Source organism: Paenibacillus methanolicus (genome assembly GCF_008124765.1).
GTDB lineage: Bacteria > Bacillota > Bacilli > Paenibacillales > Paenibacillaceae > Paenibacillus_Z > Paenibacillus_Z methanolicus.
This window is the reverse complement of sequence record NZ_VNHS01000006.1, coordinates 459,953-500,664: the sequence shown is the minus strand read 5'-3', so window position 1 is coordinate 500,664 and position 40,712 is coordinate 459,953. Positions and strand designations below refer to the sequence as shown.

The 40,712-nt window shown below is 55.4% G+C and carries 35 protein-coding genes, 1 tRNA gene and 1 pseudogene (1 of these 37 cut by a window edge); 34 read left to right on the top strand and 3 right to left on the bottom strand.

Going from position 1 to position 40,712, the window contains the following annotated elements:
* Window positions 1-540: 540 nt before the first annotated feature.
* From BCM02_RS18385 to BCM02_RS18305, 17 genes are all read left to right on the top strand, one after another.
* A complete protein-coding gene (locus BCM02_RS18385) occupies window positions 541-2,775 on the top strand; it encodes a putative bifunctional diguanylate cyclase/phosphodiesterase (RefSeq protein WP_148930561.1) in 2,235 nt (744 codons plus the stop codon).
* 609 nt (window positions 2,776-3,384) lie between these two features.
* Entirely contained in the window at window positions 3,385-4,782 is a 1,398-nt protein-coding gene (locus BCM02_RS18380) for a stalk domain-containing protein (protein WP_148930560.1), read from the top strand.
* Window positions 4,783-4,823: 41 nt separating this feature from the next.
* On the top strand, window positions 4,824-5,675 hold the full coding sequence (locus BCM02_RS18375; protein WP_425466188.1) for a phosphate ABC transporter substrate-binding protein: 852 nt from the start codon (window positions 4,824-4,826) through the stop codon (window positions 5,673-5,675).
* 110 nt (window positions 5,676-5,785) lie between these two features.
* Window positions 5,786-6,733, top strand: coding sequence for a phosphate ABC transporter permease subunit PstC (gene pstC, locus BCM02_RS18370; RefSeq protein ID WP_425466187.1), 948 nt, complete (start codon window positions 5,786-5,788; stop codon window positions 6,731-6,733).
* Window positions 6,733-7,632 carry a phosphate ABC transporter permease PstA gene (gene pstA / locus BCM02_RS18365; RefSeq protein ID WP_148930557.1) on the top strand — a complete coding sequence of 300 codons (900 nt, stop codon included), beginning with the start codon at window positions 6,733-6,735 and terminating at the stop codon, window positions 7,630-7,632. Before pstC (BCM02_RS18370) ends, pstA (BCM02_RS18365) begins: the two co-directional genes overlap by 1 nt.
* Before the next feature lie 113 nt (window positions 7,633-7,745).
* Window positions 7,746-8,963, top strand: coding sequence for a methyl-accepting chemotaxis protein (locus BCM02_RS18360; RefSeq protein WP_187434287.1), 1,218 nt, complete (start codon window positions 7,746-7,748; stop codon window positions 8,961-8,963).
* A 155-nt stretch (window positions 8,964-9,118) separates the two neighbouring features.
* The gene (gene pstB / locus BCM02_RS18355; RefSeq protein WP_148930555.1) at window positions 9,119-9,892 is read left to right on the top strand and encodes a phosphate ABC transporter ATP-binding protein PstB; all 774 of its coding nucleotides are present in this window, start codon (window positions 9,119-9,121) and stop codon (window positions 9,890-9,892) included.
* A gap of 29 nt (window positions 9,893-9,921) precedes the next feature.
* The gene (phoU, locus tag BCM02_RS18350; protein ID WP_148930594.1) at window positions 9,922-10,581 is read left to right on the top strand and encodes a phosphate signaling complex protein PhoU; all 660 of its coding nucleotides are present in this window, start codon (window positions 9,922-9,924) and stop codon (window positions 10,579-10,581) included.
* A gap of 206 nt (window positions 10,582-10,787) precedes the next feature.
* Complete coding sequence (locus BCM02_RS18345) at window positions 10,788-11,750, top strand: phosphate ABC transporter substrate-binding protein (protein ID WP_148930554.1); 963 nt, start codon at window positions 10,788-10,790, stop codon at window positions 11,748-11,750.
* Window positions 11,751-11,849: 99 nt separating this feature from the next.
* Complete coding sequence (gene pstC, locus BCM02_RS18340) at window positions 11,850-12,776, top strand: phosphate ABC transporter permease subunit PstC (protein WP_148930553.1); 927 nt, start codon at window positions 11,850-11,852, stop codon at window positions 12,774-12,776.
* On the top strand, window positions 12,773-13,660 hold the full coding sequence (pstA, locus tag BCM02_RS18335) for a phosphate ABC transporter permease PstA (protein ID WP_148930552.1): 888 nt from the start codon (window positions 12,773-12,775) through the stop codon (window positions 13,658-13,660). The genes pstC (BCM02_RS18340) and pstA (BCM02_RS18335) overlap by 4 nt, the downstream gene beginning before the upstream one ends.
* A 15-nt stretch (window positions 13,661-13,675) precedes the next feature.
* On the top strand, window positions 13,676-14,434 hold the full coding sequence (pstB, locus tag BCM02_RS18330) for a phosphate ABC transporter ATP-binding protein PstB (RefSeq protein WP_148930551.1): 759 nt from the start codon (window positions 13,676-13,678) through the stop codon (window positions 14,432-14,434).
* Window positions 14,435-14,496: 62 nt separating this feature from the next.
* A complete protein-coding gene (phoU, locus tag BCM02_RS18325) occupies window positions 14,497-15,153 on the top strand; it encodes a phosphate signaling complex protein PhoU (protein ID WP_148930550.1) in 657 nt (218 codons plus the stop codon).
* Window positions 15,154-16,258: 1,105 nt separating this feature from the next.
* On the top strand, window positions 16,259-17,761 hold the full coding sequence (locus BCM02_RS18320; protein ID WP_148930549.1) for a GGDEF domain-containing protein: 1,503 nt from the start codon (window positions 16,259-16,261) through the stop codon (window positions 17,759-17,761).
* On the top strand, window positions 17,739-18,938 hold the full coding sequence (locus BCM02_RS18315; protein WP_187434285.1) for an EAL domain-containing protein: 1,200 nt from the start codon (window positions 17,739-17,741) through the stop codon (window positions 18,936-18,938). The genes BCM02_RS18320 and BCM02_RS18315 overlap by 23 nt, the downstream gene beginning before the upstream one ends.
* A gap of 177 nt (window positions 18,939-19,115) precedes the next feature.
* On the top strand, window positions 19,116-20,174 hold the full coding sequence (locus BCM02_RS18310; RefSeq protein WP_148930547.1) for a YheC/YheD family protein: 1,059 nt from the start codon (window positions 19,116-19,118) through the stop codon (window positions 20,172-20,174).
* Between the two features lie 3 nt (window positions 20,175-20,177).
* Window positions 20,178-22,703, top strand: coding sequence for an S-layer homology domain-containing protein (locus BCM02_RS18305; protein ID WP_148930546.1), 2,526 nt, complete (start codon window positions 20,178-20,180; stop codon window positions 22,701-22,703).
* Window positions 22,704-22,800: 97 nt separating this feature from the next.
* Here the strand turns inward: BCM02_RS18305 and BCM02_RS18300 are convergent, their stop codons facing one another.
* The gene (locus BCM02_RS18300; protein WP_187434284.1) at window positions 22,801-24,858 is read right to left on the bottom strand and encodes a YheC/YheD family protein; all 2,058 of its coding nucleotides are present in this window, start codon (window positions 24,856-24,858) and stop codon (window positions 22,801-22,803) included.
* Window positions 24,859-25,070: 212 nt separating this feature from the next.
* Here BCM02_RS18300 and polA point away from each other — a divergent pair, with 212 nt between their 5' ends.
* The 5 genes from polA (at window position 25,071) to BCM02_RS18275 (ending at window position 30,850) form a co-directional block, all read left to right on the top strand.
* Window positions 25,071-27,731: a DNA polymerase I gene (polA, locus tag BCM02_RS18295; RefSeq protein WP_148930544.1), complete on the top strand. Its 2,661-nt coding sequence runs from the start codon at window positions 25,071-25,073 to the stop codon at window positions 27,729-27,731.
* Between the two features lie 227 nt (window positions 27,732-27,958).
* Entirely contained in the window at window positions 27,959-28,813 is an 855-nt protein-coding gene (gene mutM / locus BCM02_RS18290) for a DNA-formamidopyrimidine glycosylase (protein ID WP_148930543.1), read from the top strand.
* A gap of 114 nt (window positions 28,814-28,927) precedes the next feature.
* Entirely contained in the window at window positions 28,928-29,647 is a 720-nt protein-coding gene (locus BCM02_RS18285) for an MntP/YtaF family protein (RefSeq protein WP_187434283.1), read from the top strand.
* 31 nt (window positions 29,648-29,678) lie between these two features.
* A complete protein-coding gene (gene coaE, locus BCM02_RS18280) occupies window positions 29,679-30,275 on the top strand; it encodes a dephospho-CoA kinase (protein WP_148930541.1) in 597 nt (198 codons plus the stop codon).
* Window positions 30,272-30,850 carry a lytic transglycosylase domain-containing protein gene (locus BCM02_RS18275; protein WP_148930540.1) on the top strand — a complete coding sequence of 193 codons (579 nt, stop codon included), beginning with the start codon at window positions 30,272-30,274 and terminating at the stop codon, window positions 30,848-30,850. The genes coaE and BCM02_RS18275 overlap by 4 nt, the downstream gene beginning before the upstream one ends.
* 91 nt (window positions 30,851-30,941) lie before the next feature.
* Here the strand turns inward: BCM02_RS18275 and BCM02_RS18270 are convergent, their stop codons facing one another.
* Window positions 30,942-31,160 (bottom strand): alpha/beta-type small acid-soluble spore protein, encoded by a 219-nt coding sequence (locus BCM02_RS18270; RefSeq protein WP_148930539.1) that lies wholly within the window; start codon window positions 31,158-31,160, stop codon window positions 30,942-30,944.
* A gap of 161 nt (window positions 31,161-31,321) precedes the next feature.
* Between BCM02_RS18270 and nrdR the strand changes: the two genes are divergently transcribed.
* Window positions 31,322-31,801, top strand: a complete 480-nt coding sequence (gene nrdR, locus BCM02_RS18265; protein ID WP_148930538.1) for a transcriptional regulator NrdR — start codon at window positions 31,322-31,324, stop codon at window positions 31,799-31,801.
* A 49-nt stretch (window positions 31,802-31,850) separates the two neighbouring features.
* Window positions 31,851-31,926, top strand: a tRNA-Ala gene (locus BCM02_RS18260).
* A gap of 794 nt (window positions 31,927-32,720) precedes the next feature.
* Here the strand turns inward: BCM02_RS18260 and BCM02_RS18255 are convergent.
* Window positions 32,721-33,940: pseudogene (locus BCM02_RS18255) on the bottom strand (IS110 family RNA-guided transposase).
* 438 nt (window positions 33,941-34,378) lie between these two features.
* On the opposite strand from BCM02_RS18255, the gene BCM02_RS18250 reads away from it, so the two are divergent.
* The 10 genes from BCM02_RS18250 to BCM02_RS18205 form a co-directional block, all read left to right on the top strand.
* Window positions 34,379-35,221 carry an AraC family transcriptional regulator gene (locus tag BCM02_RS18250; RefSeq protein ID WP_148930537.1) on the top strand — a complete coding sequence of 281 codons (843 nt, stop codon included), beginning with the start codon at window positions 34,379-34,381 and terminating at the stop codon, window positions 35,219-35,221.
* A gap of 475 nt (window positions 35,222-35,696) precedes the next feature.
* On the top strand, window positions 35,697-35,999 hold the full coding sequence (locus tag BCM02_RS18245; protein ID WP_342791317.1) for a winged helix-turn-helix domain-containing protein: 303 nt from the start codon (window positions 35,697-35,699) through the stop codon (window positions 35,997-35,999).
* Window positions 36,000-36,273: 274 nt separating this feature from the next.
* The gene (locus BCM02_RS18240) at window positions 36,274-36,600 is read left to right on the top strand and encodes a PadR family transcriptional regulator (RefSeq protein ID WP_222871017.1); all 327 of its coding nucleotides are present in this window, start codon (window positions 36,274-36,276) and stop codon (window positions 36,598-36,600) included.
* Window positions 36,597-36,947: a DUF1048 domain-containing protein gene (locus BCM02_RS18235; RefSeq protein ID WP_148930536.1), complete on the top strand. Its 351-nt coding sequence runs from the start codon at window positions 36,597-36,599 to the stop codon at window positions 36,945-36,947. Before BCM02_RS18240 ends, BCM02_RS18235 begins: the two co-directional genes overlap by 4 nt.
* Window positions 36,948-36,959: 12 nt before the next feature.
* Window positions 36,960-37,283, top strand: coding sequence for a DUF1048 domain-containing protein (locus tag BCM02_RS18230; RefSeq protein ID WP_148930535.1), 324 nt, complete (start codon window positions 36,960-36,962; stop codon window positions 37,281-37,283).
* 38 nt (window positions 37,284-37,321) lie between these two features.
* Window positions 37,322-38,080, top strand: coding sequence for an ABC transporter ATP-binding protein (locus BCM02_RS18225; RefSeq protein ID WP_148930534.1), 759 nt, complete (start codon window positions 37,322-37,324; stop codon window positions 38,078-38,080).
* Complete coding sequence (locus BCM02_RS18220; protein ID WP_148930533.1) at window positions 38,081-38,848, top strand: ABC transporter permease; 768 nt, start codon at window positions 38,081-38,083, stop codon at window positions 38,846-38,848. It begins immediately after the preceding gene.
* 168 nt (window positions 38,849-39,016) lie between these two features.
* Complete coding sequence (locus BCM02_RS18215; protein ID WP_148930532.1) at window positions 39,017-39,445, top strand: VOC family protein; 429 nt, start codon at window positions 39,017-39,019, stop codon at window positions 39,443-39,445.
* Between the two features lie 72 nt (window positions 39,446-39,517).
* Window positions 39,518-40,099 carry a TetR/AcrR family transcriptional regulator gene (locus tag BCM02_RS18210; RefSeq protein ID WP_148930531.1) on the top strand — a complete coding sequence of 194 codons (582 nt, stop codon included), beginning with the start codon at window positions 39,518-39,520 and terminating at the stop codon, window positions 40,097-40,099.
* Between the two features lie 199 nt (window positions 40,100-40,298).
* On the top strand, window positions 40,299-40,712 hold the beginning of the coding sequence (locus BCM02_RS18205; RefSeq protein ID WP_148930530.1) for a linear amide C-N hydrolase. 585 nt of this gene lie beyond the right edge of the window; the window shows 414 of its 999 coding nt (coding positions 1-414); its start codon is at window positions 40,299-40,301; the stop codon falls past the right edge of the window.

Genomic DNA, 40,712 nt, shown 5'->3' with positions numbered 1-40,712 from the left:
AGAAGACATCCATTCCCAAAAGGTGGGAAATGGATGTCTTTTTGTCTGAGACGTAAGCCGTCAAAGAAAAATGCGTAAGTTCTTCAGTGGCCTCCCACTCAGGCACGGAGTTTTTTTGTTTTATTGGAATGTGCCCGCAAAGGAAGTAAAGCGCGTCCGCCCAAGCGGACGAAAGCGAAGGTCAGCACATTGCTAGCTATCCGCTCTACCGAACAGGATACCACCCAAGGCACAACGTCACGTACGAAGCTCGAACAATAGCCTGTCCGAAGGACAAGCGGGCTCACCATGATAGGATACATCGAAGACGGCCGCGTAGAAGGCACGCTTATTTCGGGAGTCCAGAGGGACGAATCCCTCTGGTTCCCCTCCAATGGAGGGGGAAGGGGCGAGGCGAATGTTGGGGTAGGGGGAGGAAAATAAAAATATTTTGCGATTTGATGTAAAAACTTGTTCCCTTTTGGTCGAAATAGAAAGTAACAGATCGCGCGACTACGCGCGCGGCCAATCAGGATTAGCGGAAATGAGGGACAACAAGAGATGACAGAACGGATAAAGCCTACCTTCATACAAGAATCATTTGCCAGATGCGCGGCTTACCAGTTGAAGGCAGACCAATTACCGGGATACCAATCTTGCGAGCCCGAACGCTACGCGGCGACATTGGAAGAATACGCGGAGACCCTTGCCATAACGCAGGAGTTCATTGCCCATATGCAGCTATCCGTCTCCGAAGAGCTGCCGCTGCTTGCGGCCGTGTTCGACAACGACGGCATGATTTTGCAGCTAGCCGGGGATTCGACCATGATGAAGTTGATTGAAGCGGCGGGCTTCAATTCCGGCATTGCGCTGACGGAAGAGCTCTCCGGCACCAACGCGGTCAGCTTGGCGCTTATGAGCGGCGGCCCCGTCCAGCTGATCGGCGACGATCACTACCATCATTTTTTCCATCGGCTGGCCTGTTATGCGGTGCCGTTCAAATACCAGGAGACCGGCGCGAGAGGCGCAGTGCTGCTGATGACGTCGGCGCATCTCCATAATCCGCTGCTGATCCATCTCCTCCAGACGGCGGTGGACTCCATCCAACGGGAGATGACGCTTCGCGAGCAGAACAAGCGGCTCAACGTGCTCAATCAGATTATCATGAACACGAAGAAGAACTCCGCCATTATCTCGGATGAACGCGGGTTTATTATCGAGGTGAACGAGCTGGCCGCCCAGAATTTCAAGCTCAGCCGAGGCGAGCTGATCGGCAGACAAATTTGCGAGCTGCCGCATTTGGGCGATTATTTCTGCAACGTGTTGGCCGAAGGCGCCCTGTACGAGGATATCGAAATCAGCCTGGAGGGATTCAACATTGTCGGGTTGTTCGATGCCAGTCCGATTCTGAACGAGAAGGGCAGCGTCATCGGCGCATACGGGCAATTCCGCGACATTACGGAACGTTACGAGGCGGAAGCGCGCATCAACTATATGGCGTTCCATGACGAGTTGACCGGGCTGCCGAACCGCCGGATGTTCATTCAGACGGCGCAAGAAGAGATGAACCGGCAGCCGCATTTGGGCGAAGGCCAACTGGCGTTTATTTACTTGGACCTCGACCGGTTCAAGCTGGTCAATGATTCGCTCGGCCATACCGAAGGCGACCGGCTGCTGAAGGAAGTCGCGGCAAGATTGAAGTCGTGCATTCGCGACAACGATCTCGTCGCCCGCATGGGCGGCGACGAGTTCATGTTCATGCTGCGCAGCGTGCAGCATGAACATGAGATTGCCGGCGTGGCCGAACGTATTCTGCAGGCGTTCGAGAAGCCGTTTATTCTAGGCGTGCATGAATTCCACGTCACGCCGAGCATGGGCATCGCGCTGTATCCGAAGGACGGCACGGACATCGAGACGCTTATGGTGCAAGCGGACAGCGCCATGTATCAGGCGAAGGCAAGCGGCAAGAACACATTCAAATTTTTCGATTCCAATATGCGCATCATGACCGGCGGCCAGCTGGCGCTGGAAACCGCGATGCGCCGGGCGATCGAACAGGAACAATTCTCGCTCCACTACCAGCCGCAAATGGACACGCAGACGGGCAAGCTGATCGGCATCGAAGCGCTCATCCGCTGGCAGCATCCGACAATGGGCATGATTCCGCCGAGCCGGTTCATCCCGCTTGCGGAAGAGACGGGGCTGATCCTGCCGATCGGCGAGTGGGTCATGAAGGAAGCGTGCAGACAGAACAAAGCGTGGCAGGAAGCCGGGTACGCCCCGGTGCGCATGTCGATCAACTTATCGGCCAAGCAGTTCACGAAGAGCGATTTGATCGAATCCATCTCTAGCGTGTTGGACGAGACGAGCTTGACGCCGGATTTCCTGGAGCTCGAAATTACCGAATCGATGACGATGGACGTCAACTCGACGGTCATGACGCTGAACGGGCTTCGGAAGCTCGGCGTTCAAATCGCGATGGACGACTTCGGCACCGGGTACAGCTCGCTTAACCATCTGAAACGGTTCGGCCTGCACCGCTTGAAGATTGACCAATCGTTCGTCCGCGATATTATGACCGACACCAACGATGCGGATATCGTCGGCTCAATTATCGTGATGGCTCACCGCCTCGGCTTGCGCGTCATAGCCGAAGGGGTAGAGAATAAGGAACAGTATGAGTTTCTGCAAGAACATTTATGCGACGAAGTGCAGGGGTATTACTTCAGCAAGCCGCTGCCGGCGGAGGAACTGGAGAACCAGTTCCTCGCCGTCGACAGCGCACTCATACGATAACCCAAAAGGACTGCCGCCGAAGCGGCGGTCCTTTTTTGTCGTGACCTTGTAACGAAGACGGGCGTCTCGAGCGTTTTTCAACGGGAAACGTACATCGGAAGCATAAGCTTTGGTTCCCCTCAGGGGAGGGGGCAATGCTGTAAGGTTAAGGAAAAACGTCCACTGAAGCCGCCTGTGGCCTAAGTTGACAGGCATACGCACGCTGAAGTCTTAGGACTGACTTCAAAACCCACTGAAGCTTTGTCCGTCAGGACAAAAGCGTGCCCCGCTCAAGCCCAATCGCCGACCGCGAACAAGTGAGACGGCACGAAAAAGGGAGTCCAGAGGGCAAAGCCCTTTGGTTCCCCTCGGAGGAGGGGGAAGGGGGAGGAACTACCTAGGCCATTGGCAGGAATCCGGCAAGTTGCAAGCGGGATTTTGTCCTTCATAATAACTACATATTTGATTAACAGACGGTTTACAAACCTTGCCTATAATCGGTCTTGTACATAAGGAACACCCCTTGTGAAGCAGGCAATCGACAGGATCGGCGAATGACGAACGAGGGCGGTCATGAAGAGACAACGGCAGGTCAAAATCAGTTCTAACGAGGAAAGGTGAACTTATTCCATGTCCATGAAGAAAACGGTCATCATCTCCGTACTCGCGGCAGCGGTCAGCACGTCCGCGGTCGGCGCCGTATCGGCTGCTCCCGCAGCGACGGCAAGCACGCAAGTCACGAACAGCACGTTCTACGTGAACGATGCGGTTACGACGGTTCGCACGATCGTGAAGGACGGCGTAACGCTCGTGTCCGTACGCGATCTTGGCGTCGCGGCAGGCGCGACGTTCACGGTAACCGGCGGCAAGACGGTGCTGGCGTACTTGAACGATGTGCTTGTCGAGCTGCAGGATGGTTCGACAAAGGTACGCATCGGCGACGAAGAGGGCGAACTGGGCGCGGCGGTCGTGAACGTGAACAACTCGTTCTACGCCGAGCTGGAAGGCTTCGCGAGCGCCCTTGGCATCGAGCAGACGACCGATGCGTCCGGCAAAGTATGGCTGGATGCGACGAAGCGGCTTACGGATGCGGAAGATCCGATCTGGATCGACGCGCAGACGCTCCTCGTCAGCACGCTGGCGGAAGATGGCGGCCGAGTGGATTATAAAGTAAACGCGGCAACCGGCGAATTCACGGAAGTATTCCGCACGAGCACGGCTTCTGCGCTGACGGTGGCTCCGAATGGCGCGAAAGCGGCTTACACGGACGAGACGGGCGCGGTATACGTATTGGATCTGGCGACGAAATCGTCTTCGAAAGTAAGCGGCGACGACACGATCAAGCCGGAACTCGTCTGGTCGGCGGATAGCAGCGCGATCTACTTCCTGCAAGGCGACAAAGGCTCGGTCATCGCGAAGTTGAATCCGGCCGATGGCGCGATTACGAAAGTACTGGAAGACAAAGTCGACTACAAAGCAGATCTGGCGGTATCCGCGGACGGCAAGAAATTCTTCTATTCGGTCACGAAGCCGGGCGCGGTTACGGCCGATGCCAACAAGCCGGTCGAGAGCGACGACGTGGCGATCGACATGACGGGCACCGAGCCGCAGCTGTACTTCTTCGATTCGAGCGTGAAGGACGGCAAGCCGGCGAAGTTGACGGAGAAAGCGGACGACAAAATTTTCGTCGGCGCTTCGGCGGACGCGGGTCAAGCCTACTATATCAGCTCCGAAGAGAACAAAGTTTCGTCCCTGCTTGCGGTCGGTGCGGATAAATCCGTCAAATCGCTGCTCGAAGGCAAAGACGTGATCCAAGCGACGGCAGCCGGCGATAAGCTGTACGCGCTCGTGGCAACGGCAACCGGCGGCGAAGTATACGAAATTCAAGGCGCTGCGTCGAAACTGCTCTACACGGTATCCGAGGACGTGTCGGAGATCGTCGCGGGCAAAGGCGCGTCGGTCGCGGTCGTCGAAGGCGGCGCGATTCTCGTGGACAACGGCGGCAAATGGAAGAAAGTCACGAAATAAAACAACCCCCTACATTCGAGAGGAGATTAACCCCCATGAAAATGAAATGGTTTAAAAGTTTGGCGTTCACGACACTCGCGCTCGCGGTTATGGCAACGGCCGTTCCGGTTGCAAGCGCGGCCAGCAAGCTCAGCGGCAAAATCGTCATTAACGGCTCGTCGGCGCTCCTGCCGCTGACGCTGCAAGCAGCGAAGGAATTCAAGAAATTGAATCCGAAAGTGAAAATCTCCGCATCCGCGGCCGGCTCCATCACGGGCCCGCAATCGGTGCGCAAAGGCATCGCCGACATCGGCGCCGTAGACTGGGATGCTTCCACGGACGTGCCGGGCTTCAAGAAGTTCGATGGTCAAGTCGCGCATAAAGTCGCGGTTATTCCGTTCGCGGCCGTCGTCAACAAAGGCGTAGGCGTCGACAACCTGACCACGAAACAACTGCAAGACATTTTCTCGGGCAAAGTGAAGAACTGGAAAGAAGTCGGCGGCAACGACGCTTCGATCGTCGTCGTCAACCGCGCATTCGGTTCGGGCACGCGCGTCAACTTCCAAATGAAGGCGCTGGACGGATCGGACTTTATGTCCAAAGGCGACAACTACAAAGAAGTTAAGTCGAGCGGCGACATGAAAACGGCCGTCGAAACGACGCCGAACGCCATCGGCTACATGGACTTGGTGTATGTTACGAGCAAAATGAAGGCGCTCAAAATCAACGACGTGGCGCCGACGGAAGCGAACGTCATCAACGGCAAGTACAAAGTATGGGGCTACGGCTATTACATGACCAAAGGCCAGCCGACGGGCGCGACGAAGGCGTTCATCGAATATATCCAAAGCAAGACGTTCCAGAACGGCTCGCTGAAAAAATTGAAGTTTATTCCGATCTCCGCGATGAAGTAATCGAAACTCCCATGCGGCCAGCTTAGGATGAAAGTGCCTAGCTGGCTTCTTTTATGGGGTTCGCGTGAAGATTTTGTAAAATCGAAAGGGGCTTAACGAGCATGATGGAGATGTCAGCGCCCGCGAGCGCCGCGGCAACCGAGCTGGGCACGAGCCTGAAGACCAGCTCGGGCAAGACGTTCGGACGCCGGGCGAGGCTTGCGTTCTACAACCGCACGTTCAAGGCGATTTGCGTCGTCTGCGCGGTATTCGTGTGCATTATTTTGTTCTCGATTCTGTTTCTGATGGGCCGCACCGGCATCCTGACGTTCGAGTACGTCTCGCCGATGGAGTTCTTCTTCTCGACCGAATGGGTGCCGGAGAATGAACAGTACGGCGCGTTTATCTTTATATTCGGCACTTTCGCGCTGACCGCGTTGACGATGCTCATCGCCATGCCGATCTCCATTCTGATCGCGGTATTCCTGGCGGAAGTGACGCCGCCGTGGCTGCGCGCCGTGCTGCGGCCGGTGCTCGATCTGCTGGTCGGCATTCCTTCCGTCGTATACGGCTTCCTCGGCATGACGCTGCTCATCCCGCTGCTTCGCGACGTAACGGGCACGACGATGGGCGACGGCCTGCTCGCGGCCGCGATCGTGCTGACGATCATGGTGCTCCCGACGATCAGCCGGATCAGCGACGACGCGATTACCGCGGTGCCGAAGAAATACCGGGACGCTTCCTACGCGCTGGGCGGCACTCGTTTCCAGACGACGTTCAAAGTCGTGCTGCCGGCGGCGCGCAGCGGCATTATGTATGCCGGCATCCTCGGCATGGCGCGCGCGATCGGCGAGACGATGGCGGTCGTCATGGTCATCGGCAACACGCCGCAGTTGGCGAACAGCCTGCTGAAGCCGACGTCCGTGCTGACGAGCAACATCGTCATGCAAATCGCGAACGTGCCGTTCGATTCGACGTGGAACTACGCGCTGTATTTAATGGGCTTCCTGCTGCTCGTGATTTCCCTGCTCATGATCGTCCTCATCCGCTTCATGCAGCGTAAAGGAGTGCAACGATAATGTCCGCTGGCGTACAACAGAGCCCGCGCCCGTTCGCGTCTTCGCGCAAAAGCGGGAACCGGCTCAAAAACAACCTGTTCACCGGCCTCGTATGGACGGTCGGCATCTGCACGATCATTTTCATCATCGGGCTCCTGTTCCTCATCCTGGAGAAAGGCATGCCGAAGCTCAGCATCGACTTCCTGCTGGGGCTGCCGGACGAAATCATGGAAGGCGGCGGCATCGGGCCGGCGTTATTCAACTCCTTCTATGTGCTGATCATCTCGCTCGTCATCTCGATACCGCTTGGGATGGCGGCCGGCATATACTTATCGGAATTCGCGCCGGATAACAAGTTCATCGGCTTCCTGCGCGTCTGCGTAGAAGGGCTGGCGTCCGTTCCTTCGATTATTTTCGGTTTGTTCGGTATCGTGCTGTTCGTCGAAGCGTTCGATATCGGCCTGACGATCATCGGCGGCGCGGTCAGCCTGGCGTTCTTGAACTTGCCGGTACTCACCCGCGTGACGGAGGAAGCGATCCGCGCCGTGCCGCAGGAGATGAAGCACGCCTCGTTCGCGCTGGGAGGCACGCACCTGCAGACGATTCGACGCGTGCTCATCCCGGTCGCGCTGAACGGCATTATTACGGGCATCTGCCTCGTGGCCGGCCGCGCGTTCGGCGAGAGCGCCGTCATCATCCTGACGGCAGGCGTGACGACCTCGGGCGTCATGTGGGATTTCAACCTGCTGTCGCCGGGCGAGACGTTAGCCGTCCACCTCTGGTATGTGCAATCCGAAGCGATCGTGCCGGATGCGGTAGAGATCGCGGAGAAGTCGGCGGCCGTGCTCGTGTTTATCGTGCTGCTGATCAACCTGTTGTTCCGCATTCCGCTATGGCTGAACGCGCGCAAGATGCGGTGAATGACACATTTCGACGCATTTTGACATTCCGTTAACATTTCCATATACGTCCGATAACGGTCTTTCCCTATAGTGGGAACTAGCGATAGAGGATGGAGATGGAGGGAACAGGAATGAACAATGCGGTATTAACGACTAGACGAGGGCTGACGATCGTAAGCGAGCCCGCCATGAAGAAGGGCAACGACGAGAAGCGGGAAGCGACGGCTAACAAGGCGAGCAGCCGGGCCGAAGGTTCCCGCGATTCCGTATATAAAGGATTTATTCGTCAGGTCATGACCGTGCTGCCGGCGCGCAAGTGCAGCGAGGTGATCGAGCAGTTCAATGCGGCGCCCGACAGCGAGTGCGTCATCGTGTGCACGGAAGCGGACGTGCCCCTCGGCCTTGTCATGAAGCACCGGCTGTCCAGGCTGCAGACGCAGCGGTTCGGCAAAGAGCTGTTCTTCGAGCGGAGCATTACGCGGCTGATGGACGAGCAGCCGCTCGTCGTCGAGACGACGCTGTCCGACCAGGAACTGCTTGACCTGGCGCTCGGCCGCGAGGAGAGCACGCTGTACGATTGCGTCATCGTCACAAGCGGCGGCCGCGTGGCCGGTATCCTCACGATGGCGGATCTGCTCAACTTATCCCGGCTGCTGCAGCAGCAAAGCGCTCAGTCCCAAATCAAGACGATGGCAGGCGCCGAACGAATGGTGCACGAAATCGACCGTTCGGTCGACGAGGTGCTGCAGGCCGCCCGTCATGGCGAACTAATGTCGGAGAAAATGGTCGACTACACGCTCCAGGGCAAAAGCGAGCTGAATAAAGTAAGCGAAGCTTTCGCGAATCTCTCCGGACTGACGGCTCGTCAAGTCGAGCAGATCAAGCAGCTGCAGAATCAGGCGGACGCGATCGGCGCCGTATCGAAGCTGATCCGCGACTTGGCCGAGCAGTGCAACCTGCTGGCCATGAACGCCAGCATCGAGGCGGCTCGGGCAGGCGAGCATGGCCGAGGCTTCGCCGTCGTCGCCGGCGAGGTCGGGAAGCTGGCGACGCAGACGAAGCAGTCGGCCGGCGAGATAGGCGACCTAATTCGCACCGTCCTGCAGGCGGTCTCCGTTACCGCCGATTTGGTGGCGCGCAGCCGTGACGAAGCGCTATCTAGCGAAACCTCGGTGCGGGAAGCTTCGGGCGCGTTCGAGCAGCTGTTTCACGCGGCGGCCGGCAACCGTAATAGCGCGGCGGAGATCGGTCGCCTGGCGGATGACGCGTACCGGCAATCGGAGCGCGTCGCCGGCGAGCTGAACCAGCTGATTGATTCGATGCAGGCCGGGATGGAGAAGGAGCGTTAGGCACTTAAATGTTGCTTATTGCGGCATCCGATGGATATTTTACACAGCGTTTACAAATCATCAATACGACTTTGACATATCGACGCTAGGATAGGAACAGGTTGGACAGCGGCATTAGCGTTGTCCGAATGAAGTCCAACACTGGAGGGAACGCCATGCAAGCGCCAGCTCATACGCGAGCGTTAATTGAAATTGATAAATTAAATCTGTATTACGGTACATTTCACGCGCTGAAGAACGTATCCATGGAAATTCCGGAGAAGGCGATTACCGCCTTTATCGGACCGTCCGGCTGCGGTAAGTCCACGCTGCTGCGTACGCTGAACCGGATGAACGACATGATCGCGGGCACTCGGATCGAGGGCAAAATCGCCATCGGCGGGGCTGACATTTATTCCAAAGAAGTCGACGTCGAGACGCTTCGCAAGAAGGTCGGCATGGTGTTCCAGCAGCCGAATCCGTTCCCGAAATCGATCTACGACAACGTCGCCTACGGCCCGCGCCTGCACGGAATCTCGGGACGCAAGCAGCTCGACGAGATCGTCGAGACGAGCCTTCGCTCCGCCGCGCTGTGGGAGGAAGTGAAGGATTATCTGAAACGGTCCGCCCTCAGTCTATCCGGCGGTCAGCAGCAACGGCTGTGCATCGCGCGCGCCTTGGCCGTGGAACCCGACGTGCTGCTCATGGACGAAGCGACCTCCGCGCTCGACCCGATCTCGACGCTGAAGATCGAGGAGTTGGCGCAGGAACTGAAGGACCGTTATACGATCGTCATGGTTACGCATAATATGCATCAAGCGGCGCGCGTCTCGAACCAGACGGTCTTCTTCCTGAACGGCGAAGTCGTCGAGTACGCCGAGACGGAGAAGCTGTTCTCCACGCCGCGCGATCAACGGACGGAAGATTATATCAGCGGACGATTCGGCTAGTCTAGAGGGGGACGTTACAAGCAATGATGATGACTGCACGCAAAGAATTCGATCATGGACTAGAGGACTTGCGCGAGCTGCTGCTGGATATGGGACGCAAAGCCGCGACCGCGCTGGATCGCTCCCTTCGCGCGTTAAGCCAGCTGGACTTAGAGGCGGCGAAACGGGTCATTGAAGACGACGTGGATCTGAACCGTCTCGACGAGCGGGTGTTCGATCTGGGCGCTCGCCTAATCGCCACCCAGCAGCCGGTCGCGAAAGACCTGCGCCGGATTCTGATCGCCTTCAAAATTTCGAACGATCTCGAGCGGATGGGCGATCTGTCCGTCGACGTGGCCAAAGTCGTGCTTCGCCTGAACGGCGAGAAGCTGATCAAGCCGCTCATCGACATTCCGCGCATGGGCGAGATCGTGCAGACGATGATCGATGACGCGATTCGCGCATTCGTGACGGAGAACGTGGACCTGGCTTACAAAATGGCGAAGGAAGACGATCGCGTCGACGAACTGTACGGCCAAATTCTCCGCGAGCTGTTCGCGCTCATGGCGGAGAATCCGGCGACGATCGCGCAGGCAAGCCAGCTCAGCTTCGTCGGCCGCTTCGTCGAGCGGATCGGCGATTATGCGACGAACATCGGCGAGAACGTCGTCTACCTGGTCACCGGCACGAGACCGGAACTTAACGCATAGCTGAATGTGAACAGTCTGTTGAGGGGCATCCTGAAGCAGGCTGTTTTTGTTTTTTATTTACAATAACGCATAGAGAAGAACGATTTTCTCGAAAATATTTACATTGCGTTTACATAGTGAAAATACCCGTTTAACGACAAGCTTTTACAATAAGACATGTAAAGCAAATAAAACCGTGCAAGAAACGGAAGGAGAAAACCATTAGCATGAAAAAGATGGTGCTTGTAGTAATGGCTCTGGTGTTGACGATCGGTCTCGCGGCTTGTGGTTCCAAGAACACAACAAACAACGCGGCTAACAACGGCGCGAATCAAGAGGCTGGCACGAATAACGGAACGACAGGCGGCGCTGAAGGCGGCGGTGAAGAACTTTCCGGCTCTATCCTGGCAGTAGGTTCGACGGCATTGCAACCGCTCGTCGATCAAGTATCGAAGAAGTTCATGGAAACGAATAGCGGCGTGACGATTCAAGTCCAAGGCGGCGGCAGCGGCACGGGCCTGACGCAAGTCGCGGGCGGACAAGCGCAAATCGGCAACTCCGATATTTTCGCCGAAGAGAAGTTCAAAGACGCGGAAGCGGACCTCGCGAAAGACCTGGTCGACCACCAAGTCGCGGTAGTCGGCATGGCGACGGTCGTGAATAAAGAAGTAGGCGTGGACAACCTGACGAAGCAGCAGCTGGTTGATATCTTCACGGGTAAAGTGACGAACTGGAAAGACGTTGGCGGATCGGACGAGAAAATCACGATCATCAACCGTCCGGCAAGCTCCGGAACGCGCAAAACGTTCGAAACCTACGCGCTTGGCACGAAAACGGAAGACCTGCAAGGCTCGATCCAAGAAGATTCGTCCGGTACGGTTAAGAAGCTCGTCGGCGAGACGCCCGGCGCAATCGGATACCTGGCCTTCTCGTACCTCGACGATACGGTGAAAGCCGTGAAATACGACGGCGTTGAAGCATCGGAAGCTACGGTAGTCGACGGCACGTATCCGGTATGGGCATACGAGCACATGTACACGAAAGGCGAGCCGGATGCGGCAACGAAAGCATTCCTTGATTACATGCTGACGGACGAAGTGCAAAACGGCGACGTGACGGAGCTTGGCTACATCCCGGTTAACAAAATGACGGTTACTCGCGCGGTAGACGGTACCGTTACAAAGAAATAAATCATGACGTAAGCGACCCGTAAGGGCAGCTGATACGCATTCACAAGCCAGAGAGGCGATCCGTTCGCCTCTCCTTGGCAGTTAAGAAGGAGAGGTACTATGGAGCAGTCGGCTGTGAAAGGTCAGAAGACCAATTCGAAATCCGCATTCATGAAACCGCACATCAGAGAAGAATGGGTTGGCCGCGTATATACGTTCGTTTGTATTTTAGTTCTGATCGCGACGATTCTGGCCATTGTCTATTTTGTCGCTTCCAAAGGTTTAAGCACGTTCATTACGAACGGCGTAAACATCGGAGATTTGCTAACTGGACTGAAGTGGGATCCGGAGGGCGAACCGGCCGTATTCGGCGCGCTTCCGTTCATCTTCGGTTCATTCAGCACATCTTTGCTCGCTGCGCTCATTGCCGCTCCGCTGGGCTGCTGCGCGGCGATCTTCATGACGCAAATCATGCCCGGCGCCGGCAGACGTTTCATGCAGCCCGTCATCGAGCTGCTCGCCGGCATTCCGTCGGTCGTCTACGGTTTCGTGGGACTAAGCGTCATCGTGCCGATGCTTCGCGCGATTTTCCCCGGTCAAGGGATCGGGATTCTGGCCGGCTCGCTCGTGCTGGCCGTCATGATTCTCCCTACCATCACGTCCATCGCGACGGATGCGCTCGCTGCGCTGCCCGGCGGATTAAAGGAAGGATCATTCGCCCTAGGCGCGACGCGCTGGCAGACGATCTACCGCATTGTATTGCCGACGACGCTGCCGGCGCTGCTGACCGGCGTCGTGCTCGGCATGGCGCGCGCGTTCGGCGAGGCGCTGGCCGTCCAGATGGTGATCGGCAACGCGCCGCATATTCCGCGTTCCTTGTTCGAATCCGCATCAACGCTTACGAGCGCTATTACGCTCAGCATGGGCAACACGATTTCCGGGACGGCGCATAACAACGCGCTCTGGTCGCTGGCCCTCATTTTGCTGACCATGACCTTCATCTTCGTATTCATCGTTCGCGTGCTGGAGAGGAGAAATCACCGATGAACGCCAAAACCGCCGACAAAGTCGCGACCGTCGTCATTTGTCTATTCGCCGGCATTATCGTGCTCGTTCTGCTAGGACTGCTCGGTTTCATTCTGTTCCGCGGCTTGTCTCATATTAGCTGGGACTTCCTAACCTCGGCGCCAGAGACGATCAAGGCCGGGGGAGGCATTGGGCCGCAGCTGTTCAACTCCCTGTTCCTGCTCGTGCTGACGATGCTCATTACGATTCCGCTTGGTTTAGGCGCCGGCATCTATATGAGCCAATACGCGAAGCCCGGGAAGGTGACGAATTCGATTCGTCTCGTCGTCGAAGTGCTCTCGTCGTTCCCGTCCATCGTCGTCGGCCTGTTCGGCTTGCTAGTGTTCGTCAACATCATGGGCATCGGATTCTCGCTGTTCTCGGGGGCGCTCGCGCTGACCGTCTTTAACCTGCCGCTTATGGTCCGGATCACGGAACAAGCGATGGCCGGCGTGCCTCGCGAACAGAAGGAAGCAAGCTTGGCGCTCGGCCTCTCCCGCTGGAAGACGATCACATCGGTTATGTTACCGATCGCGATGCCTGCTATCATTACCGGCACGATCCTGGCCGCGGGCCGCGTATTCGGCGAAGCCGCCGCGCTGCTCTTCACCGCCGGCATGAGCTCGCCGAGACTCGATTTCACGGATTGGAACCCGCTTAGCCCGTTCTCGCCGCTTAATCCGTTCCGTCCGGCGGAGACGCTTGCGGTTCATATCTGGAAAATCAACAGCGAAGGCCTCGCGCCGGATGCGGGCGAGATCGCCGCTGGCGCTTCCGCCGTGCTGGTGCTGACGGTGCTCCTGTTCAACTTCGGCGCGCGTTGGTTCGGCCGCTTCATGCACCGCAAATTCACCGCAACACGTTAGCAGGAGGAATCGCACATGGCAACCACCGGGATGAAAGTGAAAGACTTGAGTGTATTTTACGGGGAGAAGGAAGCGGTGAAGAAAGTCTCGCTGAGCTTCTCGCCTAAGCAAGTGACGGCATTGATCGGACCTTCGGGCTGCGGCAAATCGACCTTCCTGCGAAGCTTGAACCGGATGAACGATACGATCGGCGGCGTGAAGACGACCGGCGAGATCTGGATCGACGACGTGAACGTCAACGACCCGTCGGTCGACGTCGTCGAGCTGCGCCAGCAGATCGGCATGGTGTGGCAGCGTCCCAACCCATTCCATAAATCGATCTACGAGAACATTGCATTCGGTCCGCGCTACCACGGGATTAAGAACAAGAAGAAGCTCGACGAGATCGTCGAAGACTCCCTGCGCAGGGCGGCGCTCTGGAACGAGACGAAGGACCGGCTGCACAACTCGGCGCTCGCGCTCTCGGGCGGACAACAGCAGCGGTTGTGCATCGCGCGTTCGATCGCGGTCAAACCGAAGGTCATCCTGATGGACGAACCGGCTTCCGCGCTCGATCCGGTATCCACCTCGAAGATCGAGGAGCTGATCGCCGAGCTGAAGAAGGAATATTGCATCGTCATCGTAACGCATAACATGCAGCAGGCGGCGCGCGTGTCCGACCGGACGGCGTTCTTCTATATGGGCAAGCTGATCGAGACGGACGACACGGACAAAATGTTCACGAATCCGTCCGAGAAAGAAACAGACGATTACATCTCTGGCCGGTTCGGCTAACGAGAGTCATCGCAAGAAGCGACAACGGGGCGGTGAATCGCCGACGAAGGGGAGATGCGGTCGTGAAACGCAAAGAACTGGATGAAGGACTGAAGCAGCTACAGGAGCTGCTCGTCGAGATGGGCGAACGCGTCGAGCACGCGCTCGCGGAGGCAATGGCGTCTCTGCAGACGCTGGATGCCGAGAAGGCGCGCGTCATCGTGGAGCAAGACCGAAGGCTGAACGAACTGGAAGAACGCATCGACCAGCTCGGGGCGCGGATGATCGCGACGCAGCAGCCGGTGGCGAAGGATTTGCGCCGGATTCTGACGGCGTTCAAGATGGCGGCGGATCTCGAGCGGATGGGCGACCTGTCGGTCGATATCGCGAAGATTACGCTTCGTCTGCAAGGTCAGACGCTCGTGAAACCGCTTATCGATCTGCCGCGCATGGCGGAGGTGACGCAGCAGATGATTCACGAGTCGATCCAATCCTACGTGCAGGAGAACGTCGATTTGGCCTACAAAATGGCTAAGGACGACGACGAGGTCGACGCGCTGTACAATCAAGTGACGCAGGATTTGTTCAAGCTGATGGTCAGCAACCCGCAGACGATCACGCAGGCGGGCATGATCAGTTTCGCCGGCCGCTACGTCGAGCGGATCGCGGACCACGCGACGAACATCGGCGAGAGCGTCGTGTATTTGGTGCTTGGGAAACGGCCGGATTTGAACGTTTGACTTCTTAACAGGATATAAATAAGATCCACTGTCATCATTTAAAACATTCCATCAACCTGAATGACTTAGGTTTGGTTTATTAGTCTGTATTTCAGCAAATTCTCGTCATGACCCTAAACATGAATTAAAGTGGCGTCACAGGACAATTCCCGTGGCGCCACTTTTATTCAAGTTTTCATTTTTTTTCATTCATTTTAACAGGAGCATTGGTCACAGCCGTACCGTCGGCTCTAGCACATGAAATTTATTACGAAGGAAGTGCCCCTAAAGGAACTCCGATATCACTAAATGGATGACTACATGGAATTATTTAATTCCACATCTTAATGTTAATGGGGATAACATATCTTCGGCATGGTCTTCTTACTATGTTCCTGCAACAAATGCATGGCCAAATGCAACAAGCGATGTAAAAGTTAGCCGTGTTTCGTTCCCCGAACCCAATGTTGATATTGTGACGCCTTCAAAACAGTGGCGGGATGATAACGTCGGTTTTTTAGCCAATCTTCTTTGCAAGGATTTACAGAGTTAACAAGTACTGACGATGTCTTAATTAATATTAGAAATCCAAATGAGAGTGCTGCAAGTCTTGCGAAACGTTCCAGCAATGCGAATTCAATTATGAGAACGGGGGCGTTTCCTGGATATACCAAAGTCATGACATTAATGATCTTGCAAATAAATATTAGGGGGGACGTAATATGAATAAACGATTATTATTTGCATTCATCGTATTGATCGGAATAAGTGTAGTTACCTTGTATCCGTCCGATAATTCGGATCCAAAAGATCAGTTAACGCAAAACGAGATTCAAGCGCTCAGAGACACTTACCCGCTCTATAGCGGTAGTAACGAGCTCTATCATGAACGCACGGAGCTAAACTTTACGACCGCATCCCGAATCGCTGAGACGTTCGTCCGAGCGGAAGTCATCGGCGAGTTGCCCTTCGTCCCGCCCGGCCGGTTCCTCAGGAACCGGCCTGTTTGTTTTTGTCCCTTGCTTTTACCCACGCTTTACAATCACGGAACGTTCCTTAAACAATCCGGTGCTACAATAGCGGAATAGAGCAAGGGAATCAGTTCATTCGCATCGAGGGGATAGCCGTGGAAGAGATCGGATACGGATTGCTGGATCGAACGTTGATAGAGAAAATAACGGAGCGCTGGCATCATGGCGGGGTCGGCGTTATTTTGCTTCATGTCGAACGAGCGGGAAACGGCGAGATGGCCGCCACCCGGCAATGGATGGAACGTGAACGCCGTTTATTTGGGCAGTACCGGATGGATCACGATCATTATTTCCTGCTCGGCCGGCAGCGCGAGGACGTACGGCTGGACAGGCTTATCGCCCAATCGGCGACAGCGCTGCGCGAGTGCCTGCGAGCAGCGCAACGAAGCGGGCAGCACGACATTGCGGGCTATGCGATCGGCAGTTCGGCGATTTACCCTTCCGGCGTGGGGCGTTCGGCGGAATCGATGATATACGGCGCGCTGAAAGAAGCGATGTTGGCCGCGAACGAGCCGCTACGGCATCCGGTCCGCGGGCGCAATGAAGACCAGGACGAGACGGTGGTGGCCGCACAAACGCCTGTCGGAGCCGCGTTCCAAATCGGCGCGTTGGCAAAGCAAATTCCGGTATTTGACGTGAAAACGCGCGTATCGGAGGTGGGCAAGCTGTTCGAGATGAACGAGCGCGTGCAGGGTGCGGTCATCGTAGAGGGTCAGCGTCCGGTCGGACTGATTATGAAGGAGAAGCTGCACCAATTGCTGGCCGGGCCGTTCGGCATCGCGCTGTATTGGAATCGTCCGATCGAGAAAATCATGGACGATCATCCGCTCATTGTCGACGCCGAAAGCTCGGTAGAATCGGTCTCGCAGCTGGCGACCGCCCGGGATCATGCCAAGCTGTACGATGTCGTCGTCATCACGCGGGACGAACGACTGCTCGGGGCCGCGTCGATCCGCTCCATTCTGGAGAGCATGACGAACCTGCGGACGGAAGAAGCGAGGACGTCCAATCCGCTTACCGGATTGCCGGGCAATGCGTCGATCGTCCGGGAGATGCAGCGGCGGATTGTCGAAGGGCGCCCCTTCGCTGTGCTTTACGCGGATATGGACTACTTCAAATGGTTCAACGATCGCTTCGGCTTCAGCCAAGGCGATGCGTTGATTCGATATTGCGCTTCGGTCCTGCAGGAGGAAACGAGGCTGATAGCGCCGGACGGCAGCTTCGTCGGCCATATTGGCGGCGACGATTTCATCGTCATGGCCGATGCCGGGCAAGGCGAGACGTTGTGCCGATCGGTCCTGCGCCGATTCGACGACGGCGTCGCGAGTTTCTATGGCGGGGCGGATAATCTGGCCGTGTCGGATCGTTCGGGCAACCGGGTCGACCAAGAAGGCGTCAGCTTGTCCGTCTCGCTCGTGCGGTGGGACGGCGACCGGCCGGTCACGCCGGAGAATTTGTCGCAGGCTGCGGCGCGATTGAAGAAGCGGGCCAAGAGCATGCGAGGCAGCTCGTATGTGGGCGGCGGCGTGTTTGAAATGCATCGGGGAGAGGAACGAAGTCAACGTGGAGCAAGTCATGGATATGAATCGACACTATAGCCGGCTGTGGGGCAAATCGCGACCCGGTGCCGCCGGCATCATCTATTTGGCTTGGCATGGACCGGGCAAGGACGAATACCGGCGCAGAAGCTGGTCGGCCGCGCAGTGGAGAAACTTTATCGAGCGGGAGACGGAAGCGCTCCGAGCGGAGCTGCCCGGCGTGCAGCAGATTTGGATGCGCGAGGATTTGTTCCTTTGCCTGCCGATGTCCGGCGATGACGGGGAGCTGCAAGAGGAACGGCTGCTGGATCTCGCGAATCGGCTGAAGCGCGATTGGGAACCGTCATTCCGCGGCGTCGCGAGATCGGATATGTTAGCCGGCATGGCGCTGCATACGGGTATCGCCTATATGCGGGCTAACGGCCAGCGCCTCAATTCATCGTGGTGGTATGAAGGGATGAAGCGGGCGCTCGTGCACGGCCAGCATCTGTTCGCGACGGAACGCAGCATGAAGCTGCGTCTATTCGACCAGCTCACGCGCAAGCGGATGCTCTACCCGGTCTTCCAGCCGATCATCTCGCTGCGCGACGAGTCGGTCTATGGCTACGAGGCGCTAAGCCGTTTTCCCGCCAACCAGTGGTTCCCGGGCCCGCAGCAGCTGTTCGATTTCGCGTCCGCGGAAGGGATGGTGTACGTGCTGGACCGGCTGGCCCGCGAGCGCGCCATCGAGTCGAGCGCGGGTCTGTCCGGCGGACAGAAGCTGTTCATTAATCTTACCGCGCAAATTATGGACGATCCGCAGTTTACGCCGGGCCAGACGCTGTCGCTTCTAGCCGACATGGGCCTCTCCGCGCACCACGTCGTGTTCGAGATTACCGAACGCAGCTCGATCGAGGATTTCCAGGCCGCCAAGCGGACGCTCGATCATTATCGGAGCCAGGGATTCCAGATTGCGATCGACGATGCCGGCGCGGGCTATTCGTCCCTCCAATCGATCGTGGAGCTGCAGCCGGATTTTATCAAAATCGACCGTTCGCTCATTCGCGGCATTCATGCCGACGCGGTGAAAGGTCATATCGTGCACACGTTTACCGAATTCGCCTCCAAAATGGGCAGCGCCATCATCGCCGAAGGCATCGAAACGGAGGAAGAGCTGTCCTACATCCGCGACATGGGCGTTCCCCTCGCGCAAGGGTACCATCTGGGTAGGCCGCAAGAGGCGATTGCAGGAACTTGAAGGACTCGAACAATTATTCCGCTCGAAACCAGCTATCATGCGATGACTGGTTTTTTTTGCTTTCGGCGGCAATATTTCGTATAGGCGCTCTTCTACATCGCGACCGCTAATCCGACGATAAATGCAGTAGAGAAAAAAGTTGGCTCCAGATGCTTTTTCGTGGGGAGGAACGAGGTTATGGATAATGGGCCGAAAGCGCATTGGATCGGAATGATGCTCGGCTGGAAGATGCCGGAGAACTTCTTGTTCGCCTGCCACTGCATGGCGTTGGAGCGGGGATTCGGCTTTTATTATTTTCATCCCAAGTCGGTGAACGAGCGGCAGGGCACGATTGCGGGTTTTGTTTTCCGCGACGGCCGCTGGATTAAAGACGTCTTTCCGTATCCGGACGTGATCTATGATCGATACCGCCGCAAAGGCAAGGACAAGTTCGGCGCATATGCCAAATTGGCGACCATTCCGATGACCCATACCCTTCCGGAGAAAAGCTTCGGCAAGTTGGATTTCTATGCGTTGTTGTCCAGACGGGCCGAGCTTCGTTCGCTGCTGCTGCCGTACATGAACGGGAAACGCAGGGGAGATATACCGGCATTCATCGACCGGCATGAACGGGTCATTTTCAAATCCGATCATCGGGCCAGGGGCCGGCGAACCGTATTCGTCACCAAGAAAGAATGGGTGTACGAAGTGGACGACCAGACGCATGTGCACGTATTGAATCCGCAAGAGTTCGACGTGTTAACGGCCATGTTCGCTATGGAGCGATTCACGGTGCAAAAAGCGATCGAGAGCCGGACGAAAGAAGGACTTACCTATAGCATCCGCGTCCATCTCATGAAAAACGGCGCCGGATTATGGTGTCATGGCATGATTATGCCGCTGCTCTCCCTTACGCCGCATGTCAACGTCACGAATCATGACCATACGATGCGCGGGTTTGCCGATTGGCAGCTGTTCTTGACGGCGCAATTCGGCGCGATCGAAGGAGCGAAGCTCGATGCCGAGGTGAGGCGCCAAGCCGAAGCGGTCGCGCTAGCTTTGCAGGAGGAGCTGGGAGACGGTTTCCACGAAATCGGACTTGATCTTGGACTTGATGCTAGCGGGACGCTCTACGCGTTCGAAGCCAATATTGGCAATGTCGGCATGATTCTGCATGAGTTCGAAACCGCTCGCCATGGGATAGCCTACGCCGCTCATGTCGCCGCCACCGCCAGCCAAATTAAAGGAGCGTTTTAATCGATGACGAACTACGAGAAGAAGAGAAGATATACGAAGGTGGCTTATTCGATGCTTGCCCTATCGATGGGTCTTGGGGCGGTGCCGGTCTCCGCTCGCGAAGCGCTTCCTCCGAAGGCGTCGTCGTTGGCTATCCACTCGTCCCATATCGGACTGCGACTCCAGCATGTTCCGGCCGGCGGGGCATCCTCCCGTTTGTACCGCGGCGACTCGCTGAAATATTTCAAGAACGAATTTCTGCGCAAGCCCGGCTTCAGCAAGCTGTTGAACGTCATTGGCGAAGGCGGCGGCGCGCCGACGGCAACGGGTGTATCAATTACGGGTGTGCTGCAGGTCGGCGAGACGCTGACGGCAACCTATGCCTTCCACGATGCCGATAACGATAACGAAGGTGCGAGCGTGAAGCAGTGGTATCGTTATGACGGCAGCATCAAGACGACAATCCCCGGTGCTACCGGAACGAACTACACGCTGACGAGCGACGATGTTGGGAAGTATATCGTTTTTGGCGTAACGCCGGTGGCGGATGATACGCCGACGACAGGAACGGAAGCCGATTATACGACCATCGGCATGGTATCCAGCCCTGCAGCGCCGACCGCGGCGCCGGTCTCGATCTCCGGCACCGCTGCCGTCGGTCAGACGCTGAGCGGAAGTTACACGTATGCCGACGCCAACTCGGGGGATACGCAGAGCGGCACGACGTTCAAATGGTACCGCGCGGACGATGGGGCCGGCACGAACAAATCGGCTATTATCGGCGCGACGGCGCAATCTTACGTACCGACATTCGCGGACGCCGGCAAATTCATCACGTTCGAAGTCACGCCGAAGAATGCCGCGAACTTCCTAGGCACGGGGACGCCGACCTCGAGCAGTCCGACGTTAGCCGTCGCTGCGGCGCCCGTTGCAAGCGGGGCATCCGTTGTAGGTACGACTAGAGTCGGTCAGACGCTGAGCGCCTCCTTTGCCTATATGGACGCGAATAACGACCCGGAGAGCGGTAGCTTGTATCAGTGGTACCGTGCCGATGACGGGGAAGGCATGAACAAAAACCCGATCCTAGGCGCAACAAGCGCGAGCTATGTGCTGGTCTCCGCGGATCTGGGCAAATATATCTCCTTTACCGTCATTCCGAAGAATGCGGCGCTTCTGGCGGACACCGGCGACATAAGGGGGAGCGAAGCTGTCGGAGCGGTGGCTGCGGCGATCACCGAACCGGCTTCCGTGTCGTACTCGGCGTTTTCCGCGCAAGTTAGCGAAGAAGAATCGCTGATCGAAGTCGTCGCGGTGAAGAAGAACGTGGAAACGTCCCAGGCAGCCAAACTCAACCTGGTCAAAGACGGCAACGTGATCGAACGCGCGGATTTCAATTTTGAGGCCGACGGCGTCATGAGCGCCTTGACGGAAGCATCAGTCAAGGAGACGATCGCCGTACGGGTACGTTCGTTGAAGGGCGCGGAGAACGTATACGGGAACATCACCGGCGATCTCGTTCAGGCGATGGCGGATAAGACGCAACGCCTCGCGATGATTACCGGGGATGTCGCGATCGACTTCCCGACGGTTTCCATTCCGGAGCAGCTGCAAGCCGGAGCGGACGGCATGACCAGGGAGACGAAGATCGAGCTGAAGATCGAGAAACAGCCGAAAGCGGTTCGCGAGGCGGCCGCCGAATGGGCAGCCGGTCAAGGCGCCAAGGTGATCGGAACGTCGTACAAATTCAGCGTGAAGGTTCAAAATGGCGACAAGACGACGTCGATCGCCCAATACGGCGACCGCTACGCGCATTTTACGCTGCCGCTCCCGGAAGGCGTTACGGACCCGACTACGCTTGCGGCCGTTATGCTGGTAGACGGACAATACGTTCCGGTGCCGGTTCGCATTGTCGATCAGGAACACGCCGTCGTCGAGACGCCGACGAACGCTACGGTCACGCTCGTTCAGCGCGAACGGCAGTTTGACGATTTGAGCGGGCATTGGGGCGCACAAGACTTGCTCTTCATGGCGAATAAAGACAATATTGCCGGCGAGGCCGACGGCAAGTTCAATGCGCACGGCAATGTCACCCGCGGAGATTTGGCGACGATGCTCGTTCAATCGCTTGGTCTCGGACATCGGACGAAAGGCTTGTCAGGCGATGCCGGATTTAGCGATCTTCCCGAGGATGCGGCAGCTTCCGAAGCGATCCAGCTCGCGATCGGCGCGGGACTGTTCAAGGGCTATCCGGACGGAACGTTCGCGCCCGAAGCGCTGACGACGCGCGAACAGCTTGTCGCGGTGCTGATGCGCTTCCGCGCCAACTTCGAGCTGGAGCTGCCGCAAGTTCGCTCCGAATCGCTCGACGCAAGCTTCAAGGATGCTTCCAAAGGGGCCGACTGGTCGAAAGCTTATCTGGAGAGCGCGAACAAAGGCGGCGTCATCAAGGGCTTCGAGAACGACTCCCTTGGCGCTTCCCGCGAGCTGACGCGCGATGAAGCCGCAGCCATTATTCGCCGCTTCCTGCAGCACACCAACTTGACGAATTAACTAACCTCATGTAAAGAAAAGCGAAGCGTCCCGCCGTCATTAACGGCATCGGGACGCTTCTTTTATTTGAATACAAGCATGATAAGTTTCACGTTTATCAATTACCTTGTCGGGATAAGACGTAAGGCAGGACATGACTCGCGATGTCGAACGTATGCACCTGTCCATAAGGACCGCCATATTCGGCGCCCAGGAGCCAGAGCCGGCGGTCTGCATCCAAGCCGAAATCCACGATAACTTCATGAATCGTACGATAATCGAACGTTTCCAATAAGGCGGCCGTCTCGCCAGAGAGCTTTCGGACGAGTTCGTCCATGGCATCGCCGTTCTCGCCGAATTCTCGGTACAGCAGCCAGTCCCAATCCACCTCGGCGGGCGCGTTGGTCGGCAGTTCGAGCGGCTTGAGGGCGACGAACGGCGCGATATGCAGGACGTGCCAGCCTTCGGCGGATTTGGTCAAATGCACGCGAAGATGCAGCGGATACGAGCCGGTAATCTGACTATCCGTTTGCTTGATTAGCATGTAGCTCGTTTTGTCGAACAACGCTAGGAAGGCGCGCATTTCGCTCGCGTTGAACCGATGGACGAACCGGGATTCGATAACCTCGTAGCTACTCTGCAGACGGTGAACCAACAAAGCTTCCTCTTCCTCCGATTCATTGCCCGCTTTCATGACCACTCGTTCGTGGGCATCGATGAAGCCCTTCGCATCGTGAGACGTCGTCGGAATGAGGTGCTCGGGAAAATGGCTCAACAACCGAGGTGACCGCGCGATAAGCGCGAGAAACACGGACGCCGGCACCTGACCCGGAGGGGCGCTCGACGTCAGCGGCAGCCTATGACGCTCGTTGAACAGAAAGGCGGTCTCGGCGGCATCTTCGCGGTGGAGGAGGCAATAGGTCGTATCCGGCGGTTCGATCGCGCGTTTCACCCAGGCTCCTTCCTCCCGGATATAAGCCGATATGCCTTCCTCGCCCGAATGGAGATCCGCTTTGACATCCAAGGCGAGCATGACGGCGAGCGTGACCCCATAGGACTTGGCTATCAGCTCGAAGGGCGCAAGCTCCGCATCCGAGGGAAGACTGCCGAACAGCAAGCCGATAACCTGATTTCCCGACCTTGGCCTTGAGATGGGTTGTTTCAAATTGAAGCTGTCCGCGCCGACCCGGCACGCGTATGCGATCGCGAGCGGCGCGCGTTCCACTTCGTGATTGAGCGTTCCGGGACAAGTGTTCGCTTCGTAGAACCAGACGCGGTCCCTATCGTCGATCGCGATATCGATCCCTAGCTCGTTAATGGGGAAATCATAGAGGTCGTTCACCGTTCGGGCAATGAGCAAGCCCAGCTCGCGCAAGCGACCCGGAATCGTGTAGCGCCCCCGCGGCATGACGCGCGCCAGAAAATGCTCCAACAGTTCGGTCTGTCCGCCTACGCTCACATTGCTTGTAATCGTTCCTTTGGTGCCGATCCTAGGGTAAATGACGGGAATCGCCCACCGGCCTTGCGCGTCTCGTTGGACCAGCACCCGAAAATCAAACGGCTCGCCATCCGGGGTCAACGCCCGAATATACGGCTGAATCAAATAATTTTTGCGTAGTCCCGTTATGAACTGCGCGAACTCATTCCGTGTCAGCCGCTGGACGTCGGCCCCTTTCTGTAGCAGGAAATCCGAACCGTCGCGGCTTAGCGCCATAATGCCTGCGCCCCGGCTTCCGCTGGCGGGTTTCAATACCGCTTTGTCATAGGTTCGCAGCAGCTCCTCCGCGGTTTCAATCTGTTCCAGAAGCACGGTGGGCACGATATACGGCGCTAACTGATCGTTCTGCGCAAGTTTTTCGGTCATTTCCCATTTGTCGCCGATGAGGAAGGCGGTGAACGGCACGAGCCGGCGGAAAATCAACTCCTTCGGCGAACGTTTTCGCGGTCCCCATGGCCGCACGTTCATGACGGACGCCGGGAAAGGCGTCGTCGTTTCGACCCATTGCGACTCTCCGTATACGAGTCCGCGAATCGTCCGAGTGTCTAAATCGATGCCGTCTTCTTGAAAGAAGATCAATTGCACCTTCTGACGAGCCGCTTCCGCGACCAAGGCGCGGACCCTACCCTCCGGCATGACCGCGAACGGGTCGCGAGGGTGAAAAACGCCGATCAGCATAAGAATCAGGACTCCTTCTCGCAGCCTCGAATGGTACATATTTTTTGCGCGACGGACCGGAATCATACCTCGTCGACTCGCGACTGAACAGCTCATGTGCCTCGGCAACTCTATCTTCATTAATTCAGCCCGCGTCGGCGGCCCAAAGTGGGAAAGCTTGTCTGCTTTATGCTATGATAACGGGTAGTAAATAAGTGCGCGAGGTGCCTGACATGGAAAAATGGGTCTTGATCGACGGTAACAGCATCGCTTACCGGGCTTTCTTTGCAATGCCGCCTTTGACGAATTCGGCCGGCATGCACACAAACGCGGTATTCGGTTTTACGCAGATGCTGCTGAAGCTGCTGGAGGAAGAGAAGCCGACGCATATGCTCGTCGCGTTCGACGCCGGGAAAGTGACGTTCCGCCATGAAGGTTACGAGGAATATAAGGGCGGGCGCCAGAAGACGCCGCCGGAGTTGTCGGAGCAATTCCCGATTCTGAAGGAGACGCTGAAGGCGTTCGGCATCGCGCAATTCGAGCTCTCAGGCTACGAAGCGGACGATATTATCGGGACGCTGACGCGCATCGCGGACGAGCGCGGCGTGCAGGCCGTCGTCGTATCGGGCGACAAAGATATGCTGCAGCTGGCTTCCGATCACGTGACGATCGCGATCACCCGCAAGGGCGTCACCGAGATTGAACATTATAATCCTGGCGCGATTCAGGAGAAATACGGCTTGACCCCGCTGCAGATCATCGATTTGAAAGGTCTCATGGGCGATACGTCCGATAATATTCCGGGCATTCCCGGGGTCGGCGAGAAGACGGCGCTGAAGATGCTGCACGAGTTCGGGTCGGTCGAGAACGTGCTAGCCAACACGGACAGCCTGAAGGGCAAGATGAAAGAGAAGGTCGAGACGCACAAGGAAGACGCGATCATGAGCAAGAAGCTCGCGACGATCTACCGCGAAGTGCCGATCGAGAACAAAGCCGACGAGATCGCATACGCCGGCTACGACAAGGCGACGCTGGCCGAATCGTTCCGCAAGCTGGAGTTCAAATCGCTGATCGAACGCCTCGATCTGAACGCCTCGGACGCTTCCGGCGCGGAAGCGGTCCCGGCCGACGAAAGCTACGAGCTCATCGTCGTGGACGAATCGACCACGATGGAGACGTTGAACGAGGCGCTGGCCGGCACCGAATGCGTATATATCGAAGCCGTCGGCGAGAATGCGCATCAAGCGCCGCTGCTCGGCTTGGCCCTGAGCGCGGGCGAACGCGTTCTCGTCCTGTCGCATGATACGCTGATGGGACCTGTGGGAGAGCCGGTGCGAAGCTGGCTCGCCGATCCGGAGGCGCCGAAGCAGGGCTACGACCTGCATAAGGCGGAACTTGCGCTGTCATGGCACGGCATCGAGCTGCGCGGCACTTCCTTCGACGTCATGCTGGCCGCCTACCTGCTAGACCCGACCGAATCCGACCAGACGCTCTCGTTCCTGGCCGGCAAGTACGGTATCCCGTCCATCGCTTCGGACGAGGCGGTGTACGGCAAAGGCGCCAAGTTCAAGGTGCCGGAGGCGGACGTGCTCGCGCGCCATCTCGCGCAGAAGGCCGCATGCGTGAAACGGCTCATCCCGCTCCAGTACGAGGAGCTGGAGAAGAACGGCATGAGCAACCTGTATTTCGATCTGGAGCAGCCGTTGTCCGTCGTCCTCGCTTCCATGGAGAAGAAGGGCATCAAGGTGAATCCGGAGGTTCTGCAGGAGCTGGGCCGCGAACTGGAGCGCAATATCGCGCAATATATGAGCGATATTTATACGCATGCCGGGATGGAGTTCAATATTAATTCGCCGAAGCAACTCGGCGAAGTGCTGTTCGAGAAACTGCAGCTGCCGGTCATTAAGAAGACGAAGACGGGCTATTCCACCGATGCCGAAGTGCTCGAGAAGTTGGAGCCTTATCACGAGATCGTCCGGCTCATCCTGCATTTCCGCCAACTGTCCAAGCTGCAATCTACTTACGTGGAAGGCTTGTTGAAGGAGATCCGGCAGGATACGGGCAAAGTCCATACCTACTACCGGCAGACGATCGCGGCGACGGGACGCTTGTCGAGCCAATTCCCGAACTTGCAGAACATTCCGATCCGGCTGGAGGAAGGACGCCGCATCCGCAAAGCGTTCGTTCCGTCCGAGCCGGGCTGGTACATGCTGGCGGCCGATTATTCGCAGATCGAGCTCCGGGTGCTCGCGCATATCTCGGGCGACGAGAAGATGAAGGAAGCCTTCTTGAACGACATCGACATTCATACGAAGACGGCGATGGACGTGTTCGGCGTATCGCAGGAGGCGGTCGACGCGAACATGCGCCGTCAGGCGAAGGCGGTTAACTTCGGCATCGTATACGGGATCAGCGATTTCGGCCTGTCGAACAATCTGGGGATTACGCGCAAGGACGCGGGCCGCTTCATCGAGCAGTATTTCGAGGCGTTCCAAGGCGTACGCGCGTATATGGATAATATCGTCATGCAGGCGCGCCGCGACGGATACGTCACGACGCTGCTCGAACGCCGCCGCTATCTGCCGGAGATCAAAGCCTCCAACTTCAATCTGCGCTCCTTCGCGGAACGCACGGCGATGAACACGCCGATCCAGGGCACCGCGGCCGATATTATCAAGCTGGCGATGGTGAAGATGGACAAAGTGCTCGAAGAGCGCGGGCTGCGCAGCCGGATGCTGCTCCAGGTGCATGACGAATTGGTATTCGAGGTGCCGGAGGACGAGCTGGAGACGATGAAGACGCTCGTGCCGGAAGTGATGGAGAGCGCGATCCAGTTGGACGTGCCGTTGAAAGCCGACGTCAATTTCGGCGTAAATTGGTACGAGGCCAAGTAAATGATCGGGAAGCATTCGCGTTCGATTTAAGTTATAATGGTCATGCGGTAATGACATTTTTCGCGTATCGTTTAGCGTTGCGTTCCGGATGGGTCGCCGCTTGAGCTAGACGTTCATAGGATTACAGCGGGCTAAGACAGGCGTTTCGGACGAAGCGGCTTGCCTTGGCCTGCTTCGGTGTTGCGGCGCGAGCCGCAATCGGCCGTTGCATCAGGGAGGGGAGACGAATGCCGGAATTGCCGGAGGTTGAAACCGTGCGAAGAACGCTGATCCAGCTGGTCGCAGGCAAGCGGATCGAGCGGGTGACCGTGTCGCTGCCGCGCATCATTCAGCGTCCGCAGGAGCCGGAAGCTTTCGCGGCGGCGCTGGTCGGACAGACGATTCGAACGGTGGAACGAAGAGGGAAGTTTCTGAGGATTATGCTTGACGATCTCGTGCTGGTGTCCCATCTTCGGATGGAAGGACGCTATGGCGTCTACGGACAGGACGAGCCGGTCGAGCTGCATACGCACGTGATTTTTCATTTCGATGACGGCACGGAGCTGCGCTACAAAGACGTTCGCCAGTTCGGCACGATGCATCTGTTCGCGCCGGGCGAGGAACTTCGGCAGAAGCCGCTCTTGAAGCTGGGCATCGAACCGCTGGACGAGTCGTTCACGCTGGAGGCGTTCAAGCAGGCGCTTGCAGGCCGCACGACGAAAATCAAGCCGCTGCTGCTCAACCAAGAATACGTGGTCGGACTCGGCAATATTTACGTGGACGAAGCGCTGTTTACGGCGGGCATCCATCCCGAACGCACGGGCGATACGCTGAAGCCATCGGAGTGGCAGAAGCTGCACGTGGCGGTGCGCTCGACGCTCGAACGCGCGGTGGACGCGGGCGGCTCATCGATCAAGTCGTACGTGAACGGACAGGGCGAGATGGGGATGTTCCAGCATCAGCTATTGATCTACGGGCGGAAGAACGAACCGTGCAGCCGCTGCGGGCGCGCCATCGAGAAGTCGGTCGTCGGCGGACGCGGCACGCATACGTGTCCGTCCTGCCAGAAGCCGCCGAAGCCGAAGGCGGCCGCGCGAGAATAGCGGCGCGATGCACCTGCGGGCGGGTGTTTCGCATATGATGTACCATTCATGGGCGAATATACGTGTTCTTTCGCAAAGAGAGGGCACGATTGGCCATCATGGGAGGGACATCGGTTGCTCGCACATGTTGCATCTTTGCTGCTGCTCGCGTTTGCCGTCAGTCTGGACGGATTGGGCGTTGGCGTTACTTACGGATTGCGCCGAATCCGCATACCGGTCTTCTCGGTCGTCATCATTTCGCTTTGTTCCGGATTTGTCGTGTGGTTATCGATGCAGATCGGTACCGTGCTGGCCGGGTATCTATCCCCCAATTTCGCCAGCTGGGTTGGCGCCGCGTTGCTCGTCATAATCGGCGCGTGGGCATTAATACAGCATTTTCGCAGAGGCAAAGGGGTAGAAGAAGGGCCGGAAGCCGAAGCGGACTTCAGCACCGTTACGGCTCCCGAATCGGGGCAAGGCGGCGCGCCGCCCGCCAGCGACTGGCAGACGACCAAAACGATCGTCATCCTGGAGCTGAAGCGGTTGGGGCTGGTCATCCAAATTTTGCGCAAGCCGCAAATCGCGGACGTGGACCGTTCGGGCATCATCTCCGCTTCCGAGGCGGTGCTGCTCGGGTTCGCGCTGTCGCTGGACAGCTTCGGCGCCGGTTTGGGAGCGGCGATGGTCGGCTTTCCGCCGGTGCTGACCGCGCTGATCATCTGCACGTCCAGCGGATTGTTTCTGCTCGGAGGCATGCAACTTGGCTTCCGCTTCGCGGGTATGCGGGGCATGCAGGCGCTGTCGGTATTGCCGGGATTGATGCTGATCGCGATGGGAATTATGAAATTGCTCTGAATGGGTAAAGAGGTATTAATGAGGTGAAAGCATGATACTCGGGTTAACGGGCGGTATCGCCTGCGGCAAAAGCACGGTCTCGGCCATGCTCGTCCGCCGGGGAGCCCATCTCGTCGACGCCGACAAGGTCGCCCGGGAAGTGGTTCTTCCCGGCGAACCGGCGTTGAACGACATAATTTCGTTATTCGGTCGCCGCGTCATCGCGGAGGACGGATCGCTGGACCGGCGCGAGCTGGGCAGCATCGTGTTCGCGGACGCGGACAAGCTGAAGCAGCTCGAACGCATTCTTCATCCCGCAATTCGGGCTCGCATGCGCCAGCAGGTGGAGGCTTCCGAAGCGGCTGATCCCAAAGGGCTTGTCGTCGCGGATATTCCGCTGCTGTACGAGACGGGACAAGCGGATAGCTATCCGCGCATCATGGTGGTATACATACCGAGAACGCTGCAGATCGAGCGGTTGATGGCCCGCAATTCGCTGCCGATGGAAGAAGCGGTTCGCCGCGTCGACCTGCAGCTGGATATCGAAGAGAAGCGGAAACTGGCCGACTACGTCATCGACAATAGCGGGGACCTGGCGGCCACGGAACGGCAGATTGACGAGTATTGGCATGAAGCGGGATTGGCATGAAGATCGTGAATAAACATCGGTTTCGCCGAAGAATGCTGGCGCTGCTCGTCGTGGCGCTGGTTGGACTCTTATTTCTCAATTCCGATTGGATCGGACGCTGGATGTATCCGATCGCATACGAAGCGGACATCCGCGTCAGCGCGAAGAACTACGGCCTCGAACCGCAGTTAATCGCCGCGATCGCGCGCGTGGAGACGAATTACAGTCCGGGCAAAGTGTCGAGGAAAGGCGCGGTCGGCATTATGCAAATCATGCCGGACACGGCGAAGTGGATCGTCGAGCGCGGTGGTTTTAACGGCGTCACGCTGGACAACCTGTCGGCCCGCGCCGATATCGGCATCGAGATCGGCTCCTGGTATTTGCAATCCCTGCACAAGCAATTCGACGACAACCGTTATGCCGCCATTGCCGCCTACAACGCAGGACCCGGAACGGTGAAGCGGTGGCTGTCGGAAGGCACGTGGGATGGGCGGGAAGAGACGCTCGACAACATCCCCTACGGGGAGACCAGGCACTATGTACAACGGGTCATTTATTATTATAATAAGTACAGGAAGCTGTACCCGGATCTTTAGCCGAGCGCGGCAACGGGTTAACGATAAAGAAGCTCCGGGTGCAAGCCGCCTGTGGAGGGCGGCTTGTCCGAAGCTTCAACCATCTTAGTAATTATTTGTATTGACCGGCAAGGGACTGCTCAGCGATTTGGACCAGCTTACGAGTGATGTAGCCCCCAAGGGAACCTGCGTCACGCGTAGCCATGTTACCGTAGTAACCGTCTTGTGGGATGGAGATACCCAGCTCTTGAGCAACCTCGTATTTCATTTGGTCGAGGGCTGCATTCGCTTGTGGTACAACCAGTTGATTGCTGCTGCGATTTTGGCTCATTGTCGTTCACCTCCTTGCGGTTGGTAACAGTATTATGTTTCGTCTTGACGGTTTTCATTACAACGAATTGATTAGCAAATGTTTCCGTAAGCGTTTCACGCAAGTTCGGGTGGGCGATCGCGCCGGCTGAAGCGGCTTACATAACTGGAGGTAAGGGCGAGATGAAATGTCCGTATTGCGATTACGCAGGCACCAAAGTACTGGATTCCCGGCCCGCGAACGAGAATAAATCGATTCGCCGCAGAAGGGAATGCGAGAAGTGCAGCCGCCGATTCACCACCTTCGAGATGGTGGAAGAAACGCCGCTGATCGTCATTAAGAAAGATGGCAGTCGCGAGGAGTTCTCGCGCGACAAAGTGCTGCGCGGTCTCATTCGGGCATGCGAGAAGCGGCCGGTCTCGGTCGAACGACTCGAAGTTATTGTATCCCAAGTCGAGAAAGAGTTGCGCAATACCGCCTCCACCGAAGTCGACAGTCAGCGGATCGGCGAGATCGTGATGGGCGAGTTATATCCGGTCGATGAAGTGGCCTACGTTCGCTTCGCCTCCGTGTACCGCCAATTCAAAGACATCGACATGTTCATGAAAGAGCTCAACAATTTATTATCGAACCACCCGCTCAGCGGCGGCAAAAAAGATTGACACCGCTGAGCTCACGTGGTATGATCTTACTTGTCTGTAAGACATACACGGGGCCTTAGCTCAGCTGGGAGAGCGCATCGCTGGCAGCGATGAGGTCAGGGGTTCGATCCCCCTAGGCTCCACCATAACTTAGAACCCGCAAACCCTTGATAATCAAGGGTTTTTTTATTTTTCTCTTCATCAACTTCATAAGCGGAAAAACGTGAATTTAGGCAATTGGGGACGGATTGGGGACGAAGAAAAACATGATCCTTTTTAGGGCATCTTTTTGAGTAGTGGACTCCTGCGGTGCCCTTCAATTTTTTAACTTAGAAACATTACAGCTCGGCTATTGCTCCACGTAAAAATTCCCTCGACTATGTCAAAACTCGGTATGTGCTCCCTTGCCGTCCTCACTTGGAGTTTGTTCCCTAACCTTAATGCTACATTAGATCCGAAAATGAGAAAAGACATGCAGTCGAATATTCCTCTTGCATAGCGAACGTACATTCGCTATATAATAAGATCATACGTTCGTATCGAAGGGATAGGTGAATGCGTTAAATATTGTTTGTAACTGAAAAATAAAGAATGTAACTGATAAAAGAAGTTTGTAACTGCAAAATAGAATATGTAACTAAACTAAGGTTGCTCAAAGCAGAGCAACCTTTTTCTTTTTGACGATTTTACGTACTGTCTGTAAGCCTTTCTGAGGTGTTTCTCAGCGAAGGAGGATGTTTGTAAGGAATTCATCATTTATATATTTATGAGCCTTACAGAGGGCTATAGAGTCTTTTCGAAAAAGGATCTTGAAGGGTTGGATTAAGCTACCCCGAAAATTACTCTTAGCACACACCCGAAAATGGCAGCACGAAACTAAGCCCAGCTTTAATGGCTTTAAAAAAACTGTGCTTCTTATGATCTATGAGAGTTTAGAAAGTTAAGAGGCCTCCGAGGTAGAAATCGCAACCTGAAATCCAAGATTCTCCAGCCTTCGTACGGCTTGTCTCACGATCGCGTCCTGCTGTCGCTGCTCAAGTAATGGCTGCCTAAGTCCTTGTAGTCCTCTTTGCGTGTGAGAAGGTGGTAAGCAATGATCATGATGGAATGGGCGACCGCTACGGCTGCTCGGTGTCGGCCTTTTCGGGAGGCAATGCGTCGGTACTGGGCCCCCAGGTAGTTGTCGGATCTGCATACGGAGTAGGCAACTTCAATCAGTGCCGCTCGGAGATATTTGTTGCCTTTGCGAGTTTTCGAGGACTTTCGTTTTTCGGCATTTTCATTCTGCCCGGGCACTAGTCCTGCCCATGAACAGAGATGAGCGGCAGCAGGGAATCCTGAACCGACGTCGGTTCCAACCTCGGCTAAGATTTGTTCCGCAGTACGCCGACCAATTCCCGGAATGGTATCTAACCGCTCAATGTCTTCCTGAAAAGGGGCGAGCCGTTTGGACCTCCGTATCCAATTCGAGAATTTGTTCATTCAGAAAATCGACGTGTGTAAGCATGGTTTTCAACATAATCCGTTGGTGGGGGCTCATGTTACCACGCAAGGCCAATTCCAGCTCTTCTTTCTTTTTCTTGAGTGTTCGCCGTGCGAAGGCAGCCAGCTTTTCGGGATCTTCTTCCCCCTCTATCATGGCACTCATCATATCGCGGCTGCTTACGCCCATAATGTCGGAGACAACAGCAGCGAGCTTAATGTTAGCGCCTTCCAAGACCTTTTGCACTCGGTTGTGTTCACGAGACCGCTCTTGAATCAAGCTTCGACGGTAACGAACTAATTCGCGAAGTTCGCGTTGGTTACAGTCCGGAATATAGCTGGGCTTGAGCAATCCGTGACGCAGAAGATTACAGATCCACTCGGCATCTTTCACATTCGTTTTTCTGCCGGGAACGGCTTTAATGTGCTATGCGTTGACGACGAGAACTGAATCTCCTCAGCTTCAAGCAGGTTGACGATTGGTTTCCAGTACACACCGGTACTCTCCATAGCCACATGCGTACAGCGATGCTGCTTGATCCAGTCGATCAAGCCGAGCAGAAAAACCGTGTGCGTACGAAACGTTTTAATTTCCTTTCCTTCAGAAGTTATGACGCAAGCCGTGATGGACTTCTTGTGAACATCCAAACCGCAAGCGCGCTCGATCAGGACATCCATAACATCCACCTTCCTACGGCAATTGAAATTGAGGACTGGTGCAACAACCAGAAAAGGATTACTCTACCCCGCGTGCTTCCAAAAAGGAGCGACATACCGTGGTGCACCGTGATCGTCGTAGTCAGACTAACGGATGGGTTCGCAACACCATAGCTTAACGACCTTCCTCACCAGCCGTAAGAATAGTATAAAGCTAAAGCGCCGCATCAAAATTTTCATTACTCTGTGGTGCCCCGAGAGGGGCATGGATGGCTACCGGAAAACGTTGGCGCAACAATCAACAGCGGCAGCCGGCCACAGATCGGCGGCCGTTCGTCATTAATTCCGGTGAAACGTAACATAAGTAACTGCGAAATCTCCCCCGCAATATCAGTTCAGAGATTGTCGGTTTTTTAAATTCTCTGCTTGCTAAAATGAGATAGAAGGGAGGTCATTGAAGTGGATTCGATTCAGAACATGAACAGGGCATTAGCCTATATTGAGGCCAATCTCGACGATGAAATCGACTTTGGGCAAGTGGCCAGAATTGCAAGTTGTTCTGAACATCAATTCAATCGAATGTTTTCATTCTTATCTGGAGTTGGTCTATCGGAGTATATTCGGAACAGGCGTCTAACTTTGGCGGCGATGGAACTGCAGTCCGGTACGGCCAAAGTAATTGATGTAGCCTTGAAATACGGCTATAACTCGCCGGATTCTTTTTCGAGAGCTTTTCAACATATGCACGGAGTTGCGCCATCGTTGGTCAAGGAAAACGGCAGTCTGTTAAAAGCGTATCCGCCAATGACCTTCCAACTAACAATCAAAGGCGGTGCAGAGATGAATTTTTACTTCGTGGAAAAAGAAGCATTCAACATTGTTGGGATTAAGGAGACAGTGGACACAACGGGCGGCAATTTTCACCCGGAAATCTGGAACGAGCTTGAGAATGATGACCTTCTTAAGAAGTTGGAGCAGTTCTCAAATACGGATTTCCAAGGGATTCTGCATGTAAATGCGAATATTACTGCGAACAGCCGAGATTATTATATTTCGGTCGCAACAACGAAGGATGATTCACAAGAGTTTACGACGTTTGAGATTCCGGCAGCGACATGGAGTGTTTTCAAAACTTCGGGCCCACAGCCCGATACGATGCTGAAGACATGGGAGCGGATATATGCGGAATGGCTGCCTTCGTCTGGTTATGAACTTGCTGAGTCGATCGAATTTGTCCGTGATTTGAATGATCCAACGGATCTCTCCGCCTATGAAATCTGGGTTCCTGTGAAAAAGCGATGAATGGCTATAAAGAAAAGTGTACTGGAGATACGTTCTAAGTAAAAGTACCTGGGGGATTCGTAGTTGAAGTTATGCGTTAACAAAATAGAGACAGCGAATTAAGGAACTCGGACGCGAGTGCCTTATTCGCCATTTGCCCTGTTACGGTGAACCGTATCATAAATGACGGCAAAAAATAAAGTGCTAGGTCGAGTGCTCTACGTCAGTCCTCGAGGGCGAAGGTCTGGGCGACTGTGATGGTGAACTTGCCATCTGCGACGTACTGGGCGAACTCGCCGAGACGTTATAGTGTATGGTCTGGCCTTCCCCGGAGCTGGTGCGGACGCCGAGTTTGGCGGCTGCGGCGAAGTCGCTGATGGTTAGGACACGGCGGGGATCACCATCGGTGATCCGGATAAGATCGGGTAGTACGCCTCTGACTGGTGCTGTGTCCAGGACCAGGTCCACTGCAGCTAATACGGTTCACGAGCCTATCTTGAAGTTTAACGATCTTGTCATCGACTTATCGCAAAGGAGCGTTATACTTGGAGGCGAGCGGGTCAAGTTGACGCCTACGGAATACGACCTGCTCAAGATATTAGCGACGAATGCGGACAAGGTCATCACGCAGCGGCAACTGCTTCAGCAGGTCTGGGGCGGACACCACAGCGAATCCGAAAGTCATTATCTAAGGGTGTATAATAGTCATTTAAGGAAGAAACTTGAGGAGGACCCGACTCGTCCGAAGTTGATTGTGACGGAATCTGGGATTGGTTATCGTTTCGTAACACCGGAATAACGCAAGGCATGTCATCGGACTCAACCATGTCTTTATTAGCCGAATAATCTGTTAATAGAAGAAAACAAGTGAAACCGCTCTCACCTCGTTCAACTAAATAACCCGCTACGGCAGCCGAGCGGCTGCCGTTTTCTTAACTTATGGACAGGATAGTTGAAATTGTACAATCCGTGTCAGAGCAAACGTTATTGACAATGCAACTACTACGTGTTACTTTATAGCTGTAGTAAGTAACACTGCATACCAGTCCTACAGAATAGCGAAGGTGATTGTGTTGGAAAATTTAACGGAAATGCTCAAAGGCGTGCTTGAGGGCTGCGTCCTTGAGATTATTAGCCGCAACGAAACCTACGGCTACGAAATTACGCGGCGGCTGAATGCTCTCGGCTTCACTGATGTTGTGGAGGGAACGGTCTACACCATCCTGATTCGTCTTGAAAAAAGCAAGTTGGTGGAAGTAACGAAAAAGCCCTCGGACATGGGGCCGCCGCGAAAGTTTTTCGCGCTCAACAACGCGGGGCGTGAGGAGCTGAAGAGATTCTGGGAAAAATGGGAGTTCGTATCATCCAAAATGAACGAGTTAAAGGAGATCAAATCATGAATTTTTGGGATAAAATTACCGGCAACGACATGACGAAGGAAATGAAAGCTTTTGAATCGCGAGCCCAAAAGCTGCCGGCTGATTATCAAGCGGCATGGAAAGAGATTAATGCCAATCTTTGGATACACTCCGATTTCACCGGTCGCAACCTCATGCCCATCCTTGACGGCGTGCTTGGCCTGCTCGAAGAAACGGCGGCGGATGGTCAGCGTGTCCGTGAGGTTTTGGGTGACGATCTCAAAGGCTTCTGTTCCGCGCTGGCCGGCGAAGAAGGGGCAAAGTCTTTTCGAGATAAGTGGCGAGAGCAACTTAACCATAATATCGCCAAAAAATTAGGTAAAAAATAGGAGGGTAGTTAGATGAAAATACGAGATATCATCGAAGGCAAAAAAGAGTGGCGAGTACACGTGGCGCGTGTCAAAGCGCTCCCGCAAGATTATCAGATCGTTTATAAAGAGATGCAAAAATATTTCTTTAAGGTTGGCCCTGTGGAGCTGACCGAGGGGACGGGGTTGCTCTCGGGGATTGTCGATCTTTTTGAAGAGGGTGCGGCCATGGGGAAAGGCGTGCTCGAAGTGACGGGCAGAGACGTAGCGGCTTTCTGCGATGAGCTAATCCAAGATTCAAAAACTTATGCTGACATTTATCAACAATCTATTGATCACAAAAGTAACAAGAAATGAAATAGGCCGCGGATATAAAATAATGGAGGGGATATGGGATGGGAAAAGCGATTGAAGTAAAAGGTCTGCAAAAGTCCTACAAGAAACTTCATGTTCTAAAGGGCGTCGATCTCGAGGTGGAAAAGGGCAGCATTTTTGCCCTGCTTGGCTCCAACGGGGCCGGTAAGACAACGGTTGTCAAAATTCTCAGTACACTGCTCCAATCGGACAGCGGAACCGTCACTGTTAATGGATTCGATATTACGTCAAAGCCAGACCAGGTTAGGCAGTCCATCAGTCTGACCGGACAATTTGCCGCGGTTGACGAGATTTTGACCGGGCGGGAGAATCTGATTTTAATCGCCAAGCTGCGGCACCTTAAAAATCCGAGGCAGGTTGCGGACGATATGCTGAAACGCTTCGGTTTGACAGATGCCGCGGACCGAAAAGCATCTACTTATTCGGGTGGTATGCGCCGCAGGCTCGACATCGCGCTGAGCTTGGTGGGAAAACCGCAGATCATTTTCCTCGACGAACCAACCACTGGGCTTGACCCCGAGGCACGTATCGAGGTGTGGAAGATTGTAAAGGAGCTTGCCGATGGCGGCACGACGGTATTCCTGACCACGCAGTATTTAGAGGAAGCTGAACAGCTTGCCGACCGAATATCCATTCTTCATGAGGGCAAAATTATCGCCAGCGGCACGCTCGCCGAACTGAAAAAGCTGTTCCCGAAGACAAAGGTGGAGTATGTTGAAAAACAGCCGACATTGGAGGAAATATTCCTCGCCATCATCGGTAAAAAGGAGGCCATGTAAATGGAGGCGAAAAACCATTTTTTCAGTGACATGAGCGTCATGCTTGGACGTTCCATGCGCCATATTTTCCGCAGCATGGACACCATCTTCACGGTCTGTATCACCCCCATTGCAATGATGCTGTTATTTGTCTATGTGTTTGGCGGCGCAATCGAAATCGGTACGGGTAACTATGTGAACTATCTATTGCCCGGCATATTGCTTATGGCGATTGCGAGTGGAGTTGCCTACGTGGCTTACCGCCTGTTTATGGATAAGCAGCGGGGCATCATTGAACGGTTCCATACCATGCCGATTGCGCGTTCCTCCGTGTTGTGGGGGCATGTGCTGACCTCGGTGGTATCCAACGTCATTTCTGTTGTCGTCATCATTCTCGTAGCGCTCCTGATGGGCTTTCGCTCGTCGGCGGGGGTACTGTCTTGGCTTGCCGTCGCAGGCATTCTCGTGCTGTTTACGCTGGCTTTGACTTGGATCGCGGCCATTGCCGGACTAACCGGAAAAACGATGGAAGGAGCTAGCGCCTTTTCTTATCCGTTAATCTTCCTGCCATTCATCAGTTCTGCCTTTGTACCGACCGACACGATGCCGTCAGTCGTACGCGCCTTTGCCGAAAACCAGCCCGTGACGTCTATCGTAGAGACCATCCGAGCACTATTGTCAAATCAACCGGTAGGCCATGATATCTGGGTGGCTTTAGCGTGGTGCTTAGGGATCATGATTGTCGCCTATCTATTTGCGGTGCGTGCATACAAACGGAATGCAACTTAATAGTTGTAAGATCAGGGAGCAGGCTGCCGACGGGCGGTCTGTTCTTTTTATTAGTAAGTAGGCCTCAAACCATGGATGCCGTCCGGAAACCGAAAACAACTCGTTATTTACATACACACTGTATGTATGTTAATTTAGATGTATCATAACCGAGAGGTGGTTATTTAGTTGAAAGTATCCAGTTTTTATCCCGTCGTATTAACGGATCAAGTCATGGCTACAGCTGGATTTTATATCGAGCGCTTCGGATTTGAGAAGGTTTTCGAGGCAGACTGGTATGTGAGCTTGAAAATATCCGGCAATGACATTCCGTTCGAGTTGGCTATACTCGACGCTTCTCATCCGACCGTCCCCCAAGCGTATAGGACGCAAACAAAAGGGTTAATCCTTAACTTTGAAGTAGACGACGTGGACGCGGAATATGACCGTCTTATTCGGGACGCCGACCTTCCCCTCGAACTCGAAATCCGGACCGAGGATTTTGGGCAGCGGCATTTTATGACTTCCGACCCCAACGGGGTCTTGATCGATGTCATAACCGTCATACCGCCGACAAGCGAATACGATCGTCAATATATCAATGAGATTTGGAAATAAGGAACCGACGATCCCGATAGGAGTCGGAAGTACGGCCCGAACATCGTGTTACGAACGGAGAATGGGTTGATCATGAGGAAAAGCAAGGCCGAAACGGCAGAAACGATTCAAAAGTTGATCGAAATTGCCAGAACGCATTTTACCGATCATGGCTACGCGAATACGGCATTGGAAAAGATTGTTCAAGAAGCGGAGCTGACGCGGGGAGCGGTGTATCACCATTTCCGCAACAAGAAAGAACTGTTTCGAATCGTACTGGAAGAAGTTCAGCGAGACGTAGCCTTGAAGGTTGAACAAGAGGCAGCGACTACGAATGACTTGTGGCAGCAGCTTTACTTCGGTTGCCGCGCATTTATTATGGCTGCCGTCGAAGAGCGAAACAGACGGATACTGCTGATTGATGGGCCGGCGATTCTAGGCTGGGATGTTTGGAGAGAAATGGACAAAAACCATTCGATGCGATTATTGAGGGAACAGCTTGCAATGATGCAAAGCCAGGGGTACTTCCGGATGGCGCCTCTTGATCCTTTGACCCATTTTGTTTCGGGCGGTCTCAACGAAACGGCCCTTTGGCTGGCCAATGAATCCTCGAATGCCTATACGTTAGAAGAGATTATGAGCGTTGTTGGGTCCTTCCTAGAAGGGGTTAAATAATGCCATTTACCTTCTCCAAAAAACAACGATCCTACGCAACCGGAACAACGGTTGCGTTTTTTAGTCATAGGACGAAGAAATGCCCATCGGCGTGCTGACGGCCATACATAACACGTCTTCTAATCCATATAATGAATTGATTTTGCCTGGAATGTTGCCGCACCGCCTAGGTTGATGATGACAAGAAAGGGGCTTGCCTATGTGCACGAATCTTATGCTGCGCACCGATACGCCCGGACATCCGGTCATATCCGCGCGCACGCTCGATTTCGGACAGAAGATCCCGACCTATGCGACGATCATGCCGCGGGGGCAGTCTTTCCCTCGGATCGCCGCCCCCGGCGCCTTGAGTTGGCGCAGCACGTATGGGTATGCCGGCATGGCGCTGGAGATCGCGGGACTGCCCGCCGCCTCCTATATCGACGGCCTCAACGAAGCGGGCTTATCAGCTGCGGCGTTATGGCTGCCCGGATCGTCGTATCCGACGCCGGACCAGGCCGGCGGCCGCCCGACGATTTACTCGATCGAGCTAGTCGAATGGATACTCGGCTGTTTCGGGACCGTGGACGAAGTCAAGGAGGCGCTGGCGCAGGTGACGGTGCTCGACATCCGC

Bases quoted from the DNA above. Each gene is read 5' to 3' on its own strand.
- BCM02_RS18385 (WP_148930561.1), top strand. From the start codon at position 541: ATGACAGAACGGATAAAGCCTACCTTCATACAAGAATCATTTGCCAGA.
- BCM02_RS18380 (WP_148930560.1), top strand. From the start codon at position 3,385: ATGTCCATGAAGAAAACGGTCATCATCTCCGTACTCGCGGCAGCGGTC.
- BCM02_RS18375 (WP_425466188.1), top strand. From the start codon at position 4,824: ATGAAATGGTTTAAAAGTTTGGCGTTCACGACACTCGCGCTCGCGGTT.
- pstC (WP_425466187.1), top strand. From the start codon at position 5,786: ATGTCAGCGCCCGCGAGCGCCGCGGCAACCGAGCTGGGCACGAGCCTG.
- pstA (WP_148930557.1), top strand. From the start codon at position 6,733: ATGTCCGCTGGCGTACAACAGAGCCCGCGCCCGTTCGCGTCTTCGCGC.
- BCM02_RS18360 (WP_187434287.1), top strand. From the start codon at position 7,746: ATGAACAATGCGGTATTAACGACTAGACGAGGGCTGACGATCGTAAGC.
- pstB (WP_148930555.1), top strand. From the start codon at position 9,119: ATGCAAGCGCCAGCTCATACGCGAGCGTTAATTGAAATTGATAAATTA.
- phoU (WP_148930594.1), top strand. From the start codon at position 9,922: ATGACTGCACGCAAAGAATTCGATCATGGACTAGAGGACTTGCGCGAG.
- BCM02_RS18345 (WP_148930554.1), top strand. From the start codon at position 10,788: ATGAAAAAGATGGTGCTTGTAGTAATGGCTCTGGTGTTGACGATCGGT.
- pstC (WP_148930553.1), top strand. From the start codon at position 11,850: ATGGAGCAGTCGGCTGTGAAAGGTCAGAAGACCAATTCGAAATCCGCA.
- pstA (WP_148930552.1), top strand. From the start codon at position 12,773: ATGAACGCCAAAACCGCCGACAAAGTCGCGACCGTCGTCATTTGTCTA.
- pstB (WP_148930551.1), top strand. From the start codon at position 13,676: ATGGCAACCACCGGGATGAAAGTGAAAGACTTGAGTGTATTTTACGGG.
- BCM02_RS18315 (WP_187434285.1), top strand. From the start codon at position 17,739: ATGGATATGAATCGACACTATAGCCGGCTGTGGGGCAAATCGCGACCC.
- BCM02_RS18310 (WP_148930547.1), top strand. From the start codon at position 19,116: ATGGATAATGGGCCGAAAGCGCATTGGATCGGAATGATGCTCGGCTGG.
- BCM02_RS18305 (WP_148930546.1), top strand. From the start codon at position 20,178: ATGACGAACTACGAGAAGAAGAGAAGATATACGAAGGTGGCTTATTCG.
- BCM02_RS18300 (WP_187434284.1), bottom strand. From the start codon at position 24,858: ATGCTGATCGGCGTTTTTCACCCTCGCGACCCGTTCGCGGTCATGCCG.
- polA (WP_148930544.1), top strand. From the start codon at position 25,071: ATGGAAAAATGGGTCTTGATCGACGGTAACAGCATCGCTTACCGGGCT.
- mutM (WP_148930543.1), top strand. From the start codon at position 27,959: ATGCCGGAATTGCCGGAGGTTGAAACCGTGCGAAGAACGCTGATCCAG.
- coaE (WP_148930541.1), top strand. From the start codon at position 29,679: ATGATACTCGGGTTAACGGGCGGTATCGCCTGCGGCAAAAGCACGGTC.
- BCM02_RS18275 (WP_148930540.1), top strand. From the start codon at position 30,272: ATGAAGATCGTGAATAAACATCGGTTTCGCCGAAGAATGCTGGCGCTG.
- BCM02_RS18270 (WP_148930539.1), bottom strand. From the start codon at position 31,160: ATGAGCCAAAATCGCAGCAGCAATCAACTGGTTGTACCACAAGCGAAT.
- nrdR (WP_148930538.1), top strand. From the start codon at position 31,322: ATGAAATGTCCGTATTGCGATTACGCAGGCACCAAAGTACTGGATTCC.
- BCM02_RS18235 (WP_148930536.1), top strand. From the start codon at position 36,597: ATGAATTTTTGGGATAAAATTACCGGCAACGACATGACGAAGGAAATG.
- BCM02_RS18230 (WP_148930535.1), top strand. From the start codon at position 36,960: ATGAAAATACGAGATATCATCGAAGGCAAAAAAGAGTGGCGAGTACAC.
- BCM02_RS18225 (WP_148930534.1), top strand. From the start codon at position 37,322: ATGGGAAAAGCGATTGAAGTAAAAGGTCTGCAAAAGTCCTACAAGAAA.
- BCM02_RS18220 (WP_148930533.1), top strand. From the start codon at position 38,081: ATGGAGGCGAAAAACCATTTTTTCAGTGACATGAGCGTCATGCTTGGA.
- BCM02_RS18210 (WP_148930531.1), top strand. From the start codon at position 39,518: ATGAGGAAAAGCAAGGCCGAAACGGCAGAAACGATTCAAAAGTTGATC.